Annotated in this window: 42 protein-coding genes; 19 read left to right on the top strand and 23 right to left on the bottom strand. The window is 73.7% G+C overall.

All coding sequences use genetic code 11. From position 1 onward, the window contains the following. Window positions 1-32: 32 nt before the first annotated feature. From AC559T_RS23100 to manB, 4 genes are all read left to right on the top strand, one after another. A complete protein-coding gene (locus AC559T_RS23100) occupies window positions 33-1,220 on the top strand; it encodes a glycosyltransferase family 4 protein (protein WP_498870104.1) in 1,188 nt (395 codons plus the stop codon). 64 nt (window positions 1,221-1,284) lie between these two features. Next, window positions 1,285-2,415 carry a glycosyltransferase family 4 protein gene (locus tag AC559T_RS23095; protein WP_020463323.1) on the top strand — a complete coding sequence of 377 codons (1,131 nt, stop codon included), beginning with the start codon at window positions 1,285-1,287 and terminating at the stop codon, window positions 2,413-2,415. Between the two features lie 79 nt (window positions 2,416-2,494). After that, entirely contained in the window at window positions 2,495-3,406 is a 912-nt protein-coding gene (locus tag AC559T_RS23090; RefSeq protein WP_071067009.1) for a glycosyltransferase family 2 protein, read from the top strand. Window positions 3,407-3,542: 136 nt separating this feature from the next. Next, window positions 3,543-4,616, top strand: a complete 1,074-nt coding sequence (gene manB / locus AC559T_RS23085) for a mannose-1-phosphate guanylyltransferase (protein WP_071067010.1) — start codon at window positions 3,543-3,545, stop codon at window positions 4,614-4,616. 22 nt (window positions 4,617-4,638) lie between these two features. Here the strand turns inward: manB and AC559T_RS23080 are convergent, their stop codons facing one another. Further along, window positions 4,639-7,248: an ATP-binding protein gene (locus tag AC559T_RS23080; protein ID WP_498870103.1), complete on the bottom strand. Its 2,610-nt coding sequence runs from the start codon at window positions 7,246-7,248 to the stop codon at window positions 4,639-4,641. Window positions 7,249-7,350: 102 nt separating this feature from the next. After that, on the bottom strand, window positions 7,351-9,084 hold the full coding sequence (locus tag AC559T_RS23075; protein WP_498870102.1) for a lytic transglycosylase domain-containing protein: 1,734 nt from the start codon (window positions 9,082-9,084) through the stop codon (window positions 7,351-7,353). A gap of 1,864 nt (window positions 9,085-10,948) precedes the next feature. Between AC559T_RS23075 and AC559T_RS23070 the strand changes: the two genes are divergently transcribed. Then, the gene (locus AC559T_RS23070; protein ID WP_498870101.1) at window positions 10,949-11,638 is read left to right on the top strand and encodes a hypothetical protein; all 690 of its coding nucleotides are present in this window, start codon (window positions 10,949-10,951) and stop codon (window positions 11,636-11,638) included. Between the two features lie 103 nt (window positions 11,639-11,741). Here AC559T_RS23070 and AC559T_RS23065 read toward each other — a convergent pair whose 3' ends face one another. From AC559T_RS23065 to AC559T_RS23040, 6 genes are all read right to left on the bottom strand, one after another. Further along, complete coding sequence (locus AC559T_RS23065; protein WP_498870100.1) at window positions 11,742-12,980, bottom strand: septum formation family protein; 1,239 nt, start codon at window positions 12,978-12,980, stop codon at window positions 11,742-11,744. Window positions 12,981-13,099: 119 nt separating this feature from the next. Further along, window positions 13,100-13,672, bottom strand: coding sequence for a hypothetical protein (locus tag AC559T_RS23060; protein WP_498870099.1), 573 nt, complete (start codon window positions 13,670-13,672; stop codon window positions 13,100-13,102). Between the two features lie 480 nt (window positions 13,673-14,152). Continuing rightward, window positions 14,153-15,205, bottom strand: coding sequence for a septum formation family protein (locus AC559T_RS23055; RefSeq protein ID WP_083391082.1), 1,053 nt, complete (start codon window positions 15,203-15,205; stop codon window positions 14,153-14,155). Window positions 15,206-15,236: 31 nt separating this feature from the next. Next, on the bottom strand, window positions 15,237-15,614 hold the full coding sequence (locus AC559T_RS23050; RefSeq protein WP_498870098.1) for a PASTA domain-containing protein: 378 nt from the start codon (window positions 15,612-15,614) through the stop codon (window positions 15,237-15,239). Window positions 15,615-16,248: 634 nt separating this feature from the next. Continuing rightward, entirely contained in the window at window positions 16,249-17,505 is a 1,257-nt protein-coding gene (locus tag AC559T_RS23045; RefSeq protein WP_498870097.1) for a septum formation family protein, read from the bottom strand. Window positions 17,506-17,892: 387 nt separating this feature from the next. After that, complete coding sequence (locus AC559T_RS23040; protein ID WP_498870096.1) at window positions 17,893-19,200, bottom strand: acyltransferase family protein; 1,308 nt, start codon at window positions 19,198-19,200, stop codon at window positions 17,893-17,895. Between the two features lie 395 nt (window positions 19,201-19,595). On the opposite strand from AC559T_RS23040, the gene dnaN reads away from it, so the two are divergent. Then, window positions 19,596-20,828: a DNA polymerase III subunit beta gene (gene dnaN / locus AC559T_RS23035; RefSeq protein ID WP_498870095.1), complete on the top strand. Its 1,233-nt coding sequence runs from the start codon at window positions 19,596-19,598 to the stop codon at window positions 20,826-20,828. A gap of 38 nt (window positions 20,829-20,866) precedes the next feature. Here the strand turns inward: dnaN and AC559T_RS23030 are convergent, their stop codons facing one another. The 4 genes from AC559T_RS23030 to AC559T_RS23015 form a co-directional block, all read right to left on the bottom strand. Continuing rightward, on the bottom strand, window positions 20,867-21,670 hold the full coding sequence (locus AC559T_RS23030) for a thioredoxin-like domain-containing protein (protein WP_112104943.1): 804 nt from the start codon (window positions 21,668-21,670) through the stop codon (window positions 20,867-20,869). 291 nt (window positions 21,671-21,961) lie between these two features. After that, entirely contained in the window at window positions 21,962-23,512 is a 1,551-nt protein-coding gene (locus AC559T_RS23025; RefSeq protein ID WP_498870094.1) for a coenzyme F420-0:L-glutamate ligase, read from the bottom strand. A gap of 22 nt (window positions 23,513-23,534) precedes the next feature. After that, the gene (cofD, locus tag AC559T_RS23020; protein WP_131626536.1) at window positions 23,535-24,539 is read right to left on the bottom strand and encodes a 2-phospho-L-lactate transferase; all 1,005 of its coding nucleotides are present in this window, start codon (window positions 24,537-24,539) and stop codon (window positions 23,535-23,537) included. A 120-nt stretch (window positions 24,540-24,659) separates the two neighbouring features. Continuing rightward, window positions 24,660-25,244 carry a TetR/AcrR family transcriptional regulator gene (locus tag AC559T_RS23015; RefSeq protein ID WP_071064544.1) on the bottom strand — a complete coding sequence of 195 codons (585 nt, stop codon included), beginning with the start codon at window positions 25,242-25,244 and terminating at the stop codon, window positions 24,660-24,662. 211 nt (window positions 25,245-25,455) lie between these two features. Here AC559T_RS23015 and AC559T_RS23010 point away from each other — a divergent pair, with 211 nt between their 5' ends. The 5 genes from AC559T_RS23010 (at window position 25,456) to AC559T_RS22990 (ending at window position 34,561) form a co-directional block, all read left to right on the top strand. Beyond that, window positions 25,456-25,737 carry a hypothetical protein gene (locus AC559T_RS23010; RefSeq protein WP_112104946.1) on the top strand — a complete coding sequence of 94 codons (282 nt, stop codon included), beginning with the start codon at window positions 25,456-25,458 and terminating at the stop codon, window positions 25,735-25,737. 89 nt (window positions 25,738-25,826) lie between these two features. Further along, a complete protein-coding gene (locus AC559T_RS23005) occupies window positions 25,827-28,643 on the top strand; it encodes a bifunctional FO biosynthesis protein CofGH (RefSeq protein ID WP_498870093.1) in 2,817 nt (938 codons plus the stop codon). A gap of 447 nt (window positions 28,644-29,090) precedes the next feature. Then, window positions 29,091-29,732: a WhiB family transcriptional regulator gene (locus AC559T_RS23000; RefSeq protein ID WP_020463309.1), complete on the top strand. Its 642-nt coding sequence runs from the start codon at window positions 29,091-29,093 to the stop codon at window positions 29,730-29,732. Window positions 29,733-29,996: 264 nt separating this feature from the next. Further along, on the top strand, window positions 29,997-32,972 hold the full coding sequence (locus AC559T_RS22995) for a glycosyltransferase (RefSeq protein WP_498870092.1): 2,976 nt from the start codon (window positions 29,997-29,999) through the stop codon (window positions 32,970-32,972). Continuing rightward, window positions 32,969-34,561 (top strand): DUF5719 family protein, encoded by a 1,593-nt coding sequence (locus tag AC559T_RS22990; RefSeq protein ID WP_498870091.1) that lies wholly within the window; start codon window positions 32,969-32,971, stop codon window positions 34,559-34,561. Before AC559T_RS22995 ends, AC559T_RS22990 begins: the two co-directional genes overlap by 4 nt. A gap of 63 nt (window positions 34,562-34,624) precedes the next feature. Here AC559T_RS22990 and manA read toward each other — a convergent pair whose 3' ends face one another. Together manA and AC559T_RS22980 are read right to left on the bottom strand one after the other, a co-directional pair. After that, window positions 34,625-35,914 carry a mannose-6-phosphate isomerase, class I gene (gene manA / locus AC559T_RS22985; RefSeq protein ID WP_131626539.1) on the bottom strand — a complete coding sequence of 430 codons (1,290 nt, stop codon included), beginning with the start codon at window positions 35,912-35,914 and terminating at the stop codon, window positions 34,625-34,627. Window positions 35,915-35,984: 70 nt separating this feature from the next. Further along, complete coding sequence (locus AC559T_RS22980) at window positions 35,985-36,473, bottom strand: metallopeptidase family protein (protein ID WP_498870090.1); 489 nt, start codon at window positions 36,471-36,473, stop codon at window positions 35,985-35,987. Between the two features lie 280 nt (window positions 36,474-36,753). Between AC559T_RS22980 and AC559T_RS22975 the strand changes: the two genes are divergently transcribed. The 4 genes from AC559T_RS22975 to AC559T_RS22960 all read left to right on the top strand — a co-directional run bounded on the left by AC559T_RS22975 (window position 36,754) and on the right by AC559T_RS22960 (window position 40,141). Further along, window positions 36,754-37,164: a DUF3499 domain-containing protein gene (locus AC559T_RS22975; protein WP_071064558.1), complete on the top strand. Its 411-nt coding sequence runs from the start codon at window positions 36,754-36,756 to the stop codon at window positions 37,162-37,164. Between the two features lie 217 nt (window positions 37,165-37,381). Further along, window positions 37,382-38,743: a phosphomannomutase/phosphoglucomutase gene (locus AC559T_RS22970; protein ID WP_498870089.1), complete on the top strand. Its 1,362-nt coding sequence runs from the start codon at window positions 37,382-37,384 to the stop codon at window positions 38,741-38,743. Then, entirely contained in the window at window positions 38,743-38,943 is a 201-nt protein-coding gene (locus AC559T_RS22965; protein WP_018501528.1) for a Trm112 family protein, read from the top strand. The genes AC559T_RS22970 and AC559T_RS22965 overlap by 1 nt, the downstream gene beginning before the upstream one ends. A 19-nt stretch (window positions 38,944-38,962) precedes the next feature. After that, window positions 38,963-40,141, top strand: a complete 1,179-nt coding sequence (locus AC559T_RS22960) for an SIS domain-containing protein (RefSeq protein WP_498870088.1) — start codon at window positions 38,963-38,965, stop codon at window positions 40,139-40,141. Between the two features lie 32 nt (window positions 40,142-40,173). On the opposite strand, the gene AC559T_RS22955 is transcribed toward AC559T_RS22960, so the two are convergent. From AC559T_RS22955 to AC559T_RS22945, 3 genes are all read right to left on the bottom strand, one after another. Next, entirely contained in the window at window positions 40,174-41,616 is a 1,443-nt protein-coding gene (locus tag AC559T_RS22955; protein WP_498870087.1) for a WD40 repeat domain-containing protein, read from the bottom strand. Between the two features lie 180 nt (window positions 41,617-41,796). Continuing rightward, on the bottom strand, window positions 41,797-44,253 hold the full coding sequence (locus AC559T_RS22950) for a transglycosylase domain-containing protein (protein ID WP_498870086.1): 2,457 nt from the start codon (window positions 44,251-44,253) through the stop codon (window positions 41,797-41,799). A 600-nt stretch (window positions 44,254-44,853) separates the two neighbouring features. Then, on the bottom strand, window positions 44,854-46,038 hold the full coding sequence (locus tag AC559T_RS22945; protein WP_498870085.1) for an RDD family protein: 1,185 nt from the start codon (window positions 46,036-46,038) through the stop codon (window positions 44,854-44,856). A 94-nt stretch (window positions 46,039-46,132) separates the two neighbouring features. On the opposite strand from AC559T_RS22945, the gene AC559T_RS22940 reads away from it, so the two are divergent. After that, window positions 46,133-47,140 (top strand): stage II sporulation protein M, encoded by a 1,008-nt coding sequence (locus tag AC559T_RS22940; RefSeq protein WP_071064564.1) that lies wholly within the window; start codon window positions 46,133-46,135, stop codon window positions 47,138-47,140. 114 nt (window positions 47,141-47,254) lie between these two features. Here the strand turns inward: AC559T_RS22940 and AC559T_RS22935 are convergent, their stop codons facing one another. Then, window positions 47,255-47,839, bottom strand: coding sequence for a hypothetical protein (locus AC559T_RS22935; RefSeq protein WP_498870084.1), 585 nt, complete (start codon window positions 47,837-47,839; stop codon window positions 47,255-47,257). 171 nt (window positions 47,840-48,010) lie between these two features. Between AC559T_RS22935 and AC559T_RS22930 the strand changes: the two genes are divergently transcribed. Continuing rightward, entirely contained in the window at window positions 48,011-49,108 is a 1,098-nt protein-coding gene (locus tag AC559T_RS22930) for a LysR family transcriptional regulator (protein WP_498870083.1), read from the top strand. On the opposite strand, the gene AC559T_RS22925 is transcribed toward AC559T_RS22930, so the two are convergent. The 5 genes from AC559T_RS22925 to AC559T_RS22905 form a co-directional block, all read right to left on the bottom strand. After that, the gene (locus tag AC559T_RS22925) at window positions 49,080-50,378 is read right to left on the bottom strand and encodes a DUF58 domain-containing protein (RefSeq protein ID WP_071064570.1); all 1,299 of its coding nucleotides are present in this window, start codon (window positions 50,376-50,378) and stop codon (window positions 49,080-49,082) included. The genes AC559T_RS22930 and AC559T_RS22925 overlap by 29 nt on opposite strands. Before the next feature lie 9 nt (window positions 50,379-50,387). Further along, complete coding sequence (locus tag AC559T_RS22920; RefSeq protein ID WP_071064572.1) at window positions 50,388-51,428, bottom strand: AAA family ATPase; 1,041 nt, start codon at window positions 51,426-51,428, stop codon at window positions 50,388-50,390. Next, window positions 51,425-52,858, bottom strand: coding sequence for a DUF4350 domain-containing protein (locus tag AC559T_RS22915; RefSeq protein WP_498870082.1), 1,434 nt, complete (start codon window positions 52,856-52,858; stop codon window positions 51,425-51,427). Before AC559T_RS22915 ends, AC559T_RS22920 begins: the two co-directional genes overlap by 4 nt. An 86-nt stretch (window positions 52,859-52,944) precedes the next feature. Then, the gene (locus AC559T_RS22910) at window positions 52,945-53,724 is read right to left on the bottom strand and encodes a DUF4129 domain-containing protein (protein ID WP_498870081.1); all 780 of its coding nucleotides are present in this window, start codon (window positions 53,722-53,724) and stop codon (window positions 52,945-52,947) included. Then, window positions 53,721-54,896: a DUF7847 domain-containing protein gene (locus tag AC559T_RS22905; protein WP_498870080.1), complete on the bottom strand. Its 1,176-nt coding sequence runs from the start codon at window positions 54,894-54,896 to the stop codon at window positions 53,721-53,723. Before AC559T_RS22905 ends, AC559T_RS22910 begins: the two co-directional genes overlap by 4 nt. 424 nt (window positions 54,897-55,320) lie before the next feature. Between AC559T_RS22905 and AC559T_RS22900 the strand changes: the two genes are divergently transcribed. Further along, window positions 55,321-56,223, top strand: coding sequence for a ComF family protein (locus tag AC559T_RS22900; RefSeq protein WP_112108513.1), 903 nt, complete (start codon window positions 55,321-55,323; stop codon window positions 56,221-56,223). A 553-nt stretch (window positions 56,224-56,776) separates the two neighbouring features. Beyond that, entirely contained in the window at window positions 56,777-57,550 is a 774-nt protein-coding gene (hpf, locus tag AC559T_RS22895; protein ID WP_112108514.1) for a ribosome hibernation-promoting factor, HPF/YfiA family, read from the top strand. Window positions 57,551-57,671 lie beyond the last annotated feature (121 nt).

Here is a 57,671-nt window from a genome sequence, read left to right as displayed (position 1 = left end):
GTGGGGGGCGCGGGGCGGGGGAGACTGGCGGGATGCGGGTCGGTTTCCTGGTCGAGCAGATTCTGGCGCCGGTCCCCGGGGGGACCGGAAGGTACTCCGCGGAGCTCGCCGCCGCCCTGGCCCGGACGGCGGATCCCGGGGACGGCGTCGTCGGGTGGTGTGCCTTCCGGCGTGACACCTCCGCGGCGGCCCTGCCGGGCGTCCTCGGGCCGCTGCGCCTGGGCCTGCCGCGGCGGGCGCTCGCCGCCGCCTGGGCGCGCGGCGCGGGCCCGGGCCCGGGCGGGGTGGACGTCGTCCACGCGCCGACGCTGCTCGTGCCCCCACCCGTCCGGTGGGACCGTGCCACCCGCGTCACCCGTGCCCGGCCGCGGCTGGTGGTCACCGTGCACGACGCCGTCCCGTGGACCCATCCCGAGACCCTGACGCCGCACGGGGTCCGCTGGCACCGGGAGATGGGGGAGCGGGTCGCCCGCCACGCCGACGCGGTGATCGTGCCGACCCGGGCCGTCGCGGCTGACATCCGGGAGCATCTGCCGATTGACGCGCAGCGGCTGCACGTGATCGGTGAGGGGGTCGCCGAGGCGGTGCTGCGGGTGCCGCCGGACGCGGACCGCCGGGCCGCCCGGCTGGGCCTTCCCGAACGGGGGTATTTGCTCACCCTGGCGACGATGGAGCCGCGCAAGGGCCTGGACACCCTGCTTGCCGCCCTGCGCCATCCGGACGCCCCCGACCTTCCGCTGGTGCACGTCGGGGCCGCCGGATGGGGTGATCTCGGTCCCGACGCGACCGGGCCGGGGGGTTTCGCCGATCTTGCCGCGTCCGGGCGATTCCTTGGTCTCGGCCGGATCAGTGACGAAGATCTCGCCGTCGTGCTCTCGCGGGCGACGATGCTGGTAGCGCCCAGCCGTTCCGAGGGCTTCGGCCTGCCGGTCATCGAGGCGATGGCGCACGGGGTGCCGGTGGTCGTCTCCGACACGCCGGCTCTTGTCGAGGTCGCCGGCGACGCGGCACTGGTGGCCCGGATCGGTGATCCGGCCGGCTTCGCCGAGGCGCTCGCGCGTATCGTCCAGAATCCCCGGCTACACAGTCGTCTGTCGCGTTCCGGACGGGTCCGCGCGGCGGGATATACCTGGAATGGGGCGGCGCGATCGTGCTGGGAGCTCTACCGTCGAATCAGCGGCTCCCCTGCCGTGTCCGTCGCCGACGACGGGCGGGCGTAGTGTTGCCCCCGTTGAGAAGCAAGCGGCCACACTGAATCAGGCGGCACGTCTCGGAAGGAGCGCCGTGGGACCCCGGGTGCTCGTTGATGCGACCTCGGTTCCGGCCGACCGCGGTGGTGTCGGGCGGTATGTCGACGGGCTCGTCGCTGCTCTGGGCGCGGCCGGCGCCGACATGGCGCTGGTGTGCCAGCGATCGGACGAGGAACGTTACAGCCGGATGGCGCCGCGGGCGACCGTCCTGTCGGGCCCGGCGGCCATCGCGCACCGGCCGGCTCGGCTGGCGTGGGAGCAGACAGGTCTTCCGCTCGTCGCCGAACAGGTCAATGCGGACGTCATCCACTCGCCGCACTACACGATGCCACTGCGCGCGCAGCGGCCGGTGTGCGTGACGATCCATGACGTCACCTTCTTCACCGAGCCGGAGATGCACACGGCGGTGAAGGGCACGTTCTTCCGGTCGGCGATGCGGACGGCGGTGCGCCGGGCGAGCCGCATCATCGTCCCGTCGAAGGCAACGCGCGACGAGCTCGTCCGCGTCCTCGAGGGCGAGTCGACGACGACCGACGTCGCCTATCACGGGGTGGACACGACCACGTTCCACCCGCCGACGGAGGAGGACCGGCGCCGGGTGCGGCTGCGCCTCGGTCTCGGTGACACCCGTTACGTGGCCTTCCTCGGAATGCTCGAGCCGCGCAAGAACGTCCCGAACCTGATTCGCGGCTGGGCGGAGGCGGTGCACTGGCGCGACGAGCCCCCGGCGCTCGTGCTGGCCGGTGGTTCCGGCTGGGATGACGACGTCGACGCGGCCGTCGCCTCGGTGCCGAGCCATCTGCGGGTGATCCGGCCCGGCTACCTGCGTTTCTCCGATCTCCCGGGCTATCTGGGCGGTTCGGAGCTGGTCGCCTATCCGTCGCACGGCGAGGGCTTCGGCCTGCCGGTGCTGGAGGCGATGGCCTGCGGCGCCCCCGTGCTGACGACCCCGCGCCTCTCGCTGCCCGAGGTGGGCGGCGACGCGGTCGCCTACACCCAGCCCGACCCGGACTCGATCGCCCGTGAGATGAGCGCGCTGCTCGACGACGCCGAGCGTCGCGCCCAGCTCGCCGCGGCCGGGCTCGCCCGGTCCCACGAGTTCACCTGGGCGGCCTCCGCGGAGGCCCACCTGGCGAGCTACGCCCGCGCGGTGGCCGACGCCTGAACCACCCCGGTCCGACGCCTGACCACCCGGCCTACCGGGCCGGTGCGGCGGCCGGCGGCTGACGCGCTACGGTTCCCCGGTGGACAAGGCGGAGATCCGGGTCATCGTCGTCACCTTCCGTTCCGGGGAGATCATCGGGACCTTCCTGGACTCGCTGACGAAGTCGACCACCCGCCCCTACGAGGTCGTCGTGGTCGACAACTCGCCGCAGGTGGATGTCGGCACCCGCGCCGCCGGTGAGCGGCCCGAGGTCACCCTGCTGCGCCCCGGCCGCAACCTCGGCTACGGCACCGCGGCGAACCGCGGGGCGGCCGGAGCCTCCGCTCCCTGGCTGCTTGTCGCCAACGCCGACATCGCCTTCGCGCCCGGCAGCCTCGACGAGCTGATCGCCGCCGCCGACCGCTGGCCCGGTGGCGGCGCCTTCGGCCCTGGCATCACCAACCCGGACGGTGCCCTCTACCCCTCCGCCCGCGACCTGCCCTCCCTCGGGCGTGGCATCGGCCACGCCCTGTTCGGCTGGTGCTGGCCGACGAACCCGTGGACGGCGTCCTACCGCCGCGAGCGCGGGGCCCCGCGGGAGATGACGGCCGGCTGGCTTTCTGGTTCCTGCCAGCTGCTGCGCCGGGAGGTCTTCGAGGGCGTCGGCGGTTTCGACGAGTCGTACTTCATGTTCATGGAGGACGTCGACCTGGGCCGGCGCATCGGGCTGGCCGACCGGCAGCTCGTCTACGTCCCGTCGGCGGTCGTCGAGCACCTCGGTGGGCACTCGACGAAGCGGTCGTCGCGGAAGATGGTGGTCGCCCACCACCGGAGCATGATCCGCTACCTGTGCCGGCAGTACGACAGGCCGGGCCAGCTGCCGCTGCGCGTGGCGCTCACCGTCGGCCTCGGCGCGCGGCTGGCGCTGGCGCTGGCGTTCGCGCGCGACAGCGCCGGCGCGCGCGCGACCCGGTCCGCCGAGCTGCTCACCTCCGCCCGCAAGCCACGCTGAGGCCACGTTGGCCACTGCGGGACATGAACGTCGACCCGACGATGCGTGTCCAGCCTGTGGCCTCTCGTTGAGCATGGGGGTCACCCGGCCGGGCACACGCAACCGACTCGGACGTGCTCTGCGACACTGACGCCTCATGGACGCAGTGATGCTGGTCGGCGGGCAGGGAACCCGTCTCCGCCCGTTGACGATGTCGGCGCCGAAGCCGATGTTGCCGGTCGCCGGCGTGCCGGTGACGGCCCACATGCTCGCCCGTGCCCGCGACGCGGGAATCACCCGGGTGGTCCTCGCCACCTCGTACCGGGCCGAGGTCTTCGAGGAGCACTTCGGTGACGGTTCCGGGCACGGCCTCGAACTCGAATACGTCACCGAGACCGAGCCGCTGGGCACCGGCGGCGCCATCCGCAACGTCGCCAGCCGGCTGCGCTCCGGCGCCGACGAGCCGGTGGTCATCTTCAACGGCGACATCCTCTCCGGCCTCGACATCGGCGCCCTCGTCGAGCGGCACATCACCGCCGACGCGGCCGTCACCCTCCACCTCACCAGGGTCGAGGACCCGCGGGCCTTCGGTGTCGTCCCGACCGACCCCGCCGGCCGGGTCACCGCCTTCCTCGAGAAGACCCCCGATCCCCCCACCAACCTCATCAACGCCGGCTGCTACGTCTTCCGCCGCTCGCTCATCGACACCATTCCCGCGGGACGTCCGGTCTCGGTCGAGCGGGAGACCTTCCCGTCCCTGCTCGCCGCCGGGGTGCCGGTGGTCGGCTACCCGGACGACACCTACTGGCTCGACCTCGGGACCCCGGCGGCGTTCGTCCTGGGCTCGCGGGACCTCGTCACCGGGCGGATGCCGTCCTCGGCGCTGCCCGGCCCGGTCGGGGACCGCCTCGTGCTGCCCGGGTCCACGGTGGCCACCGACGCCAAGATCGGCGGCGGCTCGACGATCGGGGCGGGTGCCTCGGTCGGCACCGGCGCGCGCATCGACGGCTCGGTGCTGTTCGACCGGGCGTCCGTCGGGGCGGGCGCGTATGTGCGCGACAGCGTCGTCGGACGCGAGGCGGTGATCGGCAACGGGGTGGTGCTCGAGAACGTCGTCATCGGCGACGGCGCCGTGATCGAGCCGGGCAACGAGCTGCGCGCCGGGGCCAGGGTGTTCCCGGGCGCGGTGCTCGGCGCCGGCGCCGTCCGGTTCAGCTCCGACCGGGCCTGACCTCCCGGCCGACCGGGCGGCTTCAGCTCCGACCGAGCCTGACCTCCCGGCCGGCCGACCAGGCGACCTCCACGCACACCTGGCCGTCGTCGGCGTCCGCGCTGACCGAGAGCACCTCGCTGACCGGGAACACCTCGCCACCGGCGATCCCGGTCAGCGCGGTCAGCTCCGGCGGGGCCGCCGCCGGATAGGTCAGGAACAGCCGCCCGTCGCCCTCCTCGCAGATCAGCGTGAGGACGGCGTGCTCCGCCCCCGCCGCCGGGACGGCGCGCAGCAGCCCGGGCAGCACGGCGGCGAGCCGCTCGCTCACCCGCGCGGGAATCCACGGTGCCTCGCCAACCACCTGCACCTCAAGGTCCAGCCCGCGCGCCCGCGCCTCGAAGACGGGCTCGGCGAGACTGCCCAGCGCCCCGGTCGCACCCGTCACCAGCGCCCGCCGGACGGCCGTGGCGTGCCGGCCGCACCGCTCGCGCACCGCCGGGTCACCGGGGTCGAGCAGCCCGTCGGCGACCGCCTCCAGCAGCGGCAGCACCTCCCGCTCGACCGTGGCGAGCCCGCGGGCCCGGTCCTGCCGGATCGCGGCCGTGGACCGCGTGGCCGCGGCCTGCGCGGTCTCCGCCTCCACGGCGCGGGCGACCTGGTCCGCGGTGCGCCGCAGCAGCGGACCGCCCATCGACACCATGACCTGGATCGCGATCTGACCGTTCGTCGCGGTCAGCAGCTGCGCGAGCGCGAGCGGCCCGGTGCCCGCGCCCCTGAGCACGAGCAGGTCGAGCACCGTCACGGTGGCGGCGATCGCCACGATCCACTCGACGAACAGCCGGGACACGGCGAGCAGCGCCAGCAGCAGCGGCAGGATGAGAACCGGCCAGGTGCTGATCCTGCTTGGCGGCCCGCCCGTCCCCGCGGCGGCGTCGGTGTGGGTGGGCGCGATGTTGAAGCCGACCGCCGCCGTCACCGCGAGCGCCAGCACCATCAGGATGATCGCCTCGGCGCGGCGCAGCGGCCGGCGGTAGGCGGTCCAGGCAGCAGGCAGCACGACGAGGGCCATCGACAGCCAGTGCAGCACAGCGGCGGGCACCGACCGGCTGGACGGCGCGACGAGGACCAGCACGAAGACGGTGCTGGTGAACCAGATCGCCGTCACGGCGGCGACCGTCCGGCGCAGGCCGGCGGCGTAGGAGTCCCGGAGTTCGGCCGCGGTGGTGCCGGCCGGAACCCGTACCCGCGAGGCGGTTCGGGTCTGTGCGGCGGATCTGCCCGGTAGGGCGGATCGGGCTCGTGAGGCGACGCGGACCGCTGTCCACCGGTACCCGGCCCACCGTCCCCGCGGCCGCGGGCGCATGCCCCTGCGGTGGGCTGGCCGGCGGCTGGCCGGACGGGCGGCGTGGTGGCCCGCCGGCCGTCCACCGCCTGTCTCCCCGCCGCTCCAGGTCAGCCGGGCGGTGGTCCCGCGACCGGGCTCGGAGGTGATGGTGGCCTGCCCGCCGATCTCCGTCATCCGTGCGTGCACCGACCGGGCCAGGCCGAGCCGGTCGCCGGGGACGGCCCGGGCCGCGAACCCGATCCCCTCGTCCGACACGATGACGGTGACCGCCCCGTCGGCGCGCCGCCAGCGCACCTCGAGCGCGGCGCGGTCCGTCCCGGCGTGCCGGCGCACGTTGGCGAGGAGCTCCTGGGCCGACCCGGCCAGCGCCGCCACCACCTCGTCGGGAAGATCCGTCGTGGGCAGGGCGCGGACGTCCACACGCAGGCCGCGGGCCCGCGCGACGGCGACCACCCGCCGCATCGGCTGGGCCAGGTCGCGCGTTCCGGCGGCGGTGCCGTCCAGCATCGACCGGACGGCCTCGATCGCGTGGCGGCACTGTTCACCGGTGAGGTGCCCGGGCCCTACCGGCGCCCCGCCCGACCCGTCCTGGGGGGCGCCGCCGCCCCAGGCGATGCCGGTGAGCGTGTTCAGGACGGTGTCGTGCAGCACCCGCTCCCGCTCGCGCTCGTCCCGCAGCCGGGCCGCGGCTACCGTGGCCACCTCCTGCTCGGCCGCGGCCGTGGTCAGCCGGGCATCGGCGTCGAGCGCGATCGCCCGCAGTCGGGCGACGGCCAGCCGGAAGAGCTGCGCGAGCCCGGCGAGCAGCACGACTCCGATGACCACTCGTTTCAGCGGGGTGTGGTTCCCGCCGAGGGCGGGATCGTCCAACGTGGCCTGAGCGACCGCCGCGCCGCCGAGGAGCGCCGCGACCATCGCCGCGACCACGACCGCGTGGGTGCGGCGGCCGTACACAGCCGCGGCGACCACCGCCGCGTGGGTCGCGGTGGAGAACACCCAGGTGCCGAAGCCGCCTACCGAATCCGGAGGCAGCCAGAGCACCGCGCCGGCACCGGTGACGATCGCGAGGGCCACGTTCCCGGCGACAAGGCGGCGGGGGAGCGCCTGCCGGGTGAGGCACACCACCACGAAGACGACACCCCAGGCCGCGGTGACCACGGCCGCGGCGAGCCCGGCCGGATGCTCCGCATACCAGGACCACCACACGATGACGTAGCCGACGAGAACGGCGACGTTCAGCACACGGAGAACCGCGAACGCGCGCACCATGACCGTGTCGAGTGCATGGAGGGCGTTAGCCGGCACGATCGCAAGTCTGGACCGCGCCGGGTGGTTCTGGGACTACTTACGGCGAAGTGCGCGTGACTGCACCGTCCGGCCGCTGCCGCGCCGTCCGGCGGGCTTGTTCTACATGGTGCTTGTCGGGACCGTGCTCGGGAGCGTGCTGTCCGGCGGCACGGTGCTCGGGGTCGGTGCGGTGGACGGCGCGCCAGCCGGCGGCGAACCGGCCGGCGGCGAACCGGCCGGCGGCGAACCGGCCGGCGGCGAACCGGCCGGCGGCGAACCGGCCGGCGGGGTCGTGGCGGGCGGTGCCTCGCCGGGCGGCGCGGTGGCCGGTTCCCCGGCTGTGGGCGGCGTGGTCGCGGGCTGCGTGGTGGGCGGCAGGGCCGTCGGCGGTGTGGTGGTGGGCGGCGCGGTGGATGGCGTGCCGGCGGGCGGCGGCGTGGCGGGGGGAGGTGCGGTGGTCGGCGGCGCGCTGGTCGGTGGCGGGGCGGCCGGCGGGGCGAACGAGTCCGGATGGACGTTGCGGATGCGCAGGCGCACGACCGCGGGACAGGCCCCGTCCGCGGGCTCGACGGTGAGGGTGAGCACGATGCTGTCGTCCGCCAGCTTGGCGACGGCGAGGCTGGGGCCGGGGATCCGCACCAGCAGCGCCGGTGCGGTGCTCCCACTGCCGGCCGGCACGGTCCGCCGGCTCGTCGTGATCGCCGTGCCGGCCGTCGTGTCCGCCTCCGTCTCGACGGTGACGTCGACGTCCGTCCACGGCGTGCGGCTCGCGGCGAGATCGAGCGACTCGTAGCCCGCGACGTCGGGATCGAGGTCCGTGAGGGTGACGGTGAGGTCGGCCGCGCGCAGTGGCTCGCACCCCGCCGGCGGTGGCGGCGTCGGGCTCGGCGTCGCAGTGGGCGGAGGCGTGCCCGGCGGGCTGGACGGTTCGCCGCCCTGACCGTTCGGCGTCATCTCCACGATCGGGACGCCGTCAAGGGTCGGAGACCCTGACCCGGACCCTGACCCGGATCCGGGCGCAGGCGCGGGTGCGGACGGGGGCAGCACGGCTGCGCCACCCTGCCGGTAGCCGTTCAGGTAGGTCAGGACCGTGCGGACGTAGGCGTCCGACGGGTTGTAGGCGAGGATCGCCGCGCGGAGCTGGTCGGGGTCGGCCAGGTCTCGGCCGTGGGCGCAGAGGTAGTAGCCCGCGGCCAGGGTGGCGTCGTAGATGTTGTGCGGGTCCTTGCGCCCGTCGCCGTTCCCGTCGCGGCCGGCCGCCCGCCAGGTGGTCGGGATGAACTGCATGGGCCCGACGGCGTGGTCGTAGGTGGTGTCGCCGTCCAGGGTGCCGCGGTCGCTGTCGCGGATCAGCGCGGTGCCGCCGCCGCCGTTGAGGGGCGGGCCGATGATGGGGCGGGTGACGGTGCCGTCGGCGGCGATGGGCCGCCCGGAGGCGATGGGCCGCCCGGAGGCGTGCCCGGACTCGACCTTGCCGATGGCGGCCAGGAGCTCCCAGGGCAGATGGCAGCCTGGCGCGTCCTCGGCGAGCCGGTCCGCCGCCTCCTTGTAGGCCGCCAGCAGGCGGGCGGGGACGCCCCGTGCGGCGGCGGTCAGGGTGATCGTCGAATGGACGTCGGCCGGGTCGGCGGTGGCGTCCTCGGCGAGCGACCGCGAGGTGAGGGTGGCCGGGTCGGGCGCCGCGGTCGAACCGTTGGGGACCAGCTCGGGCATGGCCCAGTCGCCCGGGCGGACCGGCGGCGGACTGGTGGTGCCGAGCTGGTCGCGGTCGCCACCACCGCCGTCGTCGCGGGGTGTCCCCGCGGTGCAGAACAACAGCAGGGCGGCCGCGAGCGCGGTCGGCAGCATCGTCATGCGGACCACGCCCGACCGCCGGCTCCGATGCGCCGGCGCCTGTCGGGGTGGCCTGGCGTGCCTGGCGCCCCGGGGCCTGGAGGCAGGCTCGTCGGATGGCGGGGGGCGTCGGTGCCGGGCGGTTCCACCGGTCGACCCGCCCTGCGCCGCCGGGCCGCCCCGCCTCCGAGCCGAACCGGCCGGGCGCGGTCCTGGTCCACGTGCCGGGGATGGCGCTGGTGTCGGTGTCGGTGTCGGTGTCGGTGTCGAGCCCGAAACGACAGCCGGTAAAACCCCGGTCCGGGCGAAAGAAATGCCCGCCCCCGCTTCTGCGACTGCTTTCCCCGGCGGACGATGACGACCCGCGTCCTGCCTGGGTGCGCGTGACTTTCCGTGCTCGTTGAACTGAACACGCTGACCTGATGATTCGCGCACAGAGGAAGGACCGGTCGGGGATTCATGAGGTCGGCGATGACGGCTCACCGGCACGCTACTCCTGGGATCGGAGGCGTCCGACGGACAGTGCTCCGCCTACCGGACGCGGGGGCGCGTGAGAAAGAAATACCTGTTCAGGGTCTGTGGACGGCCTGGTCCGGCGGAGGCGAAACCTCGCCGACCACCGGACCAGGCGGGCGCCGTGCGGCTGTGACGGAAGCCGCACGGCTGCTCGAGGGCCACGGACCGGCACACGAGACCGGCCCGGAGCGGGCTGCCGGCTCTCTAGGTCATCACTCTCCGTGAGGAACTCTGAGGTGCTCACGGCGGCGGACCGCCGACTACGAGCCACGTTGGTGCCGGAACGATGCGTTGTGAGACAGGACTGTGACAGAAAGTCCGGACTATCTGCTACCGAAACGGGAGGGTTCGGCGCTGATTGTTATCTTGATAACAGTTTAGGTCGAAAGAGTTGCCTGGTTGGGCTGTCTGTGACTCGGCGCGACGATCACGCATTGTTGATCATCGGTGCATCTGCGGTCGAATGTCATCCGGAGGAGGGCTGGGCTGGGCCGATGTCGGCCCGCTGGCCCAGGACGGCCCGTGCGTGGCTCGTGCGCCGCGTCGCGCAGGCGTGCTCATGAGCGTGGAATATCCGGGCCGGTCACCGTCCGTAAATCCTCCTACCAGAGGTATTTGATCCTGCACTGACCGCTTGGCAGGGCAGCAAAAGTTGTGCAATGCTGCGCTCCGCAAACATTCGGACACCGGATGTCGGCTCTGGCCGGCTCCCGGTCGACGGACCACGTTCCGGAGCCCACCGGGACGCGGTCCGTGTCGCCCGTCCAGCCCACAGCGCGGTGGCTCGCTCGGGATTCCCGTCGCCCGTCGTAGTTCGCACTGCCCGTGATCTCTGCTGCGCCTGCTTTCGCGGTCGCAGGTCACCGGCGTGATTTCCGCCGGACCGCTTTTCGACTTGTCACGTTTCCCGACCCGTCACGTTTCCCGGCTCGTCACGTCGACTGCTCGCGCCCTGAGTTCCGTCCTCCCGCCGTCTCCCGTCCCCTGATGCGTGCCGCCTGCCGGGTTCCCCTCCCGGCGGGCGGTCACGGCGCCGCCGCATGCCCACCTTCGGCGACGCCGTAACCGGCCGGTGCCATCCGAGCCCGCCGTCCCGGCCCCCGTGGCCGCCGCGTACCGCACACGCGGCGGCCACGGGTCTCACCCGTGCCCGCGATGTCTCCCGGCACGGCTCGTCACCGTGCCCACTCCCGGACGTCCGCGCACACGGACACCCTCACGATCTCGGAGCCCTCCATGCCCGGCCGGCACCTGCCTGCCCCCGACCCCGCCTCCCGCCCGGACCCGGACCCGGAAGCGCGCGCACCGCCGCCGGCGTCGCCGGGCCCGCCCGAGCCGACTCCGGGCGATCTCGCTGCTGCTGATCCCGGTGATCCTGGTCGTCGCGATGATCGTCGTCGAGCGCACCGGCGGCGGCCGCCGCCCGGTCGCACTCGAGAACCCCTTCCGGGACATGGGCCTGCCCGAAAGCAGCTCGGGCTCCGCCGACGGCCGCGACCACGAGGTCCCGACCGAGGCGACCCAGTCCGTCGAGGCCCCGGCCCCGGCGGCGGTCGACAAGGCCGTCCCCGACCTGCCGGGCGCCGTATCCACCACCGTCGACAAGCCGCTTACGTTCGAGAAGCCGGCTGCGAGGAACGAGCGAGGAGCGGCCCCGACCTCGGTGACGGCGAAGATCGGTCCGATCGACGAGGCAGTCGTCAAGGACCCGCCAACGCCTGACGCGGGGCAAACCGCGGCCCCGAAGGCCGGTCGGGTCGAAGTCGCGGAGCGGCGAACCGAGACGACGAGCGTCTTCCGTAACCCGGACGGTACGTACACATCAGAGATGTCGCTCGGTCCGACGAACTTCCGGGATGGCACCGGAAGGTGGCGGAAGATCGATACCACCCTGGTGCCTGGAGACCGGGGCCGACTGCGCGTGGCCGCGACGGAAGTCTCCACCGATCTCGCACCTACTGCGAGCGACCCACAACTGGCGCGGCTCGAGATCGAGGAAGGTGTCTCAGCGGCTTTCGGGATCGCGGAAGCGGCCCCGTCGACGGGCAGGTACAGCTGACCGACAGCGACGGCGAACTGCGGGGCCTGGTGCCGGCCGGCTGGATGAAGGCTCCGGCACCACTGGTGTCGACGACCTGGCCGGCGGCGAGGGCCCACCACGGCTATGCGGTGAATGTCCCCGAGGTGTCCGTGGGGCTGAGGGGCCCGGTCGTCTCTACTTCTTTGCCTGCCTGGTCGACGAGGCCGACCGTGCAGGTGGTGGATCGTGTTCCCGCGCGCCAGCTTTCGGGACGAATCAGGTGCCATCCGCCTTGGGCGGCAGCGCCGCCGAAGTCATGGGCGAGGTAGGGCGCGACGTGGGGCATGCAGGCGGCTTTTGCGAGTTCGTCGAAACGTTCGGGTGACGGCGGGCCGCCGTCGGTGGTGTCGGGCAGCGTTGCCGTTCCGATGCTCTGCGTGTGGTGGCTCTGGTCGCACGGGACCTGATCCTGATGGTTGTCGACCCTGTGGCGGAAGCAGGTGACCGGCGGGTAGGTCAGTGCCTGGTCGGCGCCCCTGACGCTGCCCGAGAACGTGCTCAGGATCCACATGTTGTCGCTTTTGCTACTGCCCCGGAAGATCAGTCCGCAGACGACCTTTCTGCCACCGGCTTCCCAACCGGACTTCGGCGGGCGGATCAGGCTCGCGGCGAAGCGCCCGAAGGGGTCGATCGGGCGGCCGAGGTAGGGCGTCATGAGCGGGCCGCAGTGGCGTTCCCCGATGTCGGTCCACTGCGACACCGACGGGTACGGGGCGTCCTGTGGGTAGGCGGGTTCCAGATCCAGGGGGCCGACCGCTTCGAACAGGTGCGGCTCGGCGCACGGGACGTCGTCGACGGGGACGTCGACCGCCGCCTGGGGCCAGCGGTAGCACCGGCCGGGCTTCCAGTCCCACCGGTGCAGGTCTGGGCTGATGTCGGCGTCTGTGGCCGGATCGCCGGGGGAAGAGAACGCTCTCGGGGCGTCGGCGGACAGCGCGGTGGGTGGTGGGTTGTCGGCTTTCGACCTGGCGCACTGGTAGGTGGTGGAGCCGAGCAACGCGATGCTGATCAGTGCGAGGACGATGCGGCCGGGTGACCAGGCCCGGGGGCGTGCGGTCGTCGCGAGCGATTGTCGGGATGGTGTTCGCCGCCGGCGAGGCGACGGGCCCGGTCGCCAGGCTGGGCGTCCTTCCTCGACCGGTCCGAAGCGGGCGATCGCGGCTCTGGTGCGGGCGGGTGCCTCGTACCTGGTGGCTCCGGCGACGAAGGTCTCGTCGAGGACGAGCCCGGCGAACGGATCCCGCTCGCCATCGTCCTTGCCGCCGTCGCTGTTGCTGCTGCCGTCGTTCTTCGGCGCGGGCGGCGCGCTGTCCCCGGGCATGCCGGCGTCTCCTCGGGAGATTGGTTTTGTTGGAGCCCAACGGCGGGCATTCGATCGGTGTGCCGGCGAGGCGCCGCGCCGTCCAGGGATATCGAGGGCGGCGCGGCACCAGGTCGGCGTCAGTCAGCCGGATAGATCAGGATGGGCTTCTGGGCCTGCGTGGGCTGATAGACCGGGTCGTCGATGTATTTGACGTCAACCCACCAGGCGCTCCCAGGCGGACTGGCCGCGAACACGGGAAAAGTGACCTGTGCTTTTCCGTCCGCGGACGCGGGAGCGGTTCTGGTCTCGAAGCCCCACCGGACCTCGAAGGTGCCCGTCGCAGGAGCGGTCTGAACACCCTTGTCCAGGGAGATGTCCACGACCAGGGTCTGCCCGGTGATCACCTTTTCGGGCACCGTGACCTGTAGCGCCGATGCTGGTCCCTCGTGGGTGAACTCCGTGGCTCCGGGATGGTAATGCTCGTCGCCACTGTATGAGGCACGGAATTCATGGTTTCCCGTCACCACGTCCTTGTTCCACCGCGCGACCGCGTCCTGAAACTCGGAAAACGGGTCGTGCTCCAGGGGGACCGTCGCGATGGCCGCCGCTTCCTGGTAAATCGTGACCGTGCCGGTGGGCATCGGGCCCTGGGTGGGATTGTCGGGATTCGCGATGGTGATGTGGGTATTGATGTACGACGCGTGGTACATGAAGGAGACGGTCAGCTTTGGCGTGATTCGAATGTCCGTCGTCCCGGGCGAGCTCGTCGGTGTCGTTTCGGTCGGGTCTGCTGTGGGGGCGGGCGAGGGTGTGGTCTCCGGTGAGGCCGGAGCGGACGGTGAGGACTGCGTCGGGGGCGCGGTGTTCGTGGGCGTCGGGCCGGGTGAGCCGGTCGTGACGGGGGTTCCGCTCGTCGAGGGAGCGGGCCCTCCGCCGGCGACCGGTTCACAGCCCGCCAGGATCAGGCAGGCCAGCCCGGCGGCGACGCCGACCTGCCTGCATCGGACCAGGTATCGGCCGGGACGGCCTGGTTCCCCTGGTCTACCGGTTCGAACCGGTCTCTTCCGGGAATCGGCGAGAAGCCTTCTCATTCTTTCTCCAGGATGTTGGGGTCAGATCGATATCCGGCGTCGGACTGCACGACGAGTGCGGTCCGAGCAGTCCGGAATGATGGGCTGTCGCGGCTGTGCTCAGACGACTGGCGTGGTCATGACACCGGTGACCGTCATGGGGGAACCGGCCTCGTCGGCGAATCCGATGAAACAGGTGGTGCGGCGACTCCCGGCACGCCAGCTCTCCGGCGCGATCAGGTTCCACTGCGGCTCGACGAGCGCGCCGTCGAAGCGGCCGATCTCCAGGTACGGGGCGGCGAGGTCGCCGCACCGCGGCCCGAGTTTCTCGTTGAGCCAGGTATCGGACGGCGCGGCCCCGTCCGGAGTCTCCGGCGCGCTCACCGCTCCTACGCTCTGCGCGTGATGGGGGAGTTCGCAGGGAGCCTCGACCAGCCCGTCGTCGCCGGCACGGCGAAAGCAGCTTCCGGCGGTGTGCGTCATGGACTGGTCGGCGCCACGGGCGCTGCCTTCGAACGGGCGGAACGCGGGCGGATCAAATTCGGTCATGCCGGCGGTGATGCCACAGGTGATCGTGCGCTGGCCGATCTCCCAGCCGGGCTTCTGGGGTCGGATCAGGCCGGCGGAGAAACGCCCGGCGGGGTCAAGCGGGCCGCCCAGATACTTCTCGATCATGGGCAGACAGTGCTTGTCGGTGACGGCATCCCACTCCTCGGGGGTGGGATAGGCGCCGTCGCTCGGATGATCCGGCCGGATGCGGGTGTCGCCGACCGCCTCGAAGTAGTGGACACCCGCGCAGGGAACGTCCTGGGTCGAGGTCGAGTCGACATGCTGTTGCCAGGAGTAACACCGGCCGGGCTGGTAGTCCTGTTGCAGGAACTCGACGCCGGCGTCGGCGCTCGGGGATGCCGTCGTCGACGGTCCGATCGGGTCGATGGTCGCCGGGGCGGTCTGCTCCGCCGCGTCGGACCCGCGGTCCGCGGCGCGGTCTCCGTGCAGCGCGACCAGCCCGTAGATCACGGCGCCAAGGAGAACAGCGTTGATCGCGATGGTCGTGAGGTGATCGCGCCACTCGGCCGCCCGCAGCTGTCGGAGTCGTAGGAGCCGCCGGGAGAGCCGGGCCGCTCGGTTGCCCACCGATGTGAACCTGTTGCGGTTGTTGCTTCCGGGCACCCCGGTTACTCCTTCGGACACACTGAATGGCTCAGCGGCACTTCGGATCGAGTTGGATTCGGGATCCAGGTCGGGCGTAGGAACCACTGGCCGGGGTCATCGCCGCGACCACGCTGTTGTCGCCCACGGCGCATCCCTGGCCGGCCACGGGTGTCCAACCCAGCCTGCCGAGATAGTCGACGGCGCTACCCATCGGCATGCCCACGACGTCCGGGATCGATACGCAGTTGAGAATATGGATGTGCATGCCGACCGGGGCGTCAAAGGTGGTCGGAGTGCCCGCCTCCGGAGTCTGGCCATTGACTTTTTCGTGCTCTCCGTTTGTGCTGCATCCCTCGGAGAAGGAGATGTTGTAGAATCCGGCCCGATGAAGAGTGTCTGTCGCCTCCGATCGGGTTAGGCCGCGCACGTTCGGAACTGTGGCCTTAGCTGCCGGTGGTGTCGTCGCCGCTCGGGTCGTCGGGCGGGGTGCCGGGCCGGGCACCGGCGGCGGTGCCGACCTGGGTAGGACCGTCGGAGCCGGGGGAGGCGGCGGGACTGGTCCATGACCAGTTGGCGCCGTAGGGCCAGGTGCTGGGAGCGAAGGGGACGCCACCGCCCCCGAGGGCGACATGGTTCCGGGAGCACCCGGGGCCGAGGGCCGTTCTGGAGTTCCGGCAGTGCCGTGGGCCGAGGTCTGACCCGGAATGACGACCTGGAAGTCGTGCGGCGTTCCGGAGGTTGGTGCCGTCGTCGCCGGACCGCCCCGTGCGGAATGCTGTGTTCCGTCAACCTGCGCGCTGATCGGGGCGGGCCGGGACGGTGAACCTGGTTCGCAGCCTGCGAGGACAAGGCATGCCAGTCCGGTTACGATGCCCGCCCGCCCGCGGCTGCCGGAGCGTGGGCGTGGGCGGCCTGCGATGTCGGGCCGAAACGGCCGACTCCGCCCGGCTACCGTAAGCCTCCGGGTTTTTCTCATGACGTTTTTCTCCAGAATTTTTGTAACGTTCGAGTGCGGTCACCGCTCGATTCCGGCTCGGGCGGAGCAGGTAGGGGATCCGCTGTCATACGTTCGCTTTGAACGACCCCGAGTCGTCGTCCGGGCTGAGCAGGCCGGTCGTCTCCAGTTTTCTGCCGTTCCGGTCGACGAGGCTCACGGTGCAGGTGGTGGATCGGGTTCCCACCCACCAGCTTGCCGGGGGGAGGGAATGCGATCCGCCCTGTACGGACGCGCCCCCGAATCCCCGGTCGAGATAGGGCGCGATGCGAGGTGCGCAGGCCGCGTCGATGAGTTCGTCGAGCCGCTCCGCCGAGAGAGGCGCGCTGTTCGGTGCGCCCTCGGCGGTGTCCGCCAGGGTCGCCGTGCCCACGCTCTGCGAATGGTGGCTCTGCTCGCAGGGGACCACCTCGTTGCGGCCCTCGGCGTTCGTGCGGAAGCAGGTCCCGGTGGGATAGGTCAGCGCCTGGTCGGCTCCGCGGACCTGTCCTTCGAGGTCGGGCACCTCGTACGGTGCCGTGGGAGAGGGATGGAGTGAGAGGCCGCAGACGATGTCCCGCTCGCCGGTGTCCCACTCCGCTTCCTTGGGGTGGAGGACGCTCGTGCCGAAGCGCCCGAACGGGTCGAGCCCGTAGCCGAGATACGCGGTGATGAGCGGCTCGCACTGCCGCCTGCCGAGCACTACCCACTCGGCCGGCGACGGGTACGTCGCCCCTTCGGGATAGGCGGAGCCGACGTCGAGTGGGCCGACCGCTTCGAACAGGTGCGGGCCGGCGCAGGGGACGTCGTTGACCGCGGTCGAGACGTCCCGCTGGAGCCAGGTGTAGCAGTGACCGGCCGTCCAGTCCCGCCGGTAGAGATCCGGTAGCGATTCCTCGGCGATGGCGTCGCGGCCGGAGGCACTACCTGCCGGGGTCGGCGGGTCCGCCGAGAGCGTGGTGGACGGCGGACTGTCGACGGCCGAGGCCACGAACCCGTAGACGGTGGTCGAGAGCAGCACGACGCTGATCAGCGCCAGCACGATCCGCCCCCGGGACCGCGGCCGCGGCGAGATCTCCGGAATCGGCTGGGACGCCCGTCCGCGGCCCAGCAGTGGTCCGGAGACACCTCCCGCCCGCCGTGGCCGGCCGCCGCCGTACGAGCGCCAGGGCGTCGAACCGTCTTCGAATGGCCCGAAGCGGGCGACCGCGGCTCTCGTCCGGGCTGGGGCCTCGTATCGGGTGGCTCCGGCGATGAAGGCCTCGTCGAGGACCAGATCGGCGAACGGGTCGGTGAACGGGTCGGGCTCGGCGCCGTTCGGCGTGGGTGCGCTGTTTCCGGACACGCCGGTTACTCCCTCGGGCACGCAGGATCAGGACGCGTCGCGAGTGGTCGCCGACGTCCGCGACAGCCGACGGCCTGCAGATCAATGTGCGCGCAATGCGACGATCCGGATACCGAGGGATGTGCAGCCGGCCATATTAGGGCAAGCTGTGAAGAAGTTGGCACCTGGGCCGGGCATGCTGGGGCGCGGAAAGCCCTGCCTCTGGAGCGCCGTCACGGAAGGCAATCGCGCGCCGCGCGGGGCCGTTCCGTTCTGCCACGTCAGGCGGCTAGCACCCAAACGACGACCAGCCGGCCGCGGGCGACGTCATTACTGACAGTCGTCACCTGCGGCCGGCTGGCTCATTTCACCTGGCGTGCGGCTGGCTGGTCCGCGGCCGGTGGTGGTTCAGGAGTGAACGCGCCGAACCGGCTCGGAATCGCCGTTCACCGGAAGCGGCTGGGTGGTGGCGAGCAGCGGCTCGGCGGACGGCGTCACGATCGACGTCCGGCCGCGGCGCGGCGCGGTGCCGCGGGCGTTCACCCACGCCGGCCGGCGGCGCTGCACGGGCCGCTCGACGAAGTAGTAGGACGCCGACGCGAGCCCGAGGCTGACGACGAGGGCGGCGCCGGCCGCCGGGACGCGGCCGAAACGGGGGACGAGCGAGTCGTTGGCGACCCCGGTGACGGGGAAGTGCCACAGGTACAGGCTGTAGGAGATCCGCCCCACCCAGGCGGCCGGACGGGCGCTGAGCACACGGTCGTACCACCCGGGCCGGTGCTGGTCGGCACCCAGGACGGCGACGGCGGCGAGCACGGCGACGAGCAGGTAGCCACCGCGGGCCATCCAGCTCGGCGGGCCGTGCAGATCGGGACCGGTGAAGAAGAGGATCACCAGGCCCAGCAGACCCACCGGGCCGAACGTAGCGGCCCGGGCCAGGAGCTGGGCGGTGCGGCTGCCCGCGACCCGGGACAGGTCGCCGGCCACGGCGGTGCCGTCCGCCGCCGAACGCAGCGCCTCGTGGCGCCAGGTGGCGAGCAGGCAGCCGACGAGCAGCGAGTCGAAGCGGGTGTCCGGCGCGAAGTAGATGCGGAAGTTCGACACGCCGCTGCCGATCAGGATCTCCCGCCAGATCAACACCAGGATCACGGCGCTGATGAGGATCTCCGGCAGGCGCCGCCGCCAGCGCTCGCTGCGGCAGATCAGCACCAGGGCGATCGGCCAGAGCAGGTAGAACTGCTCCTCGAGGGAGAGCGTCCACACGTGCCCAAACCATGCGCCGCTGTCCGGAGGATTCAGTGTGCGCTGGATGTTGGCGACGTAGAAGAGGGCGGCGAGCCCGTTGCGAAGGAACTGCCACTGGTCTTCGGTGTCCTTGACGAGAAGGACGAGCGGAATGCCGGCTGCTACAAAGATGTAGAAGGCGGGAAGGAGTCGGAAACCACGGCGGGCCCAGAAGGCGCGCAGCGAGATCCAGCCCTCCCGGTCGCGCTCGGCCAGCAGCAGGCCCGTGATGAGGAACCCGCTGAGTACCAGGAAGAGATCGACGCCCAGGTAGCCGCCCGGCACCAGGTCCATGTGGTGGAAGAGCACCGTCAGGACGGCCAGGGCACGCAGTCCGTCGAGCGCAGGGTTATGGCCGCCGATGGTTGCTCGTCGAACTTTCCGTGCCGGTGGCGCCGGTTCGCGGCTCGCATCTTCGGTCAGCTTATCCACGATGGTTCCCCCCACAGGTCCCAGCAGTACGGGTAGCACTGACTGGAAACGATAGACGGGTCTTTTTCGATCAGTGGCGCCCACCTCGCCGGGGGTACCTGAAGGTGCTGCGCAATAGCCGGCGCAATGTCGTCGCGGATAACCTGGTCCGCCGCGTGCGCGAACTGCGGCGTGACACGCCATGCGAGCCGTCGAGCCCTCGGCGCGTCGAGCGGACGGGGCGGCGGCGCGTCGAGCCGGCGGGGCGGCAGGGCGGCGGCGGCCGGCTCCCGCCCCGCCCACGTCCCCGGGATGTCGCATCAACGGCCCTGGTGACAGGCCTGCCGCGCCGCCGCGAGCGGTGGGCGGTCTGCGGAATGCGGAGATTCGGCGTTGTCCGGCGCGACAATCCCTGCATGAGGTTCAGCGTGGAACGCGACGTACTCGCCGACGCGACGGGCTGGGCCGCCCGGTACGTGCCGAAGCCCACCGCCGGCGCCCAGCAGGTGCTGACGGGCCTGCTGCTGGAAGCCACCATGCCGACCCCGGACCAGGACCAGGCCGGGGACCAGGCGAAGGATGAGACGACGGAGCAGGCACGGACGCAGGCTCGGAGCCGGGCGCCGGGCCCGGCGCTCACCGTCTCCGCGTTCGACTCCGAGGTCGCCGCGCGGGCCCCGGTCGAGGCCGTCGTCACCGAGCCCGGCCGGGTCGTCGTGCCCGGACGGCTGCTGGCGGACGTCGTGCGCAACCTGCCCGACGCGCCGGTGGTCGTCGAGGCCACCGAGACCAGGGTGATCATCGAGTGCGGCGCGGCCCGGTTCCGCATCCCGGCGCTCGCCGTCGAGGACTACCCGGTGCTGCCCGCGTTCCCGCCGCCGGTCGGCGAGGTGGACACGCTCGGCTTCGCCGCGGCGGTCGCGCAGGTGGCCCCGGCCGCCGGCCGGGACGACGCGCTGCCGGTGCTCACCGCCGTCCGGCTCGAGATCGCCCGGGGCGGGCTGACGATGGTCGCCACCGACCGGTACCGGCTCGCCGTCCGGACGATCCCGTGGCAGCCCACCGTCGACGACCCCGACGCGGTCGCGCACGTGCCGGCCCGGCTGCTCGCCGACGTGGCGAAGCTGCCGACCACCGCGTCCCGGGTCATGCTCGGGATGGGGGTCGACGAGGCCGGGGTCCCGCGCTTCGGGTTGTCGGTGAACGGCCGGCAGACGATCGTCCGGCTGCTGGAGGGGAGCTTCCCGAACTACCGCCGGCTGCTGCCGGAGACGTCGGAGCTCACCGTCACGGCGCCGACGGCGGTGCTCGCGGCCGCCGTCCGCCGGGTCGCACTGGTGGCGACGCGCACGGCGCCGCTGCGGTTCACGTTCTCCGCCGGCCAGGTCGTGGCCGAGGCGGGGGACGGCGGGGGCGCCCAGGCGTCCGAGCTGGTGCCCGTGGAGTACGACGGCCCGGAGCTGTCGGTGCTGTTCAACCCCGCGTTCCTGCTGGACGGCCTGGCGGCGGTCGAGGGCGACGAGGCCATCATCGGGTTCGCCACCGCCGACCCGGAGATCGCCTCGAGCAAGCCGGCGGTCCTCACCGGCAAGGACGACGGTGAGGACTACCGCTACCTGCTCATGCCGATCCGCACCGGCACCGCCTGACCGCTCCGGCGCGCCCCCGAGCGCGCCGGAGCGCCGGCTCAGGGTGCGGTCGGGGCCTGGGTCATCGTGCCGGCGCCGGGAACCACCCCGCCCGCGGCCGCGGCCGCCGGGTCGATCGGGCCGTCCTCGGTGACGTTCAGAGTCCCACCCGCGGCCCCGGATTCCGCCGCGGTCGGCGAGTCCCAGGTCACGCCGTCGAGCGGCGGGTTCGCCCACTTCTGGACGAACTCCTTCACCACGTCGGCGGAGACGGTGCCGCAGCGCTGGGTGCGGTCCCAGCCGGTCAGCACGAAGTGCTGGTCGCCCGCGAAGTCGTTGCGCGTCCACGGCATCGCGATGAAGCGGTTCCCGGCGTCGGCCGCGACCGTGCGCAACTTCTCGACCTGGTCGGCGGGCAGCTTCGCGTCGTACCAGCCGACCACGAAGCCGTGCTCCAGGTTGTGCACCGCCCGCTCGGCGCGGATGCCCGAGTCCGGGTTGTAGAACCGGATGGCGTCGGGCAGCGGGTCGGACTCGTGGTTGCCCGACGACGGCGGGGAGTCCTTGTACTCGACCGTGTCGGTGGCTCCCACGTGCTGGTTGCCGTACGACTGGTCGTTGCGGATCCCGGTGCAGTTCGCGGTGACCGCGGCCGGGGAGGCGGCGGCGACGTAGCCGACGCTGCGCTCCTTGTTCTTCGACCGATTGTCGAAGACGCTGTAGACGATGATCCCGGCCAGGAGGGCGAGCGCGACGAAGCCGGAGGTGCCGTAGATCAGCAGTGCCCGCCGGCGCTCCTTCCGCTTCTGCTCGCGGCGGAGCTCCTCCAGACGGGCGTTGCGCGCGACGCTCTTCTTCCCCACGGGGCCCGATCCTACGAAGTGTCGAACACGCCTGAGCCGCCGCGGTCCGCCCGACCCGCCGCCGACCGCCACTATCGGCGAGATCGGGCCTGTCCGCCGACAGGCGGAGATCGCGCGAACCGGACGTCCTATGAACCGGACGGTAGCCGTACGTAGTTCAACATGACCATTAAGTGAATGCCATCGTAGCCTTCCGGCCGGCGAGCGGAAGGCCCCCGCGCCGTTGACCATGGCCCCAGCCGCTCCGCGCCGGCGGACGTCGGCGCGGCCGTACCGGGCGCCGGCCCCGGCTCAGCGCTCCACGACGAACGCCGCGATGTCACGGGCCGGCCGCGGGTGCGCCGGTGCGGCCGGGTGCCCCACACCCACGACGCCCATCGGCGTCCAGGTGCGCGGCAGGTCCAGCGTGTCGGTCACGACCTCCCCGCAGAACAGCGCGGACGACACCCAGCACGAGCCCAGGCCCTCGGCCGCGAGCGCGACCAGCAGGTTCTGCACGGCGGCGCCGAGCGCCACGGTGAACATCCGCTCCTCGGCCCGCACCCGACGCTCGTCCGGGTAGGGATGCGCGCCGTCGGTCACCATCATCGGGACGATCAGCACCGGCGCCCGGCGCAGCACGTCGCCGCGGCGCAGCCGTTTGCTCACCGAGTCCTCGTCGAACCCGTCGCGGCGCAGGTCGTCCGTCCAGGCCATCGCCATCGCGTCGAGCAGGGCGTGCCGGCGCGCCTCGACCAGCACGAACCGCCACGGAGTGGTGTGGTGCGGAGCGGGCGCGGTGATCGCCGCGGCGATCGCCTGGTGCACCGCCGCCGGGTCGACCGGGAGGTCGGCGAACTCCCGCACCGTGCGCCGCGCGAACGGGGCCGAGCGGCGTGCCTCGACCGTGCCGAGCTGGAACATGTCCTCGTCCCAGGGCCGCAGCAGCGCGCGTGACCCGCTCCCGTCGTCGGGCCGGCGCGCGAACCCGCGGACGATCGCCACCGGTGTGGCGCCGAGCTTGCCCTTCACCAGGTCCGCCGCGCCGGCCAGCTCGTCGGCCTCGGCGATCTCGGTCATCCCGAGTTCGTTGCCGTAGGAGTCGATGTCGCCGATGTGGCTGCGCAGCGCCGCCATCCCGGCGACGCCGATCGCCATGTCGGTCAGCCCGCGCCGCCAGGGCCGCCCGGCCGTGTCGCTGATGATCACCGCGACGTCGACGCCGAGCCGGTCGCGCAGGCCGTCCCGCAGCGTGCGGGCACTGGCATCGGGATCGACCGGCAGCAGCGCGATCGAGTCCTTCGCGATGTTGGACGCGTCCACCCCCGCGCTCGCCAGCACGAGGCCGTGGTGCGTCTCGACGATGCGGGTCGGGCCGCGGCGCGCGACCTCGCGCACGGACTCGGCGTCGATGGCGGCCTGGCGCGTGGCCTCTCTGTCGCCTTCGATCCGAATCAGCCGGTCCTCGGCCTTCGACACGATCTTGGACGTCACGACGAGGACGTCACCGTCACGCAGCCCGGGGCCGCCTCCGGGCCCGGCGCCCGTGGCCGCGGCCACGGCGATCAGCGCGGCGAGGTCGTCGCCCGGCCGCACCTCGCCGATCCCGCCCAGCGGCAGAATCCGCAGCTCCCGCTCCGCCAGCGGCTCCTCGCCGACCTGCTCCGCCGCGCCCGTGCCCACCTGCTCGTCGGACTTCCCGAAGTTCTCGGACTTCTCGGACTTCTCGGCCGGCAGCGCGTCCTCCACCGCCGGAGGTTCCCCGACCGGGGCTTCGCCGCCGACCGGGGGCGGGCCTTCCGCCTCGGGTGCGGCGACGCCCGGGAACGACGCCTCCGCGGGTTCCGGTCCGTCCTTCGACATGGATGTCCCCACCGGGGACAGGTCAGACACCGGCGAGCTCCAGCGCCGCCTCCACGATCGCCACAGTGGCCTCCAGATCGGTCATGAGAAGCGGTACGGCTTTCACGGTAGCTCCGGGTATGGCGTCGGGGTCCGCCGCGATCGCCGCGTCCACGACGTCCACCAGCCACCCGTCCAGCAGACCGTGACCAAGCTCTTCGGTCGTTCCCCCGGAGGTGGCACCGCCGGTACGGTGCCGGCCGCCGTAGTGCGCGCCGACCGCGCGCGCCGACGTCTCGACACCGATCGCCTTCAGGCACGCGTCGGCCATCCCGCGGACCGCCGATCCCCCGATGATCGGTGAGACGCCGATGACCGGGGCCAGGGTGACCCGCAGCGCGTCCGAGACACCCGGCACCGACAGGATCGTCCCGATCGAGACCACCGGGTTGGACGGCCCGATCAGCACGACGTCGGCGTCCGCGATCGAGTCCAGCACACCCGGCGCCGGCTTCGACTCGGCGGCACCGACGGACAGGATCGCCTCGGCGGGCACCTGCGCCCGCATCCGCAGCCACCACTCCTGGAAGTGGACGGCCCGACGTCCCTCGTCATCAGTGATGATCACATGGGTCTCGACCCGGTCGTTCGACATCGGCAGCAGGCGCACCCCCGGCTTCCACCGGTCGCACAGCGCCGTCACGACGTCGGAGAGCGGGTAACCGGCCTCGATCATCTGGGTGCGGACGAGGTGGGTGGCGAGATCGCGGTCGCCGAGCCCGAACCAGCTCGGACCCACCCCGTAGGCGGCCAGCTCGGCCGAGACGACGAACGTCTCGTCCTCCCGGCCCCAGCCGCGCTCGGCCGAGATCCCGCCGCCCAGGGTGTACATCACGGTGTCCAGGTCTGGGCAGATGCGCAGGCCGTGCAGCGTGATGTCATCACCCGTGTTGCCGATCACGGTGATCTCGGCGTCGGGGCGGGCAGCCCGGACACCCTGCAGAAAACGCGCGCCGCCGATGCCGCCGGCCAATGCGGTGACCTTCACGTCGCATCATCCTGGCACCCGCACCACCCCGGCACCCCGGCACCCCGGCCGGCAACCCCGGGCCTCGCGGACACCGACTCGGCGGCCGGGGCCCCCGGCCCCGCCCTCGGATGTCGTGGTTCAGCTGGTGGTGGTGACCTCGGTGGCCGGAGCGTTCGGGGAGTGCTCGACCGCGGCGAGTGACGCCAGCAGGTAGCGGACGAGATGGCTGGTGGGCCGGCTCGGCGCCGGATTGGCCAGGCCACCCTCGATCGTGGCGACCACGGCGTCGGCGGCGATCTCGTGGTCGGGCTGGGGGACCAGGTCGGCCACGGCGCTCAGCGCCAGGCCGTGGAGCCACTCGTGCAGCCGCTCGTGGTACTCCATGATCGGCGGGGCGTGCGGGGCGCGCTCGGCGACGCAGGGGTGCAGCGTGCGGCGCCGCTCGACCGAGTCCAGCGCGGCGAAGAGCTTCTGTGCCGCCTCGCCGGGCAGCTCCGCGATGCGGTCCACCTCGCCGTCGAGCAGGCGGTTCAGGACGGCGGCGAACGCGTGGTCCTTGGACCGGAAGTACCAGTACACCGAGCCGGGCTCGATGCCGGCGGCTCGGGCGATCTCGGCGATGGAGGTACCGGCGAACCCGCGGGCGAGGAACTGCTGCTCGGCGACCGCGAGCAGCGCGTCGATCCGTTCCTCGCGCGGGACCTCCTGGCGGTTGCGTGGCACCTGATCAGCGTAACGACCCTGGCGGGGGGCAGGAGGGGATTGTCCGGTACCCGCGTCGTCCCGCCCGCTCCGTCATGCGGCTCCCGCGTCGCGGGGAGGGGATGGTCGGTAGCCGCGCGTGACGATCCGCGCCGGTAGGAGCCATCTCTTGATTCTGGTTAGAGAGAGCTGTGAGATGGACCTAGCTCTCCACGTCGCTGGAAGGACCGCCATGTCCGCGATCAGGACCCCCCGGACTACCAGGAGCCCCCGCACGACCAAGAGCCTCGAAGCCCTCTCCGCCACCCTCAACCGAGCCCTCGCCGGGGCCCGCGCGCCACAGGTCGCGGCCGCCCGGCACGCGGACCTGCGCGGCGGCGCGTCCGCGCCGGGAGCCGCGCGAACCGACACGCTGGCCGCCCGCAGGCGGACGAACCTGCTCATCGGCACCCTCGAGCGGCTGCGGAACCCGGCGGCCGGCCCCCGGGCCACCCGCGGCGCCGGCACAGTCTGACCTGGACCCGCGCCGACCCGCCCTGACGGCGGCCCGGCCCCGCGGGGACATCCACCTACGATCATCCATCGACTACCCAGGGTGAACGCATGACGAGTACGGCGGCGGTACCGGACGGATCACGACCCGGGCAGGCGGTGGCCCCGGAACAGGGGAGCCGGCACCGGCAGGAACCGCCGCCGTCCGCCGCCGCCATGCGCCGCGCCCTGCGCCGCGCGCGCGACGGCGTCACCCTGGACGTCACCGAGGCCGCGATCCTGCTCGCGGCGCGCGGCGAGGATCTCGCCGACCTGTGCGCCTCCGCGGCGCGCGTGCGTGACGCCGGGCTCGCCTCCCTGGGGCGGCCCGGCGTCGTCACCTACTCGCCGAAGGTCTTCATCCCGCTCACCCGGCTGTGCCGGGACCGCTGCCACTACTGCACGTTCGCGACCGTCCCGCACCGGCTGCCCGCGCCGTACCTGACGGTGGACGAGGTGCTCGACATCGCCCGCGCGGGGGCGGCGGCGGGGTGCGCCGAGGCGCTGTTCACCCTCGGCGACCGCCCGGAGGACCGCTGGCCGGCCGCCCGGGAGTGGCTCGACGCCCACGGCTACGACTCGACGCTGGGCTACCTGCGCGCCGTCGCGATCGCGGTGCTGGAGGAGACCGGCCTGCTGCCGCATCTCAATCCCGGCGTGCTGAGCTGGTCGGAGCTCGCGCGGCTCAAGCCGGTCGCGCCGTCGATGGGCATGATGCTGGAGACGACCGCGACGCGGCTGTGGTCGACGCCCGGCGGCGCCCACTACGGCTCGCCCGACAAGGAGCCCGCCGTCCGGCTGCGGGTGCTGGCCGACGCCGGGCGGCTCTCCATCCCCTTCACGACCGGCCTGCTGCTCGGCATCGGCGAGACGGCCGTCGAGCGCGCCGAGACGATCTTCGCGCTGCGTGGGCTGGCCCGCGAGTACGGGTCCGTCCAGGAGGTCATCGTCCAGAACTTCCGGGCCAAGGATGACACCGCGATGCGCGGTGAGCCGGACGTCGGCGCCGAGGAGCTCGCGGCGGCAGTGGCGGTGACCCGCCTGGTGCTCGGCCCGCGGATGCGGGTGCAGGCGCCGCCGAACCTCGTCGACACCGCCGAGTGCGCGCTGCTGCTCTCCGCCGGCCTCGACGACTGGGGCGGTGTCTCGCCGGTGACTCCGGACCACGTCAACCCGGAGCGGCCCTGGCCTGATCTGGACGTCCTGCGGGAGGTGACCGCGGCGGCGGGCTTCACGCTGCGGCCGCGGCTGACCGTCCACCCGACACACCTGGACGAGCCGTGGATCGACCCGCGGCTGTCCGGGCACGTGGCGGCGCTGGCCGGTCCGGACGGGCTGCTCGCCGAGGGCGCCCGGGCGGCGGGGCTGCCGTGGCAGGAGCCCGACGGCGGCCTGGGGAACAGCGGCCGCACCGACCTGCACACCGCGGTGGACACCGAGGGACGACACTCCGCCACCCGTTCCGACTTCGACTCCGTCTACGGCGACTGGGCCGGCCTGCGCGAGCAGGTGCGCGCCGCCGGCACCGGGGTGGACGGGATCTACGGCACGGGCACCCGGGCGGGCGCCGGTGCCGCGGAAGCCGTGGCATCCGCCGCGGGGGAGGAGACCACCGAGGACACGGCTCGGGTCGGCACGGCGGCCGGTGGCGGCGTCCCGTCCGAGGGCGGGTCCGAAGAGACCACAGCCACCACGGGAACCACCGACGGCGCGCGCGGCGCGATCACCCGGGCGGAGCCGGAGGTGCTCGCGGCGCTGCGGCGGGCCAGCACCGACCCGGCCGGACTCACCGACGCCGAGGCGCTGACCCTGTTCGGGGCGACGGGTGCCGCGCTGGAAGAGCTGTGCGGCCTCGCCGACGCCCTGCGCGCCCAGACCGTGGGCGACGACGTGACCTACGTGGTGAACCGCAACATCAACTTCACCAACGTCTGCTACACCGGCTGCCGCTTCTGCGCCTTCGCCCAGCGCCGCGCGGACGCCGACGCCTACACGCTCTCCCTGGACGAGGTCGGCTCCCGCGCGCGGGACGCGTGGTCCGTCGGCGCGACGGAGGTCTGCGTCCAGGGCGGCATCCACCCGGACCTGCCGGGCACCGCCTACTTCGAGCTCGCCCGCGAGATCAAGAAGCAGGCACCCGGGCTGCACCTGCACGCCTTCTCGCCGATGGAGGTGGCCAACGGGGTCGCCCGCACCGGGCTGTCGACGCTGGAGTGGCTCACGGCGGCCCGGGAGGCCGGGGTGGACACCATCCCCGGCACCGCCGCGGAGATCCTCGACGACGAGGTCCGCTGGGTGCTGACCAAGGGCAAACTGCCCACCGCCGCCTGGGTCGAGGTGGTCACCACCGCGCACCGCGTCGGCCTGCGCTCCTCGGCGACGATGATGTACGGCCACGTGGACACCCCGGCGCACTGGGTGGCCCACCTGCGCCTGCTGCGCCGCATCCAGGAGGAGACGGGCGGGTTCACCGAGTTCGTCGCGCTGCCCTTCGTGCACCACAGCTCCCCGATCTATCTAGCCGGGGTTGCCCGACCGGGCCCCACCGTTCAGGAGAACCGGGCGGTGCACGCCATGGCCCGGATCCTGTTGCACGGAGCGATCGACAACATCCAGTGCTCGTGGGTGAAGCTCGGTACGGAGGGCTGCGTCCAGGTGCTCGCCGGTGGGGTCAACGACCTCGGAGGCACACTGATGGAGGAGACGATCAGCCGGATGGCGGGCTCGCAACACGGCTCACGGCGCTCCATAGCCGAGCTGGAGGAGGTCGCGCAGGCCGCGGGCCGTCCCGCTCGGCAACGGACCACTACATATGGCGTGGTCTCCGCGGAGCGTCTTGGTACCGCACGTGGTGACGCGGCGCGCACCATGCTGACTGTCGTGACCTGAGAGCTCGTCGCAGCTCGCTTATGTGGTGACGGTCTGTGACCGGGGTCTCGGTGGCCTGCGGTCGGCGCTGGTGATCGGTGTAGGTTCGGGTGAGATGTCCGAGAATCTCGGCGTCCGGTATGGGGTGTTCGTCCGGTCCTGTGTGACCGGAGGGCCTCCGGCGCGTCCGCCCGATCGTCACTCTCCGTATTGGAGGGTGCGACCACGGGGACCCTCCGTGACGAGCCCCAGTGACTGTGAGCTATGGTCTCATCGCTGGTTGTAGAAGATGTTGCGTCGGTGGGGTTGACGCGGCCAAGTCTGGCGCGTGTAATTACCGGCGTGTCATTCCCCCCGTCGACGGGACTCGTGCGGTAGGCGACGTCCGGTCGGAATGGATCCCAGGCGCCGTGCGCCGGCGTCCGGGGGGGTGGCCGACCGCACCGCGACGGGTCTGGAGGAGTCCATATGGAGCACACCGACGCGGGCGTCCACACCGTCCTGGCGGACGTCGAGCGTCCCGCTGAGCACGACACGGGTCCGGTCGGGGAGTCAGGGCCCGTGGCACGTCCGCTGCCCGTTCCCGTTCCCGGGCCGCCGGCACTCGCGGCCGGAGCGGTGCACCCGCGCCCGGCCGCGGCGTCCGCCATGGCGGTCGCGCCACCGGTCATGCCCGGGCGGGGCCGGCCCGAGCTCGTCGAGACCGGATACGACTCCGCGACCGACGACCTCGACGACGATGTGGACGACGAGGGCGACGAGGACGAGGACGAGGCGCGGGACGGCGCGTTGGTCGGCCCCGGGGGCGTCACCCTGCCCCGAGGCGACGGCTCGCTGTCCGACTCCCTCGCCCAGGTGATCGACATCGGCTTCGGCGACCTGCTCGGCGAGGCGATGGAATGGCAGGAACGGGCGCTGTGCGCGCAGACCGACCCGGAGGCGTTCTTCCCTGAGAAGGGTGGGTCGACCCGGGAGGCGAAGCGCATCTGTTCGGGCTGCGAGGTGCGGGTCGAGTGCCTCGAGTACGCGCTGGAGAACGACGAGCGGTTCGGGATCTGGGGCGGCATGTCCGAGCGGGAACGGCGCAAGCAGCGCCGCCGGGCAGTCTGACGGCGGATCCACCAGGCGGCGCCCGCGATGACGAGACCAACGCGGGACGCCGACCACCACCGGTGGGCGGTTCGTTCCCGAGGAGCCGTTCGTCCCGGTCAGCGGGTCGTAGCGGTCGTCGTGACGCGGCGGGATCAGCCCGCGGCGCCCGGCGGCCACGACCCGCGACAAAACGGTCTCGGCAGTACTGGTACCGCTGCGGCGCCTGCGACGGTCGCTGCGGGCCCGACGGTCGCTGCGGGCCCGGCGGGCTCGGTGGGTCCGGTGGTCGCGCTGACCGCGTCGACCCGCCCGCCCGAGCGGATCGTGGTCGTCCGTCTCGGCGGCCCCGCGCTCGGCGGCCCCGCGATCCCGGCGCAGTGGGTTCCGGCGGCAGACGGCCCCACGCAGCCGAGCCCGGACCCTGACGTCCCGAGCCTTCCCGCCCGAGACGTCCCGGGCCTTCCCGCTGGGGACGTCCTGAGCCTGCCTGCCGGGACGTCCTTCGGTGTCGCGGTCGCGGCCGGTATCCGGCACGGCGGGCTGGGCGGCGCGCCCGACACCTTCTACTGGCTGATCCACGACGGCGTCCTGCCACGGCCCGACGCCCTGGAACGGCTGCTCACCTACGCCCGCGTCGACCCGGGTGCGGCGGTCCTCGGTCCCAAGGTGCTCGACGCCGCCCGACCGGAATTCCTGCTCGAGGCGGGTGTGACGGTCGACCGGGCCGGCCGGCGGATCACCGGTGTCGTCCCGGGCGTGCCCGACCACGGTCAGCATGACGCCGTGCGGGACGTGCTGGCCGTCTCCTGCACGGGGATGCTCGTGCGAGCCTCGGCCTGGGAGCGGCTCGGCGGCCTGGCCGCGGACATGACCGCCGGCCTCGATCTGGATCTCGGCGCCCGCGCGGCGCGGGCGGGCCTGCGGGTCGTCGTCGTGCCCCCGGCGGCGGTGCTGCTCGCGCCGCCCGCACGCACCGACGCGCCTCTCGCTGACAGGCCTCTCGCGTCCGGCGCGTCTCGCGCGGGCGACCGTGTCGGGAGGGTCGCGGGAGCGCGGGTGCGGCTCGCGCTGACGGCAACGCCCTTCCTCGTACCGGCCGTGCTCGCGTTGGTGGTCGCGGGCGCGGCGCGGGCCGGTGCCCGCCTGCTCCTCCCGCCCCGGGACAGCGGTGATCCGAGCGGCCCGCGTTCCCGCGGCCGGTGGCGCGACGCGTTGACCGAGCTGTGGATCGCCGGTGCCGTCCTCGCCAGCCCGCGGCCCCTGTTCCGGATGCGTGTGCGGTTCGGCCGGTGCGTGGCGGTGCCGCGGCGTGCCGTGCGCGAGCTGCTGTCGGCCCGACCCCGCGCGGTCGCCGACCGGGCGCCGAGTGGTCCCCGCGCGGTCGCCCCGCCGCGGGCGCTCGCGGTGGTGATGGCCCTGTTCCTCGGGGCGGCTGGCCTGGCCGTCCGCCGGTTGCCACCGGACGCCGTCGGCGGCGGCGTGCCAATGCCCGAGTACGCCGGTGACCTGTGGTCCATGGTGTGGTCCGGTTGGCAGGGCTCCGTGGGCGGCGTGCTCGGCTGGCCGGGCTCCGCACCGCCCTGGACGGCTCTACTCGCCGCGCTGTCGTCCGTTGCCGCCCCGGTCGGTCTCAGCGTGGCCGCGACCTGCTCGATCGTGCTCGCCGTCGCTCCGGCCGCGGCGACCTACCTCGCGTACCGGGCCTCGGGACGGCTCGTCGGCTCGCGCGGCCCGAGGCTCGGCCTGGCGGCCCTGTACGGCGTGTCCCCGCCGGTCACGGGATCAGTGCTGGCCGGCCGGATCGAGACCGCCGTCGCCCTGGCGGTGCTGCCCGCCGTTCTCGCGGCGGGGGACGAGTTCCTCCGTGGCCGGACGGTCCGGGCCGGAGCGAGCGGTTCCGGTTCCGGAACCGGCCTCGACGCCGACGCCGACGCCGACGCCGACGCCGACGCCGACGCCGACGCCGACGCCGGTGGGCGCGGGCGCGCGGGCTGGCGGTTCGCCGTCTCCCTGGCCCTCGTCGTCGCGTGCGCGCCGGTGCTGGCACCGATCGCGCTGGTCGGCCTGCCCACGGCGGCCTGGGCCGTCCGGAGATCACGGCCGCCGGGCACGCAACCGCCGCCGGTCGGGCCGGTGCCGGTACTTGGTGTGCTGATCGCGGGAGCCGTCCCCCTGCTGCCCGGCCTCGTCACGGGGGGCGTCGGGTGGTGGCCCGCCGCTGTGTCGTCCCTGTCGGGCTCGGAGCTGACCGGCCTGGTGGCCGGCGCTCCCGGTGACGAGGGGCAGGCCGCGGTGCTCTGCCTCTTCGTGGCACTGTGCCTCTTCGCGGCGCTGTGCCTGCTGCTCACCGCCTGCCCCCGCCTGCTCGGCCGTCGGGCGTCCTCCGGGGTCGGTGGTGTGGCCACCGGCTGGGCGCCGGCCACGGCCCGGGTCGGGGCGGTCCTGCTCGGCGGATGTGTGCTGGCGTTCGCCGCCGGCCTGGCCACCGCGACGCCGATCCCGGGTCCCGCGCAGGAGGAGAGCCCGGCCCGCGCGGTCGCCGCGCTGAGCCGGACGGGCGGACCAGGCGCGCGCGTCCTGGTGCTGCGCCGGTCCGGCCCGTCGGGGCCGGTCGCGTACAGCCTGGCCGCCCAGGGCGGGCCGAGGTTCCCCGCCGCCGCCCCACACCGGCCGCCCTCCGCTGCCGACCGGGCGCTCGCGACGCTCGTGGCGGACATCTCCGCCGGTCCCCCGGACGCCGCCGACGCGCTGCCGGCGTTCGGTGTGGCCGCGGTCGTCGTCCCGGCGGGTTCGGCCGACCCGGCGCTGGTGGCCGCGCTCGACGCGGTGGACGGCCTCTCCCGGGAGAGGCGCGGTCCTGACGTGCTGCTGTGGCGCCCGGTCGCCGCCGCCCCCGGTGCCGGGGAAGGCACGACCCCGCTCCGGCTCGGCTCGCCCGGTCCGGCCGGATCGACCCGGCTGCCCGGCGGCGCCGCGGGGCGCCGGGTGGTGCTCGCCGAACCCGCCGATTCCGGCTGGCGGGCGACCCTGGACGGCGCGCCGCTGCCCGCGGCGGTCGCGGACGGCTGGGCGCAGGCGTTCGTCCTGCCGGCCGAGGGCGGCCTGCTCGAGGTCTCCTACGATCACCACCGCCACCGCGCCGCCGTGCTGGCGACCGCCGCAGCCGGGGCGCTCCTGCTGGCCGCGGGCCCCTTGGCCGCCGTCCCGCGCCGGCGCCGCGGCCGCCGCGCGGTGGCCACGCGGGCGGAGACCACGTGAAGCGGATCGTCGTGCCGGCCGGGGTGGCGTGCCTGGTCGGGGTGGTCGCGGCCCTGCTCGCCACGGCGGGGCCTCGTCCGCCCGCAGCCGTCCCCAGACCGGTCACCGCGGTCACCCTGGACTGCCCGGATCTCGGTCTGAGGGGGCAGGTGCCCCAGCTGCTGGACGTCGTGCGCGGCTCGGGGCCCGACGGGATGGTCCGGCCATCCGGTGGCGGCGCGCTGCTCGGTGGCGACCGCCAGCACGACGAGCTGCTCTACCTGCCGCGTCCGGACTCGGGTGGCCCAACTCCGGGCGGCCCGGACAGCGGCCAGTCGGTGGCGCGGGGGCCTGCCGGCGGTCCGTTGCGGCTTGTCGCGACCGGGTCCGCCGCGGCCGGCCTCACCGCGACCGTGACCTCCCCCGGGTCGGGAGCGGGACCGCTGCGAGCCCGCTGCGAGCAGTCCCGCGCGCGGACGTGGTTCGCCGGCCCGGCCACCGTCGCCGGCCGCGATCCCGTCCTGTACTGGACGAACACCGGTCCGCGGCCGGCCCGGGTCAGTGTGGGCGCCGTGTCGTCGGGCCAGACGGCGCCCCGGGTGGAGGTGACCGTTCCGGTCGGGCGCACGGTCAGCCGGCGCCTGGCCGAGCTCGCCCCCGAGGCGACCGTGACCACCGTCGACGTCGATGTGCACACCGGCCGGGTTCTGAGCTGGCTGGTCGACCGCGCGAGCGGCTCCGGGCCGGCGGCGGCCACGCCCGTGCCGCCGACCGCCGGTCCGGCCACCCGGGTCCTGCTCGGCGGGTTCCTCACCCCTGCCGGGTCCGGCGGTGCGGGGGCACCGGCCGCCGGCCCGCCAACGGCCGATCTCGTGCTCTCCGCTCCCGGAGCGGCGGCGACCGTACGCGTCAGTGTGATCACGGCCTCGGGTCGCCACACCCCGGTCGGCCTGGAGGCCGTGCGGATCCCGGCCGGCGCGGCGCTGCGCCGCCCGGTCACGCTGACTCCGGCGGGTCCGTCCGCCCTGCTGGTCGAGTCGACGGACGGGGGCGGGATCGTCGCGGCGCTCGGCCTGCCCACCGGCGTGGCCGCGGCGGCTCCCGCGGCGTCGGGCGGCGGTCCGCCGAACGGGCGTACCTGGGTCGCCGGGGTCGTTCCGGAGCGGCCCCGCTGGGCGGGCGTCGTCGTCGGCGACCCGGGCGCGGCCGGGCCGACACCGCCGGGTCTGGTCGTCGCGGCGGCGCCGGTACCGGCCTGGACGGCCGGCGCGCTCGTCCTGGTCGCGCCCGGGCGGGCCGCCACCGTCTGGGTCGACGGCCGCCGGTTCGAGGTCGGCGCGGGCCGCGCGGTGCTGGCGCCGCTGCCGGCGGGCCGCGTCGGCGCGCGTGTCGTCGGCACCGGCGGCCCGCTCGTCGCGAGCCAGGTCCTCGGCACCGCGCCGCCGTCCGCGGGAGCGCCGTCCGCGGGAGCGCCGTCCGCGGGAGCGCCGTCCGCGGGAGTGGCGACCGCGCTGGTGCCGCGGACCGTCTCGGCCGTCGTGCCGCTTACCGGCGCGTGGCGCCTCCGGTACGGTCCGGCGTCGCTGGCCGATCCGCGCGTCGCCTGGTGAGCGGCACTCGCCCCGCCCGGACGAAGGTGTAGTGGTCTGCGTGTGCTCTCTGTCTGGCCGGGCTCAGACGCGGGAGCCCGCGGCGAAGACCCGTCCCGTGCCGGTGAGTGTCAGGGCTGCCGGGCCGGTCACCAGGGCCGAGCCGCCGCGGCGCAGGGTCAGCGGCGCCAGCGGCGAGCCCGCCAGGTCCGTGCCCGCGACCTCGACGCTGCCCTCCACCGCCAGCAGCACGGACGTGTCGGGCACCGCCACGCTGCCACCGGCGCAGACAGCCTCGCGCAGGACGAAGTCGTCCACCGGCACATCCCAGGCCCGCAGCTGGCCGCCGGGGCCGGTCGCCAGCGGGCGCGGGGTGAGTACCGGCGCGCTGGTGGGGCGCGGGTCGAGGATCCGCAGCAGCTCGTCGACGTCGATGTGCTTCGGGGTGAGCCCGCCGCGCAGGACGTTGTCCGACGTGGCCATGATCTCGATCCCGACGCCCTGGACGTAGGCGTGCAGCAGCCGCGCCGGCTGGAACAGGCCCTCGCCGGGGCGCAGCGTGACGTCGTTGAGCAGCAGCGCCGCGGCGATGCCGACGTCCCCGGGGTGGGTCTCGGCGAGCAGCAGGACGAGCTCGGCCGCGCGACGCAACTGCTCGTCCGCGTCGGGGGAGACCCGCTCGGCGGCGGCGACCGCCCCGGCGGCCAGCTCCTCGCCGGCCTGAGGGGGGAGTGTCAGCAGGCTGCGCAGCACCTGGGTGGCGCCGCCGGCCGGATCGGTCGCCAGGGGCGCGAACGCGGCGATCAGGCCGGGATGGCCGAGCCCGCGCGCGATCGCGAGGGTGGCGCCGGGCGCCCGGATGCCGGCGAGGGCCCGGAACGGCGTCAGGGCCACGATCAGCTCGGGCTTGTGGTTGCGGTCCCGGTAGCGGCGGCGCGGGTCGTCGGGAGCGATCCCGGCGGCCTGCTCGGCGTCGAAGCCGGCGCGTGCCTGCTCGACGTTCGGGTGGACCTGCAGCGACAGGGCCTTGTCGGCGGCCAGCACCTTCAGCAGGAAGGGCAACTCGCCGACGAGGTCGGCGGCCGCCCGCCGGCCTGAGGTTCCGGTGTCCACGACCTCGGCCGGGGCCTGGGGGTGGGTGCCCAGCCACAGCTCGGCGACGGGCTCCCCGTCGGACGGGACGTCCAGGAGATCGGGTATCGCGGTCGGCGAGCCCCAGGCGTAGCGCTGTGCCCGGCCGTGCAGCTCCAGGATGCGGACCGGGGCACGCGGCGGCGGTGCCCCGCGTGGCGCGCCCGCCGGTCGACCGGTCCGCGCGTCCCACCTCCGAACGGACGTCCCGGTGTTGGCTGGTGTGGTCTCCCCGATGGTCACACGTGTCTCCGTCCCCGCGTCGGCGGTCGTGAGCGGCTCTGAGCCCGTCGGGTGGCTCTCGTGGTGGGCCCTACTCCTCGTCGTCGCCCCAGCCATGACCTTCGGGGTCGATCACGGCCGGGTCGACGTCCATCATCTCGGCGACCTCGTGGATGATCGCGTCGAGGACCAGCTCGGCGAGGTCCTCGTTGTCGACGGCGCGCGCTTCGAGCGGGCGCCGGTAGATGACGATCCGCCGCGGCGTGGCCGAGCGGCCCTTTCCGGTGGCCGGCTGGTAGTGCGCCAGCGGGATGCTGTCGTCGGTCACCGTGATCGGCGGTACGTCCTCGACGGCGAACTCGACGTCGGCGAGCTCGGCGGACCACCGGTGGTCCAGGTGCTCGACCGCGTCCAGGACGAGGTCGTCGAAACGCTCACCGCGGGTGGCGTAGGCGGGCACGTCCGGGGGTAGGAGCGTGCCACGCATGCCGCGGCCCCGTCTGTCCCGCCGCCGACGGGCGGGGATCGGGCGTCCGGCCGCGGGGAAGCGCACCCTGGGCGTGCTGGCTGGTTCGGCCATCGTGCCAGGGTAACGCCGGGTCCGTCCGGCGATCACCGCGGCGCGTGGCGAACCGGGCAAGTCGGCCCCGGACCCCCACCCACACCCCCACCTAGGGGGGCCCGACCAGGATCGACACGGCGTCAGAAGGCGGTTTTGGTCGAAGCGTGTGCGACGTTCTGGTGTAATTGTGTGCGTGGAGCAACCGAGCGATAACCACTGCGTCACAGTGACCTCTGTCGGTGCGCGACACGGCGGGCGGTGGTGGCCGTCGCCCGTTCCGGGGTCTACCGTCCGGAACGTGAAGCCTCGGCGCTGCTCCCGCTCGGCCTGTTCCGCGGCCGCGATCGCCACGCTCACCTACGCCTACGCGGAGTCCACCGCCGTACTCGGTCCGCTGTCGCCGTTCGTCGAGCCGCACTCGTATGACCTGTGTGGGGTCCACGCCGACCGGCTGACCGTGCCGCTCGGCTGGGCCGTGGTCCGGATCGAGGCCGAGCAGGCCGAACACCAACAGGCCGGCCAGGAGCCGACGTCCGACGACATCGAGGCGCTCGCCGACGCCGTGCGTGACTCCGCCCCGCGCCGTGGGTCGGAGCCGCCCACCGGTCCGGCCGGTCCCGCTGGTCCCGGTGCGGTGCCGCCCGGCGGTCCCGGCGGTCCCGGCGGCCGTGGCCGCGGCCACCTGCGTGCGGTGCCGAGCCCGTCGTGACGTCCGCGCCCGTCGTGACGTCCGCCTGACCCGCCCGCGTCTGACCCGCCCGCCGCCGCGGTACCTCGCACCGGCGCACCGGCGCCGGCCTGCCATGCCTCGTGACGCCGTCCCGCGCCGAACCCGTCCCGCGCGGCAAGGCGCTGACGGAGATGTCACCCCGGCCGGATAAGGTCAACCCGGTCGATCGACGCCGGTCAGGGAAGGTGGTTACGGGGTGCACGACCTCTCACGGATCTTCAAGGCATACGACGTGCGAGGTGTGGTGCCGTCCGAGTTCGACGTGGAGGTGGCTCGGGCCACCGGCGCGGCGTTCGTCCGCCTGCTCGGAGCCGGCCGGATCGTCACCGCCCACGACATGCGCGAGTCCTCCGTCCCGCTGGCGGCCGCCTTCGCGGACGGCGCCACCAGCCAGGGCGCGGACGTCATCGCCGCCGGTCTCGGGTCGACCGACCTGCTCTACTTCGCGGCCGGCTCGCTGGACCTGCCCGGCGCCATGTTCACCGCCTCGCACAACCCGGCGAAGTACAACGGCATGAAGCTGTGCCGGGCCGGCGCGGCGCCGATCGGGCAGCAGACCGGCCTGGCGGAGATCCGGGCGCTGATCGAGGCCGGCGTGCCGGAGTACACCGGCCGGCCGGGCACCGTCACCACCCGCGACCTGCGTGACGACTACGCGCGTCACCTGCGCTCGCTGGTCGACCTGAGCCGGATCCGCCCGCTGAAGGTCGTCGTGGACGCCGGCAACGGCATGGCGGGTCTGACCGTCCCGGCGGTGTTCGACGGGCTGCCGCTGACCGTCACCCCGATGTACTTCGAGCTCGACGGCTCCTTCCCGAACCACGAGGCCAACCCGATCGAGCCGGAGAACCTGCGCGACCTGCAGGCCGCCGTGCGCTCCTCGGGCGCGGACATCGGGCTCGCCTTCGACGGCGACGCCGACCGCTGCTTCGTCGTCGACGAGCGCGGCGAGATCGTCTCCCCGTCGGTCATCACCGCCCTGGTCGCCGAGCGCGAGCTGCGCCGCGAGCCGGGCGCGACCATCATCCACAACGTGATCGTCAGCCGGGCCGTCCCCGAGCTGGTGACCGAGCGCGGCGGCGCGCCGGTGCGCACCCGCGTCGGCCACTCGTTCATCAAGGCCGAGATGGCCCGCACCGGCGCGGTGTTCGGCGGCGAGCACTCCGGTCACTTCTACTTCCGGGACTTCTGGCGCGCGGACTCCGGCATGCTCGCGGCCCTGCACGTGCTGGCCGCGCTGGGCGGGCAGGGCGGCCCGCTGTCCGGCCTGCTCGGCGGCTACGCCCGCTACGCGGCCTCCGGGGAGATCAACTCCGAGGTTACGGACGCCGACGTGGCGATGAACGAGGTCGAGAAGGCCTACGCCGCCCAGGCGGTCGACATCGACCACATGGACGGGCTGACCGTGTCGCTGGCCGACGGGTCGTGGTTCAACCTCCGGCCGTCCAATACCGAGCCACTGCTGCGCCTGAACGTCGAAGGGCGCGATGATGCCACGATGTGCCGGCTGCGCGACGACATCCTCGTCTGCATCCGCGGTGGAAGGGAGAACTCCTGATGAGCCTCGACCCCCTGTTGCTGGAGATCCTCGCCTGCCCGTGCCCGGAGCATGCTCCGCTGCGGCAGGAGACGCTGGACGGCGCTCCCGTGCTGGTCTGCGAGTCGTGCGGTCTGGCCTTCCCGGTCCGCGACGACATCCCGGTGATGCTGCTCGACGAGGCGAAGCCGTTCCCGGCCGCGGCCGGATCCTCGTCCTGACCGGCGCCGCGCGGCCCGCGTGAACGTCGACGAGCCCATCCTGGACGACGCGCGCAGGCTCGAGGCCGCGGACACGCTCAACCTGCTCCCGAACACGGCCTCGGCTGCGCGCCAGGTCCGGGAGAGCTGGCGCCTGGCGCAGGAGGCCGGTGTCGGGTCGCTCGCGGCCGACGGCCGGCCCCGCGCGGTCGTGGTCGTCGGGGTGGGCGCCTCGGCGCTCGCCGGGGACGTGCTCGACGCCGTCGCCGGGCAGGCCGCACCGGTGCCGGTGATCGCGCACCATCGGCACGGGCTTCCCGGCTGGGCCGGGGTGGCCGACGTGATCCTCGCCGTGTCCGTGTCCGGTACCTCCGCGGAGACCCTCTCGGCCGTCGAGGAGGCGCACCGGCGGGGCTGCCGGCTGGCCGTCGTCGGCCCCGCGGACTCTCCGTTGTCCCACCTCGCGGAGCTGGCCAGGGCGCCGTTCGTGGCGCTGCCCGAAGCCCGGCCGGCGTACACCGGACTGTGGTCGCTGGCCGTCCCGCTGCTCGCGGCCGCGGCGGCGCTCGGGGTGCACCGTGAGGGCGAGGCCGCGATCGAGGCCGCCGCCGTGCGCCTGGAGGCGATGGCGACCAGGTGCCGGCCGACGAGCGAGTCGTTCGTCAACCCGGCGAAGACGCTGGCCCTCGAGCTGGCCGGCGCCCTGCCACTGTGGTGGGGGACGACCCGGCTGACCGAGGTCGCCGCCACCCGGGCCGCGGGTGTGCTCGCGGTGAGCGCGGGCTACCCCGCGCTGGTCGGGGCGCTGCCGCATCCGGCTGAGGAACAGGTCGCGCTGTTCCGCGGAGCTTTCGGGTCCGGCGACGGCGGGGCCGGGTCGGCCGGCGGCGACGGTGACGGCGACGCCGCAGACGACGATCTGGCCGACTTCTTCCGCGACCGGGTCGATGACGAGGCCGTCGTGCGGCTTCGGCTGATCCTGCTGCGTGATCCCGCCGGCGAGCATCCCGAGATCGCCCGCGCGGCGGAGCGGGCTGTCGTCCTCGCGGGTGAGCACGGCGTCGGCGTCACCGAGCTGCGGGCGGAGGGCACGGCGCCGCTGGAGCGCCTGGCCTCCCTGATCGGCCTGATCGACTTCGCGGGCAGCTACGTAGGACTCGCACTCGGGGTCGACCCCGGCGCCGCGCTGCGGCTGTGGGAGCTCGGCACCCCCCGCTGAACCGCTGGCTGCTGGACGGCTGACTGCCGCTGTTATTCCCGACGGCCCGGTTGGGGTCGGTGTTCGAGGAGTGCCGCCAGCGCGCGCAGCTGGAGCTCCCACCGGTCACCGGCCGCCTGCGCGGACATCGCCCGGACGAGGGCCGGCGCCCGCGGGGCGGCCTCGGCGAGTGGTCGGTGCAACAGGCGTAGCACCGCGCTGTCCCAGACGGTGGTCTGCACCCGCCCCCGCTCGCCGAGGGCCACGACCCTGTCCCCGGCGGGCGAGACGGTCAGCGTGATCAGGAACTCCGGCCCGCTGAGAAAGCCGACCAGTGCGCGGTCCGGCCAGGTGTGGACCTCGATCGACCCGCTCGCGTGCGCGACCAGCACATGCTCGCCATCCGGGAGGAAGAGCACGCGCTGGGCGGGCCCGACGGGCCAGTCCGCGACCGGCGCGCTCCCGCCGAAGAACGACACGGTGCTCCCCGCGCGGGACGCGGCCGTCTCGCCGTCGGGGAGGAAGGAGACCTCCGCCACGGCGGACTCGAGCGTGGCGGCGGCGAGATCCTTTCCCGTCCGCCGATCGGCGACAGTGACCTGGCGCGCCGTCCCGGGGCGCCGTCGGGTGACAAGGCAGATCCGTTCGCCGTCCGCGGAGACGGCCAGGTTGGCGTCGGGGCGCAGTCCGACGTCCAGCTCGTGGCCGGCCGGTATGGGCAGGCGGACGGACGACGGCCGCGGGTGGCCAGGCGCGCCGTCCGGCACCGCCGGCCACACCGTCATTTCACCGTCCGCGCGCACGGCGCAGACCGCCTTGTCCGGTCCGGCGGGCATGGGTGCCAGCGCGTAGAAGCCCGAAGGGGCGGAGTCCAGCTCGCGGACGACCAACGAGCCGGCGTCGTAGCCGAACACGAGCAGGCGCTCGGGCTCGCGCGGGAACCGGTCCGGCCGGTGGCAGGCGAAGATCTGGCCGTCGGCGGCGAACAGCAGCCGGGTGAACCGGCCGCCACCGAGCCCACGGGGCAGCGGATGCCACCACACCCGCCGGCAGCTCCACGGATCCCAGATCGTCAGGTGGTCGACCCGGAACGACCCGTCCCGGTGGACGAGGGCGATCAGGCCTGTATCGGGCGCCAGTGACGGTTGTGCCGCGGTGGCGATCCCGAGCCCGGTCAGCCCGCGGGCGACGGGTGGGAACCTGAGGGCGGAGGCCGCATCTCGGCCGCTCCGGCCCAGGCCCACCTGCTGGTTCGTGCGCACCAGCAGGTCGAACAGCGCCGCGCTCCGCCTCGCGTGGGCGTCACCGTGCCCGTCGCCCCGGCCGCCGGGGCGCCAGCCGGTTCGGTGCAGAAGCGAGGCCACCCGCAGCGCGTCACCGAAGGTCAGGCTCGGAAGCAGCTCCCACACCCGCTCCGGGTGGCCGGCCGCGAGTAGCGACGCGACCGGCTCGGGTGGTAGATCCTCGGTCACGTCACCGCCCCGCGCCGTGTTCATCTACCCGGGTTACGCCAGTGCCGGCCGAAACCCGCCAGCGCCCAGCCAACGCCGCCAGTGGGTCCACTGTCCCGGTCCGGCCCGCCCGCCGCCACCGGTTTTCCCGGACGGGCCACCTGGGGGTCACCCGGCCCGGGACCTGTCGGCGGGATTCCGCTCGGGTCCCGGGCCGTGGGACGCCTAGCGGCCCTGGTTGTTGCGGCTGGGTTGGCCCTGGCCGGCGCCCTGGTTGGTCTGCGGCACGACGACCTGCCCCTGACCACCGCCGCCCTGCCCGAACCCCGGCAGCCCCGGGGTCTGGCCGGTGCCCGCGCCCGGCAGCAGATCTTCCAGGCTCGGCAGCGTCGGGGTCGGCGCGGGTGGCGCGGTGTTCATCATCCGGCCGCCCTTGGTTCCCCGGGCCACGGCCGGGTCCGCGCCGGGCAGGGCCTGCACGGGCTGCCCGGCCAGCGCGCCCCGCATCGAGGCGCCCCAGATCATCGCCGGCAGGTCGCCGCCGAACACACGGGGCCAGGGGCGGCCGTTCACGACGACGTTGCGCAGGGGGTGCGCGGGGCCGTTCGGGTCGGCGACCGCCACCGCCGCCGCGATCTGCGGGGTGTAGCCGACGAACCAGGCGCTGGAGAAGCCGTCGTTGGTGCCGGTCTTGCCCGCCGCGGGGTGGTCGAACCGGGCGTTCCCGCCGGTCCCCTTGGTGAGCACACCGGCCAGGATGCTCGTCGTGGTGTCCGCGACGCCCTGGGACAGCACCCGCTCGCACTTCGGTGTGTTGCCCACGTCGATCTGCTGTCCGCTGGAGTCCACCACCGAGGTGGCGAAGCGGGCCTCGCACCGGATGCCGCCGGAGGCCAGCGTGGAGTAGGCGAGCGCCATGTCCATCGGACTGACGGGCTCGCCGCCGATGGTCACGTCACCCTCGGTCGGCGGGATGTCCTTGAGGTTGTCGGGGGAGACACCGAGCCGGGTCGCCATCTCGACGACCGCCGGTACCCCGATCTCCTCCTCGAGCTGGATGAAGTAGGTGTTGACCGAGTCCCAGGTCGCGTCGTCCATCCGGTAGACGCCGACTTCGGCGGGGTCGGCGTTCTGGAAGCCCTTGGGACAGTCGCCCTCGCCGCGGTCGAGCGGGAACGCGGGGGTCGAGTAGCAGGCGGGGGAGTGCCAAGCCGTCCCCACGCCGTACCCCTGTTCGAGCGCGGCCGCCACGGTGAACGTCTTGAAGGTCGACCCGGGCTGGAGCGGTCGGGTCGGCAGCTCGAGCTTCGTCTGGTTCGCCGCCTCGTTGGTCCCGAAGACGCGGTTGACCGCCATCCCGAGGATCGCGCCGGTGCCCGGCTGGATGACGACCTCGGTCGCGGCCACCCGGTTGTCCGGCGGGATGATCGAGTTGACGGCCATCTGTGCCGCCTGCTGCACCTGCGGGTTCAGCGTGGTCCTGATGACGAGGCCACCCTCGTGGATCCGCCGGTCACGCTCCTCCTTGGTGGCGCCCAGCGCGGGGTTGGCGCTCAGCTGGGTCCGGATGTAGTCGCAGAAGAACGGCGCGCTCGACATCTCGCAGGAGTCCTGCGTGGTCGGCTGGTCGGTGATGACGTCGATCGGCATCTGCCGGGCGGCGTCCGCCTGGGTGCGGCTGACGTAGTTCTCGTCGGCCATCCGGGTGAGCACCATGTTCCGGCGCTCGAGCGCGGCCTGCGGGTGGTTCACCGGGTCGTAGCGCGACGGGCTCTGGACGAGCCCGGCGAGCAGGGCGGCCTGCTCGAGGCTGACCTCGGAGATCGGAATGCCGAAGTAGTGCTCGGCCGCCGTCCCCACGCCGTACGCGCCGTCGCCGAAGTAGGCGATGTTCAGGTACCGGGTGAGGATCTCGTCCTTGCTGAACCGCTGCTCGATCGCGACGGCGTAGCGCAGCTCGCGCAGCTTGCGGTCCAGCGAGTCGCCGGCGACCGCGTCACGCTCCTCGGGCGTGGTGGCGTCCTGAAGCAGCACGTTCTTCACGTACTGCTGGGTCAGCGTGGAGCCGCCCTGGGTGGTGGAGCCGGCCTCGCTGTTGCGGGCCGCGGCCCGCAACACCCCCTGGGGGTCGACGCCGTTGTGGGAGTAGAAGCGGGCGTCCTCGATCGCGACGATCGCCTCGCGCATGATCTTCGGGATCTCGTCGCCGGTGACGACCCGCCGGTCCTCCGCCCCGGTCAGCGTGGCGATCACGGATCCGTCCGCTGCCAGGATCGTGGATCTCTGTGGCAGCGGCGGGGTCACGAGGTCCGAGGGAAGCTCGAGGAAGTGGTCGGCGGACGCCTTCGCGAACAGCCCCGCGGCGCTCAGGAACGGCAGCGCCATGAGCCCGACCGCGACACCCATGGCGGTGGCGACGAGCCCCATCCGGGTGAGGTGCCGCCGCCGGTCGACCGGACGGCGGATTCCGCCGGTCGGTGGCCCGAACGGCAGGTCGTCGGCGCTGCCGAGCGGCGCCGACGTGCCGCGTGAACGGCTTCCCGAAGGACGCGGCACCGACCTCCCGAGCCGCCCGGGCCCGTCAGGCCCACCGCGGGACCGCCGGGCGGGCCCACTCGTCTCGCCGGCGGGACCACCCGTCTCGTCCGGATGGGTGATGCCTCCCCGCGGCCTGCCCGCCATACGGACCTGCGGGCCTCTTTTGCGTCCGGCCCGACCGGACGCGGCGTCACCGCGGACCGGGGATGCCGACTCCTGTCCCTGTACCGTCGCTGTCACCCCCAACCCTCGCGGGCCCGGCTGTGCGTGCCGGAGCCCTGCCCTGCCGGACCCGTCAAGCATGCGTGACGCCGCGCAAGGTCGCTCATCCGACCCGAGAAGGTCATCGGATGCGCACCGCCACGCGGCCCAGGGGTACGGATCCGGTTCGTCACGGTCCACCCCGGTGGATCCCACTCCCAGGAACGCTAGACGAGCGAGTGGGGCCGCGCCCATCCGGCCCGCGCTGCCCCACACCGCCGCTGCGCTCACCCACCCCGGTCACCCTGCGCGCCCACCGGTGTCACCCGTCCGCCCCACCGAGTTCCCGGAACGCTCGGCCGGCCTGGCCCATCCGCCTCCTCCCTGGCTCGAGCTGCCCGAGTTGGCACCAAAGTGGGATGGGCTGGATGCGTGGCGGCTGACGGGGTCCAGGGACTCATTGAGCCGTCACACTTCAGCGCCCCGCCCCAGTTCAGCGAGCCGCCGCACTCAGCCGCAGCCCGGGCCGCGGCCTCGTTCGCGTCACCGAGGGTGTGTGGGGGGTGGCGGTGGGGTGTTGGGGGGCTGGGGAGTAGCTGGGACGGGTGCCTCCGGGTAGGGCGCGGTCGGGGACGCCGCGTCCGGCTGGGGCCCGGCAGGGACCTGTGCTCCCGGCGCGCCCGGGTAGTGCGCGGCTGGGAAAGATGCGCCTGGGTGTCGCGTCGCCGGGAACGGGGAACCCGGGTAGGCCGCCGCTGGGAACGGGGCGCTGCCTGAGTGCTGCGCCGCCGGGAACGGTGCGTCTGGGTGCTGCGCTGGGAACGGCGCGCCTGGGTGCTGCGCCGCCGGGAACGGGGCGCTCGGGTAGGGCACGGCGTGGAAGGGCGGGTATTCCGCCGGTCCTGGATTCGGACCGCCGGGGGACCAGCCCGCCGGTCCGCCGGGTGGATATCCCGTGACCCCGGCATGGGGCTGGCGGCCTGCCGTCAGCCGTACGTACGCGCGGCGAGTTCGTTCGGCGAGCACGGCGGACACGACGGCCCAGCCGGGCGCGTCCGAAGGGGGTTGCGGTGCTACCGCCGCGCGGATCTCGTACAGCAGGGCACCGCCGATCCGCTCCCGGGAATCGTCCGAGAGCTCGTGTGTCCGGGCCAGGAAGCGGCGGGCGCGCACGGCGAGCTCGTCGTCCACACCGGTCAGGTCGAGGGTGCTGACCCAGCCGACCAGCGGCGGCGGGACGGTCGGGAGCGCGCCGATGGTACGCGGCACGTTCGCCTGCAGGACGACGGTGCCGGCGAAGACGTCACCGAGGCGCTTGGAGCGGCTCGAGCAGAGCATGCAGATCACGGCGGGCAGGCCGAGCAACAGCCCTGGCCGCTCGGCGACCGTGCCGATCAGCCCCCTGGTGAGCGCGTGCCGGAAGCGGATCGGACCACCGTCGTCACGGACGACCCGCAGGCCCAGCACCATCTTCCCGACCGTGCGGCCCCGCATGAAGGTCTCGCACGCGACGGGATACCCGAGGACGACACCCACATAGATGACGAGGAAGAGGGCGGCCGTCAGGGCCTCGTCGCCCGGCTGGACCACGAGGAAGCCCGCGATGGCGATCGTGTACAGGGCGTAGCTCTGGATGGCGAGGTCGATGAGCCCGGCGATCATGCGGGAGCCCAGCCGGGCGACCCGCAGGTCGATGGCGACGGCCTCACCCGTGACCACCTGGTTCATCCGCCGCTCCCCGCGCGCCTGCAGCCGTTCCGGTCACGACCGATCATGCCCGGCACGCGCGGGGCGCGGACCGGTCTGGAAGAGTAAGCCTCCCATGGACCTCGATGCGTACGTCGCCGTCCACCGTCCGGAATGGATTCGGCTGGGCCAGCTGGTCGACCGGGCCGGCCGGCCGCGGCGGATGTCCGCCGACGAGCTCGACGAGATGGTCGAGCTGTACCAGCGCGCCGCCACCCACCTGTCGGTGATCCGCGGCCGGTCCCACGACCCCAACCTGGTCGACGATCTGGCGAGTCTGGTCACCCGGGGCCGGGCCGCGGTCGTCGGTGCGCCGGACCAGGGCTGGCATGTCGTGGGCAGGTTCTTCGCCGTCACGTTCCCCGCCGCGGTCTACGTGCGCCGTTACTGGGTGATCGCGACCACGGTGATGTCGCTGCTGGTCGCGCTCGCGTTCGCGCTCTGGATCATGAACAATGGGGACGCCCGGGCGAACCTCGTCCCGCCCGACGAGGTGGCCGACCTGTGCCGGTCGGATTTCGCCAGCTACTACACCGAGAACCCGGCCTCGTCGTTCGCCAGCCAGGTCTGGACCAACAACGCCTGGGTGGCGGCACAGGCGGTGGCCTTCGGTGTCCTGTTCGGCATCCCGACGCTTCTCGTCCTGCTGCTGAACTCGGTGAACCTGGGCATCGTCGGCGGCTACATGGGCAGCTGCGGGGAGGGCGGGCAGTTCTTCTCCCTCATCCTGCCGCACGGGATGCTGGAGCTCACCGTGGTCTTCGTGGCCGGCGCGGTCGGCCTGCGGCTGGGATGGTCGATCATCGCCCCGGGGCCTCGGCGCCGGGTGGAGGCGCTGGCGGCCGAGGGGAGGGCCGCGATCGGGATTGTCCTGGGGATGGCGGTCGTGCTCGCCATCTCCGGGGTCATCGAGGCGTTCGTGACACCGTCGTCCCTGCCCACCGCGATCCGGATCGGGATCGGTGCGCTGGCCTGGGCGGGTTTCGTCGCCTACGTGTGGATCTACGGGAGTCGCGCGGTCGCCGCCGGAGAACGGGGCGATCTCGAAGAGTCCCTGGCCGCGGATCTCGTGCCCGTGGCTTAGTGCCGCCGTGACGTCGTGAGCGTAGTGACGCCCCAGACGCCCTGGCGCTGTGACGCCGCGCGGCGGCGGCCGTCCAGCTCGGGCTCGGGTCGGCCGCCGGTTCGGTCGGCCGTCCTAGCCGATCAGGAGTTCCTCGCCCCGGTACATCTCGGAGAGGAAATAGTCCGGACGGCGGAGCAGCGCCAGCGCCAGCGCCAGCCGGCGGCCGAGGGCCAGCAGCTTGATGAGGTCCGCGGTCGCGCCGTGGGGCGGCAGGGACCCGTCCGCGCGGGCCGTGCCCTGGTCCAGGCCGTGGTTGAGATCGAGGGCGACGGCGAGCGCGGCGCACTGGGCGTCCGAAAGCGCGGGGAGCCCGGCGAGACCGGCGAGCGAGGGCACCGCGCCGCGTGGCGGGGCGGCGGGCGCCCGAGCCGGGAGCGTGCCGGCGGCGGGCGGCTCGTCCGGAAGCGTCGGGCTGGGGATCATCGCGCCGGATCGCGCGCTGCCCGCACCGTTCGCGAGAGCGTGCATGATCTGGGTGCTGGAGCAGACCAGTGGATTGCCGCGCAGCAGCCAGTGCAGGGCTCGGGCGAGGTCGCGCGCGTCGCGCCGCCCGTATCCGGCGGCGAACAGCGCGCACGCCTCGCGCCCTACGCCGTCGGCATCCGCGGCGCCGAGCGCGCCGATGCGTGCCGCAAGATCCGGATCAAGGATGTCCACCCGCCTATCGTGCCGGCCGTCCTCGACCGTGAGCAAGAGCAGCTTTATTTCCGTACCCACAGAACTTGCACTGCTCTGAGGCACACAAAATCTTCTGAGCTGTGCCAAGCTCAGCTTGTGCCTCAGCACGAGCGCGGACGCGGTCCCGACCCCCGGATCACCCTTGCCAGGTTGCGGGTCTTCGTCTCGGTCGCGGAGCTCGACTGCTCGGTCAGCCGGGCCGCGGACGAGCTCCGCCAGACCCCGAACGCCGTCCGGCAGAACCTCGACCTGCTCCAGTCGGCCTTCGCCGGCCGCAGCCTCTTCGCCCAGGACCGGCGTGGCCTTTCGGTGTTCGGGACGGAGGTGTACCGCCAGGCGCGGGAGATGATGGACCGCTGGGGCGCGTTGTCGGACGCCGGCTCGTCGACGCTGCGCATCACGTTCCTCCCGCAGCACGCGCACCTGGTCTCCGCGGTGATGCGCCGGCTGCGCGTGACGGTCGCCGACGAACGTCCCGGCGGTGACGCCGGCGGGCGTGACGGCCGGTCGGATGACCACATCGAGTGCACCACCAACGTGCTGGGCGAGCAGGACCGGTCGATGGTCGTGTTCGAGGAGAACGTCATCGGGTCGCTCCTGCACGGCGCGACGGACCTCGTCATCGGCCCGCCACCCAGGCGGGTGGGCGATCCGCCCGCCCTCGACCGGCACCGGCTCTACACATCCCGGCTCGAGGCGATGATCGACTCCGCCGAGGTCGAGGTCGAGGCCGAAAACGAGGCCGAGCACGGCATCGAGCTTCGGGATCTGGTCCGGCGCCGGCTGCTGGTGCCGCCGTTGCCCGCACGCTCCCGTCAGATGCTCGAGCGGGAGATCGCCGAGCACATTGCGGACGATCCGGGGATCGCGGCCCGGGTCGCGCACGAGGCGTATGGCACCAAGGTGCTCGTCGCGTTCGGCCAGGACGGTCACGGCACCGTCGTCGTCCCGTCCGACATCGCGTTGCCGTTCAAGAGCGGCAGCTCGTTCGCGGGCACGCGGGCGGGCTCGTTCCGCTGGGTCCCGGTCCGCCGCGACGGCGTCGACCTGACCCAGGAGGTCTACGCGACCACGCGCGTCGATCCGGGGGAGCGGGCGCTGCGCGTCGTCCGGGAGCTGCGTGCCGTCGTGCGCGAGACGGGCCTGGACGCCGCCGCGGAGCCCCGGGAGCGTCCGGGCACCCCGGATCTCGCGCGGGGGGCCGCCGCGCGGGCCGCGGTCACAGGCGCCCGCGGGCCTTCAGCGTGAGGTAGGTGTCGGTGACCAGCGCCGCGTAGTGCGCCGGTGCCACGTCCACCACCTCGACGCCGCGGCGGCGCAGCGCCTCGGTCAGCTCGCGCCGCCGCAGCAGCGTCTGCTCCGCCGCCGCCGCCGCGTACACCTGGTGGACGTCGCCGTGCCCGGCTGTGAGCTCGTCAAGCCGGGGGTCGCGCAACGCGGCCACGAGCACCGTGTGCCGGGAGGTCAGCGTGGGCAGCGCCGGCAGCAGGCCGTCCTCGATCACCGCCGGGACAAGCTCGGTGAAGATGACGACGAGGGCACGCCGGGAGGCGTTGCGCAGCACCGCCGAGGCCATCCCGGCGTGGTCGGCCTCGACGAGGGCCGGTTCCAGGGTGGCCATCGCATCGCTCATCCGGGCCAGCAGGCCGTTGTCCCGTGAGGTCGGCAGGGAGATCCGGCTGGTGCTGTCGTGGGCGACCAGCCCGACCCGGTCCCCGGCCCGCAGGGCGACGGCGGTGAGCAGCAGTGCGGCGTCCAACGCATGGTCCAGCCGGGGGACGTCGCCGACCCGGCCGGCTGACGTCCGGCCGGTGTCGAGGACGCAGATGACCCGGCGGTCCCGTTCGGGCCGGAAGGTGCGGACGACCACCGAGCCGTGGTGGCGGGCGGTGGCCCGCCAGTCGATCGTCCGCACGTCGTCGCCGACGACGTACTCCCGCAGGCTGTCGAACTCCGAGCCGGCGCCGCCGCCGCGGATCGCGACCTCGCCCTCCACCTCGCGCAACCGGGCCAGCGCGGCCGGCAGGTGCCGGCGGGACGAGAACGGCGGCAGCACCCGCACCCGCCACGGGCAGTGGTGCCGGCCCTGCCGCCCGGCCAGGCCCAGCGGGCCCAGCGAGCGCACGGTGATGCGGACGGGCATCCGGTCACCGCGCCGGGTCGGGTTCAGCGTGGTCTCCAGGAACCGGCGCTCGCCCGCCGGCACCGTCACCCGGTGCACCCGCGGTCGGGCGCCGGCGGACGGCGGCCAGCCGTCGCGGATGCGGGCCCGCACGGTGCGGGTTCCGTTGTTGGCGACGGTCAGCACGAGCGGAACCGGCTGACCCAGCCGGGCCGCGGTCGGCCCGGAGCGGGCGAACGTGCACGCGCGCACCTGCCCCGCCAGCCACACGTCGACGCAGATCAGCGCGACGACCAGCAGGTTCACCAGCACGAAGGTCGCGCCCGGCGCCGGGGAGAGAACCACCACGACGATGCCGAGCGCGACCAGCGCCACGGCGCGGCCGGTGATCGCCACAGCTGCCCGTTACCGGGGGACGGGCACGACGGCGAGCACCTGGTCGAGCACGGTGTCGGCGGTGACGCCGTCCTGCTCGGCCTCCGGCCGCAGGCTGATCCGGTGGCGCAGGGTCGCCCGGGCCAGCGCCTTGACGTCGTCCGGCGTGGCGTATGTGCGCCCGGACAGCCAGGCCCACGCGCGGGTGGTCGCCAGCAGCGCGGTCGCCCCGCGCGGCGACACCCCGAGCTGCACCGACGGAGCCGCCCGGGTGGCCCGCGCCAGGTCCACGATGTACGCGAGCACCTCGGGGTGGATCTGCACCCGGGACACGGCTGCCCGCGCGGCCGCCAGATCGGCCGGGCCGGCCACCGGCGACACCCCGGCGGCGGCCAGGTTGCCCGGGTCGAACCCGCCGGCATGGTGGGCGAGGATCCGCACCTCGTCGTCGCGGGGCGGCAGCGGCAGCGTCACCTTGATCAGGAAACGGTCCAGCTGCGCCTCGGGAAGGGGGTAGGTCCCCTCGTGTTCGATGGGGTTCTGGGTCGCCAGGACGGCGAAGGGCGCCGGGAGCGGGCGTGGCACGCCCTCGACGGTGACCTGTCGTTCCTCCATGACCTCGAGCAGCGCCGCCTGGGTCTTCGGTGGCGTCCGATTGATCTCGTCCGCGAGCAGCAGGTTGGTGAAGACCGGCCCCTCACGGAACGTGAACTCGCTGGTCCGGCTGTCGTAGACGAGCGAACCCGTGACGTCACCCGGCATCAGGTCCGGGGTGAACTGCAGCCGCTTGGTGTCGAGCGACAACGCGGCCGCCAGCGTTCGTACGAGCAGGGTCTTCGCGACCCCGGGGACGCCTTCGAGCAGCGCGTGGCCGCGGCACAGCAGCGCCACGACGAGGCCGCTGACGGCGGCGTCCTGGCCCACGACGGCCTTCGCGACCTCGTCGCGCAGCGTCACCAGCGCCCGGCGGGCGGCCTCGGCGTCGGCGGGGGGAGGCGCCTGCGGAGCGGCCAGCGGCTTGCGCAGCGTCTCCGATCCGGGCGGGGGAGCGCCGAGGTTCGGGGATGTCACCTTCTGCCCACCTGTCGATCGAGTTCGTGCAGTGCGCGGGCCAGCCGGACGAGCGCGACGTCACCCTCGGCATCCCGCCTCGTCCTGGCAGCCTGGATGTCGACCGGGCTCGGCGGGATCGGTGATGCCCATGAGGCGGGCGGGCCCTGGTGGGCCGGCCAGGGTGGTTGGGAATAGCCCGTGGGCGCCATGTCCGAACCGTACAGGAGTGGCCCGATCTCCATGGGTGACCGTCCGGTCTGTTCGGCGACGGAGGCCACGAGGACGGTCGGATCCGGGCCACGGGTGTGCCACGGCGAGCCGGCCGCGGCGGTATCGATGCCGAGCCGGTCGGCGAGCCGGGCCCGCAGCCCCGCCCGCAGCGCCGCGGCGGCCCGTTCGCGGGCGTGCGCCGCGGCGTAGAGCCGGCCCCGGCCCTCGACGGTCTCGGTGGAGCGCACCACGACGGGCAGCGGCTCCTCGATCGGTGGCCCGAGCCGCCGTCCCTGCCACAGGGCGAGGAACACCAGGACGAGCAGGAGCTGCAGGGAGCCGAACCAGAAACCGTCGGGGAGCAGCTCCGACAGGCCTTTCGTGCCCACGGCGTCCTCGGCCGCGACGACCGGGGTCACCCACTCCAGCCGGGGGGTGCGGGCGAGCAGCCCGAGGGCCAGCGCCGCGTTCCCGGTCTCGTCCAGGCGTTCGTTGGTGAGGAAGCCGCCGCCGCCCAGGAGCACCAGGCGCCCGGTCGGCCCGCTGCCGACGTCCGACCGGGTGGGGGTGAGCACCGCCAGCCGGGCCGCGCCGGGGTCGCCGTAGCAGAGCTCGACGCGGGTGGCGCCGCTCCGGCCGCCCGGGGTGCCCTGGCCGTCCTGACTGTCCTGGCCGTCCTGGCCGTTGGTGCGGGCGAACGTCACCGAGTCGCCGACCGTGGTCGACCCGGCCGCGCCTGCCTCGGGGAGCGTGCACCCCGGGGGGGATTCGTCACCGTAGTCACCTACGCCCGGCTGCCCGGTCGTGACCGGCAGGCCCAGCGCGACCACCACGCTGGGATCCGGGGCGACGAGAACGACGTCCGAGCCGGCGCGGGTGCTGGTCACCAGCGCGTCGAGCTCGGCCTGGGACAGCAGGTCGGGGTTGGTGACGACCACCGTCCGCCCTGCGGACGTCCCCGCGGGGCCGGGTGCCGGGGCTGCCGTCGGCACCTGCTCGCCGGCCGTCACCGTCACCCCGCGGGCGCGCAGGATCTCCGCGACCGCCCGGGTGCCGTATCCGTCCGCGGAGGTGATGTCCAGGTAGCCGTGGCCGGCCGGGCGGCTGACCACAGCGGTGATCACCGCGTACGCGATCACCAGTGCGCCGAGGACGGCGCCGAGCCGCACCGCGCGCCGGACCGCCGGCGGCCGGGGACCGCTGCGGACGTGGGTCGAGCCACCCCCGCCTCGGCCCACGCCTGCGCCCGGGCGCGGTCCCGCTGGAGTGCCGAAGGGCCCGGAGGCCGGTGTCGCCGGGCGCGGGCGGTCAGTCGGCGGAGCGGTCATGCCGGGACCGGGCGGGATCCGTCGTCGGACCGGTCGTCGGACCGGCCATGGCCCGGGCGGCGTCGCACGCCCGTGAGCTGCTCGTCCGCCCGCACCAGAACCTCGTAGGCCCGCTCGGTGGCCGGCCCACCGCCGTACCAGATCTCGCTGAACACCTCGACGGCCGCGACCAGCGCACCGATCGCATCGCTGTCGCGGTCGATGGCCGCGCGGACGGCGTCGACGAGCTCGCCGGCCGTGCGTCCAGGTCTCGGGTCCAGCACTCCACGCTCCTCCAGCATCCGCACGATCGCCCGCAGCCGGGACCGCACCGCCTCGGCGTACGCGCCCTGGCCGGCCTGGTCCCGGGCCAGCACGCGGAGCTGGTCGGCGGTGAGGGGACTGGACAGGTCGGTCTCCTCCGCCTGGTCCCGCGCGGTCCGCCGGACGGGGCCCAGCCACAGCCGGATCACAACGGCGAGCGCGACGAGCACGAGGACCACGGCGAGGACACCGAGTCCGTTGAAACCGCCCACGCCGGCATCGGTGTCCGGGGTCAGCCAGTTCCACAGATCGGCGAGGCGGTCGTTGATCCAGGTGATGGCCCGGGTGAACCAGTCGGGCTGGGCGTCCTGGTAGACGCTCTTGGACAGTTCGCGCCGAGCCTCGTCCTGCGCCCCCTCGCGCGTCACCGGCCCCCCGAGCGGGCCGCCGGCCGCCGCCGGGGCGACGGCCGGAGCGACGAGGGAGGGGAGGAACGAGGGCAGGAAGGGGGCGGACAGGTGGCCGGTGATCACGGAGTGGCCGCGCGCTGGCGGGCCGCCTCGGTGAGGGTGACGTCCAGCCCCTCACGGCGGATGCGCCGATCGATGTAGAGGAGGACGACGGCCCCGGAGATCACCGGAGTCGCGACCGTCGTGGCGAGCAGGCTGCCGATCGCGTTGACGATGTGCCCGGCCACGGTCAGGTCTCCCTCGACCAGGCTGCCGAACGTCTGCTCGGACGACATGAGGATCACGCTGGTCGGGATCGCGAAGATCAACATCAGGACCCCGCCGACCGCTGCGGAGAGGAGGAGAACGCCGAGCGTCCGCCACCACGATCCCTTGACCAGCCGCCACGAGCGCCGAAGCGCGTCGCCGGTCGACTGCGCCTCGAGCACGTAGGCCGGTGTGGCCAGACTCAGGTAGACGGCGACCACGACCGCCCCCACGATCAGCGCGACCAGGCCGAGCGCGCTCAACAGCGTGACCGCCAGGGTCAGCATCAGCAGACCGCCCAGCCGGGGGGTGACCCGGCGGACGGCGTCGCCCGCGGTGATCCGCCCGCCGAGCGTCGCCTCGCTCACCACCACCGCGAGCACCCCGGAGAGGAAGATCCCGAGCGCCGCGTTCAGGCCGAAGAGCAGCAGCGTCAGTACCGTTGCCGCCGTATTGGACATCTCCTCGGCGGCGATCGCGGCGACCGTGCTGATCGTCTCGACCACGGCGGTGGCGCCGAGGGTGAGGCCGAGGGTGGCGCCGGGGTTCGACCGGATCGTCGCGAAGGTCCCGTCGAGGATCTCGCCGACCGCCAGCGGGCGCAGCGGGATCACACCGGGCTTGGGTGCGATCGGCGGACCGCCCCACCCGTTCGGGCCCCACGCGCCGTAGCCCCGGGCCGGGCCGGGCTGCTGGCCGTAGCCGCCGTGCGGCCCGTACCCGCCCGGCCCGTACCCGCTGTTCGGGATGTAGCCGGGGGGAGCGCCCTGCCCGGGGACCGGCGCCGCGGCGGGGTCGCTGCCGGGGGCCTGCCAGCCGCCGGGCGCAGGCCATTCGCCGGGCGCGGGCGCGCCGCCTCCGGGGCCGGGTGGTGGCTGATCCCACGAACCGGGGGGTGGGTGCTGCGGGCCCGGGGAGGGCGCACCCCACGAGCCGGGCTGTTCCGGTCCGGGCGTGCCGGGAGGGGTCTGACCGGCTCCGTCCGTCATCGTGGTCTCCCTGTACTAGTTGCCGTCCCGTGTCGACCAACGTTCCTGGCGACCGCATCGTTGCAGACCGAGTACGGACACCTCCCGACCGGGCGCCCTGTCGACGCGGGGCGATCGCCCGCCGCCGGCCCGGCGACGGGCCACCGCCGTGCCGGGCGGACGCGCAGGTCTGGCAGACGGGCCGGTCCGGATGCGCCGGGCGTCGTCGATGTGCGCCGGGTGCCGCTGATGCCGGCGTGGCCGGTGCGGCGCAGCGGGCAGTTCATGGCCCCGTGCCCCGTGCCCCGTGCCCCGTGCCGGGTGCCGGGTGCCGGTCTGGCCGGGTCCGGCCCGCGTCGTCCACAGCCGCCGCGTGCGGTGCTGTCTGTCCACAACTCGGGTCCGGCGATGGCGAAGCCGGTCGATCACCGGTCATTCTCGTCCGGTGACCCGCTTCCGCCACCTCGCCGAGGCCCTGACGATCCTCGCGGATCTCGTGCTGCCGCGCGCCTGCGCGGGCTGCGGCCGGCCCGGCGAGGCCGCCTGTGCGCGTTGCGCGGCGGCCCTGGCGGGTCCCCCAGTTCTCGCCGCCCCGGGTCCCACGGCCAGCCCGGGGCGGCGAGGCCACCATCCGGCCAGCCACTCCCAGCGGCCCGGCCGGCCACGTGGTCCCTCGTTACAGCCGGCGCTCCGGCCGGCGATGCCCCCAGCCTTCGCGGCGGCCTCGTACACCGGTGCCGCCCGGGTCCTTCTGCTCTCCTACAAGGAGCGTGGGCGGGTCGACCTCGCTGCCGTGCTGGGCCAGGCGCTCGCGCGGGCGGTGGCGGCCGCGCTGGTGGCGGCCGCGCCCGGCGGTCGCCGGCCCCCACCGGTACTTCTCGTCCCGGTCCCGACGACGGCCGCGGCGCGGCGGCGCCGAGGGGTCGACCACGTCGCCCGGCTCGCGGCGGTCGCCGCCCGGTCCCTCGCCCACCGCGGGCTCCGGGCGCGGGTTAGCGCGGCGCTACGGGTGTCGCGGCCCGGAGCCGACCAGGCCGGCCTCGGGGCGGCGGCACGGTCACGCAACCGTTCGGGGGCGTTCGCGCTGCGCACCGGCGTGCCTTCGCCGCGTCCCTGGGAGATCACGGTCGTCGTGGACGACATCGTCACCACCGGTGCGACTGTCCGGGAGGCGGTGCGCGCGCTGCGCGCGGGCGGCTGGGCGCCGGCGGCCGGCGCGGCGGTGGCCGCCACACCGCTCCAGCACGGGCGCGACGCGCCATCCTTCGGGATTGCCCGCCGTCCGGGCGGTGGAAGGGGGACACTGGGCGCGAGCGCTCCGCCCCCGGAGCCGACGGCGACAAGCTGATGCCGGCAATGACCGTCACTGCTCGGCGCGGTGCCGTCGTCCTGGACGAGGTCGGCGTGCGGCCCACCGTCGCGACGCGACGGATGCGGCGCACGGCCCCCCGTCCCGGGCCGCCGTCCCGGGGCTGCCGGCCCGGTCGAGGAGCGCGCGAGGCGGGGCCTTCGGAACGCGCCGACCGGCTTCACGGCGCGGCCGGCCGCTCCCAGGATGCCGGTCCGGAATCTCCCGATATTGGTAGGGCCGTTCCGGCATAGACCCGACCGGCGAGGGGAAGGAGCCGAGCGAGGCGGGTCGGTGGAAACACCGCCGATGCCGTGGTCACCGGACAGCGAGGCGCGCCCATGGAAGGAGCCGTCCGGCAGCGCCAGAAGCCAGCACCAGCTGATTTGCAACCAGGTACTGCACCAGGAACGTTGACAACCTACGGCGGCACACGAGGTGACCTCGGCACGCCGAGGTCAGCCATCGACGGCCGCCCGAGGTACCGACTCGCCGGTCGCGTCGATCCCGCACGGATCGGCCGGCCGGGCCAGGTGAACGGGAGGTGGATCGCGTGGACATCGTGGTCAAGGGCAGGCACACCGCGGTTCCGGAACGGTTCCGCAGGCATGTCCAGGCCAAACTCGCGAAGCTCGAGCGGCTCGACTCCAAGGTCATGCTGGTCGACGTCGAACTCTCCAAGGAACACAACCCTCGGCTGTCGGACACCTGCGACCGTGTCGAGCTCACCGTGTATTCGCGGGGCCCGGTGATCCGTGCGGAGGCCGCCGCGGCCGACGCCTACGCCGCGCTCGACCGCGCTACCGCCAAGCTGGCGGAGCGCCTGCGCCGTGCTTCGGACCGGCGGGTCCGCCACCACGCCAACCACGCGGGTGCGAACCACCCGGTTCCCGGCTGGGCGGGTGCCGTCCCGGACATCCCCGCCGTCCCGACCGGCCGCCAGCCGGAGACGGACACCGCCGGCCCGCCGGTTCCGGGCGCCGAGGACGGCGCGGCGGGCCTCGCCGCCGTCGGATCCGAGACCCGCGCGAAGCGGCCGAGCTGGTCGACGGCCGACGATGGCGACGGCGACGATTCCGACTACTCGCCGATGGTGGTACGCGAGAAGACCCACGCGGCCGCGCCCATGACGCTCGACGACGCCCTGTCGAACATGGAGCTCGTGGGGCACGACTTCTACCTTTTCCTCGATGCCGCTAGCGGCCTGCCCAGCGTCGTGTACCGCCGATGCGGCTACGACTACGGCGTCATCCGGCTCGAGGGAGCGGCCGGAGACAGCATGATCGGCGCCCGGGAACGAACGGCGGCGGTCATTTCCGCCGTGTGACGGTCGATCCCCCCTGCCGGCGTGGGACCATTTGCCTTGGGTGTCGGACTCCCGGCATCGGTGCACACGGCACGTTCCACGGGTTGTGCCCCCCGGGGCGCCACCCCCGGGGCCCCACCCC

The organism is Frankia sp. Hr75.2, from assembly GCF_949319125.1.
Classification (GTDB): domain Bacteria; phylum Actinomycetota; class Actinomycetes; order Frankiales; family Frankiaceae; genus Parafrankia; species Parafrankia soli.
The sequence above is the reverse complement of the archived record's forward strand: the minus strand, read 5'-3'. Positions and strand labels throughout refer to the sequence as shown.

What these genes read in the sequence shown, in the direction of transcription:
- AC559T_RS23005 (WP_498870093.1), top strand. Translation starts at nt 25,827, where the DNA reads ATGACGAGTACGGCGGCGGTACCGGACGGATCACGACCCGGGCAGGCG.
- AC559T_RS22950 (WP_498870086.1), bottom strand. Translation starts at nt 44,253, where the DNA reads ATGGCGGGCAGGCCGCGGGGAGGCATCACCCATCCGGACGAGACGGGT.
- AC559T_RS23060 (WP_498870099.1), bottom strand. Translation starts at nt 13,672, where the DNA reads ATGTACCACGCGTCGTACATCAATACCCACATCACCATCGCGAATCCC.
- AC559T_RS22940 (WP_071064564.1), top strand. Translation starts at nt 46,133, where the DNA reads ATGGACCTCGATGCGTACGTCGCCGTCCACCGTCCGGAATGGATTCGG.
- AC559T_RS22945 (WP_498870085.1), bottom strand. Translation starts at nt 46,038, where the DNA reads ATGAACCAGGTGGTCACGGGTGAGGCCGTCGCCATCGACCTGCGGGTC.
- AC559T_RS23065 (WP_498870100.1), bottom strand. Translation starts at nt 12,980, where the DNA reads ATGCCCGGGGACAGCGCGCCGCCCGCGCCGAAGAACGACGGCAGCAGC.
- AC559T_RS23000 (WP_020463309.1), top strand. Translation starts at nt 29,091, where the DNA reads ATGGAGCACACCGACGCGGGCGTCCACACCGTCCTGGCGGACGTCGAG.
- AC559T_RS22905 (WP_498870080.1), bottom strand. Translation starts at nt 54,896, where the DNA reads ATGACGGACGGAGCCGGTCAGACCCCTCCCGGCACGCCCGGACCGGAA.
- AC559T_RS23010 (WP_112104946.1), top strand. Translation starts at nt 25,456, where the DNA reads ATGTCCGCGATCAGGACCCCCCGGACTACCAGGAGCCCCCGCACGACC.
- AC559T_RS22980 (WP_498870090.1), bottom strand. Translation starts at nt 36,473, where the DNA reads ATGGCCGAACCAGCCAGCACGCCCAGGGTGCGCTTCCCCGCGGCCGGA.
- manB (WP_071067010.1), top strand. Translation starts at nt 3,543, where the DNA reads ATGGACGCAGTGATGCTGGTCGGCGGGCAGGGAACCCGTCTCCGCCCG.
- dnaN (WP_498870095.1), top strand. Translation starts at nt 19,596, where the DNA reads ATGAGGTTCAGCGTGGAACGCGACGTACTCGCCGACGCGACGGGCTGG.
- AC559T_RS23100 (WP_498870104.1), top strand. Translation starts at nt 33, where the DNA reads ATGCGGGTCGGTTTCCTGGTCGAGCAGATTCTGGCGCCGGTCCCCGGG.
- AC559T_RS23075 (WP_498870102.1), bottom strand. Translation starts at nt 9,084, where the DNA reads ATGACGATGCTGCCGACCGCGCTCGCGGCCGCCCTGCTGTTGTTCTGC.
- AC559T_RS22965 (WP_018501528.1), top strand. Translation starts at nt 38,743, where the DNA reads ATGAGCCTCGACCCCCTGTTGCTGGAGATCCTCGCCTGCCCGTGCCCG.
- AC559T_RS23025 (WP_498870094.1), bottom strand. Translation starts at nt 23,512, where the DNA reads ATGTCGAAGGACGGACCGGAACCCGCGGAGGCGTCGTTCCCGGGCGTC.
- AC559T_RS22955 (WP_498870087.1), bottom strand. Translation starts at nt 41,616, where the DNA reads ATGAACACGGCGCGGGGCGGTGACGTGACCGAGGATCTACCACCCGAG.